The organism is Haloferax sp. DFSO52 (genome assembly GCF_048158745.1).
Classification (GTDB): Archaea; Halobacteriota; Halobacteria; order Halobacteriales; family Haloferacaceae; genus Haloferax.
Window position 1 is genome coordinate 1,559,871 of record NZ_JBLOPB010000001.1, and the last position, 54,151, is coordinate 1,614,021.

Annotated in this window: 59 protein-coding genes and 1 tRNA gene (1 of these 60 running past the window's edge); 33 read left to right on the plus strand and 27 right to left on the minus strand. The window is 60.8% G+C overall.

Annotated elements, in window-relative coordinates; genetic code table 11:
- Window positions 1-4 precede the first annotated feature (4 nt).
- A complete protein-coding gene (locus tag ACK3SC_RS08155) occupies window positions 5-784 on the minus strand; it encodes a hypothetical protein (RefSeq protein ID WP_416839616.1) in 780 nt (259 codons plus the stop codon).
- Window positions 785-826: 42 nt separating this feature from the next.
- Window positions 827-2,158 (minus strand): hypothetical protein, encoded by a 1,332-nt coding sequence (locus ACK3SC_RS08160; protein ID WP_416839617.1) that lies wholly within the window; start codon window positions 2,156-2,158, stop codon window positions 827-829.
- A gap of 209 nt (window positions 2,159-2,367) precedes the next feature.
- On the opposite strand from ACK3SC_RS08160, the gene ACK3SC_RS08165 reads away from it, so the two are divergent.
- The 6 genes from ACK3SC_RS08165 to ACK3SC_RS08190 all read left to right on the plus strand — a co-directional run bounded on the left by ACK3SC_RS08165 (window position 2,368) and on the right by ACK3SC_RS08190 (window position 7,315).
- Window positions 2,368-3,570 carry a helix-turn-helix transcriptional regulator gene (locus ACK3SC_RS08165; protein WP_416839618.1) on the plus strand — a complete coding sequence of 401 codons (1,203 nt, stop codon included), beginning with the start codon at window positions 2,368-2,370 and terminating at the stop codon, window positions 3,568-3,570.
- Window positions 3,571-3,728: 158 nt separating this feature from the next.
- Window positions 3,729-4,883 (plus strand): acyl-CoA dehydrogenase family protein, encoded by a 1,155-nt coding sequence (locus ACK3SC_RS08170; protein ID WP_416839619.1) that lies wholly within the window; start codon window positions 3,729-3,731, stop codon window positions 4,881-4,883.
- 61 nt (window positions 4,884-4,944) lie between these two features.
- The gene (locus tag ACK3SC_RS08175) at window positions 4,945-5,073 is read left to right on the plus strand and encodes a hypothetical protein (RefSeq protein ID WP_416839620.1); all 129 of its coding nucleotides are present in this window, start codon (window positions 4,945-4,947) and stop codon (window positions 5,071-5,073) included.
- A gap of 138 nt (window positions 5,074-5,211) precedes the next feature.
- The gene (locus ACK3SC_RS08180) at window positions 5,212-5,892 is read left to right on the plus strand and encodes an HAD family hydrolase (protein ID WP_416839621.1); all 681 of its coding nucleotides are present in this window, start codon (window positions 5,212-5,214) and stop codon (window positions 5,890-5,892) included.
- 67 nt (window positions 5,893-5,959) lie between these two features.
- A complete protein-coding gene (locus ACK3SC_RS08185) occupies window positions 5,960-6,913 on the plus strand; it encodes a phosphotransferase family protein (RefSeq protein WP_416839622.1) in 954 nt (317 codons plus the stop codon).
- 90 nt (window positions 6,914-7,003) lie between these two features.
- Window positions 7,004-7,315 (plus strand): non-histone chromosomal MC1 family protein, encoded by a 312-nt coding sequence (locus ACK3SC_RS08190; protein WP_416839623.1) that lies wholly within the window; start codon window positions 7,004-7,006, stop codon window positions 7,313-7,315.
- A 248-nt stretch (window positions 7,316-7,563) separates the two neighbouring features.
- On the opposite strand, the gene ACK3SC_RS08195 is transcribed toward ACK3SC_RS08190, so the two are convergent.
- Both ACK3SC_RS08195 and ACK3SC_RS08200 read right to left on the minus strand, forming a co-directional pair.
- On the minus strand, window positions 7,564-7,728 hold the full coding sequence (locus ACK3SC_RS08195; protein WP_416839624.1) for a DUF1059 domain-containing protein: 165 nt from the start codon (window positions 7,726-7,728) through the stop codon (window positions 7,564-7,566).
- A gap of 175 nt (window positions 7,729-7,903) precedes the next feature.
- Window positions 7,904-8,128, minus strand: a complete 225-nt coding sequence (locus ACK3SC_RS08200) for a hypothetical protein (protein WP_416839625.1) — start codon at window positions 8,126-8,128, stop codon at window positions 7,904-7,906.
- 293 nt (window positions 8,129-8,421) lie between these two features.
- Here ACK3SC_RS08200 and ACK3SC_RS08205 point away from each other — a divergent pair, with 293 nt between their 5' ends.
- From ACK3SC_RS08205 to ACK3SC_RS08220, 4 genes are all read left to right on the plus strand, one after another.
- Window positions 8,422-10,098, plus strand: coding sequence for an ATP-binding protein (locus ACK3SC_RS08205; RefSeq protein WP_416839626.1), 1,677 nt, complete (start codon window positions 8,422-8,424; stop codon window positions 10,096-10,098).
- Between the two features lie 281 nt (window positions 10,099-10,379).
- Window positions 10,380-11,897 (plus strand): molybdopterin-dependent oxidoreductase, encoded by a 1,518-nt coding sequence (locus ACK3SC_RS08210; RefSeq protein ID WP_416839627.1) that lies wholly within the window; start codon window positions 10,380-10,382, stop codon window positions 11,895-11,897.
- Between the two features lie 49 nt (window positions 11,898-11,946).
- Window positions 11,947-12,234, plus strand: a complete 288-nt coding sequence (locus ACK3SC_RS08215; protein WP_416839628.1) for a winged helix-turn-helix domain-containing protein — start codon at window positions 11,947-11,949, stop codon at window positions 12,232-12,234.
- An 81-nt stretch (window positions 12,235-12,315) separates the two neighbouring features.
- Window positions 12,316-12,792, plus strand: a complete 477-nt coding sequence (locus tag ACK3SC_RS08220) for a DUF6653 family protein (RefSeq protein WP_416839629.1) — start codon at window positions 12,316-12,318, stop codon at window positions 12,790-12,792.
- A 10-nt stretch (window positions 12,793-12,802) separates the two neighbouring features.
- On the opposite strand, the gene ACK3SC_RS08225 is transcribed toward ACK3SC_RS08220, so the two are convergent.
- Both ACK3SC_RS08225 and ACK3SC_RS08230 read right to left on the minus strand, forming a co-directional pair.
- On the minus strand, window positions 12,803-14,014 hold the full coding sequence (locus tag ACK3SC_RS08225) for a hypothetical protein (RefSeq protein ID WP_416839630.1): 1,212 nt from the start codon (window positions 14,012-14,014) through the stop codon (window positions 12,803-12,805).
- Window positions 14,015-14,337: 323 nt separating this feature from the next.
- Window positions 14,338-14,412, minus strand: a tRNA-Arg gene (locus ACK3SC_RS08230).
- Between the two features lie 95 nt (window positions 14,413-14,507).
- On the opposite strand from ACK3SC_RS08230, the gene ACK3SC_RS08235 reads away from it, so the two are divergent.
- From ACK3SC_RS08235 to ACK3SC_RS08245, 3 genes are all read left to right on the plus strand, one after another.
- Complete coding sequence (locus tag ACK3SC_RS08235; protein ID WP_416839631.1) at window positions 14,508-15,359, plus strand: geranylgeranylglycerol-phosphate geranylgeranyltransferase; 852 nt, start codon at window positions 14,508-14,510, stop codon at window positions 15,357-15,359.
- Window positions 15,360-15,520: 161 nt separating this feature from the next.
- Window positions 15,521-16,132: an RAD55 family ATPase gene (locus ACK3SC_RS08240; protein ID WP_416839632.1), complete on the plus strand. Its 612-nt coding sequence runs from the start codon at window positions 15,521-15,523 to the stop codon at window positions 16,130-16,132.
- Between the two features lie 82 nt (window positions 16,133-16,214).
- On the plus strand, window positions 16,215-16,637 hold the full coding sequence (locus ACK3SC_RS08245; protein ID WP_416839633.1) for a CoA-binding protein: 423 nt from the start codon (window positions 16,215-16,217) through the stop codon (window positions 16,635-16,637).
- Window positions 16,638-16,685: 48 nt separating this feature from the next.
- On the opposite strand, the gene ACK3SC_RS08250 is transcribed toward ACK3SC_RS08245, so the two are convergent.
- The 5 genes from ACK3SC_RS08250 to ACK3SC_RS08270 all read right to left on the minus strand — a co-directional run bounded on the left by ACK3SC_RS08250 (window position 16,686) and on the right by ACK3SC_RS08270 (window position 22,003).
- On the minus strand, window positions 16,686-17,666 hold the full coding sequence (locus tag ACK3SC_RS08250) for a PLP-dependent cysteine synthase family protein (protein WP_416839634.1): 981 nt from the start codon (window positions 17,664-17,666) through the stop codon (window positions 16,686-16,688).
- 69 nt (window positions 17,667-17,735) lie between these two features.
- Window positions 17,736-18,071, minus strand: coding sequence for a DUF5798 family protein (locus ACK3SC_RS08255; protein WP_416839635.1), 336 nt, complete (start codon window positions 18,069-18,071; stop codon window positions 17,736-17,738).
- Window positions 18,072-18,124: 53 nt separating this feature from the next.
- A complete protein-coding gene (locus ACK3SC_RS08260; RefSeq protein ID WP_416839636.1) occupies window positions 18,125-19,183 on the minus strand; it encodes an ABC transporter permease in 1,059 nt (352 codons plus the stop codon).
- Window positions 19,176-20,987 (minus strand): PrsW family intramembrane metalloprotease, encoded by a 1,812-nt coding sequence (locus ACK3SC_RS08265; protein ID WP_416839963.1) that lies wholly within the window; start codon window positions 20,985-20,987, stop codon window positions 19,176-19,178. Before ACK3SC_RS08265 ends, ACK3SC_RS08260 begins: the two co-directional genes overlap by 8 nt.
- 92 nt (window positions 20,988-21,079) lie before the next feature.
- Complete coding sequence (locus ACK3SC_RS08270; protein ID WP_416839637.1) at window positions 21,080-22,003, minus strand: ATP-binding cassette domain-containing protein; 924 nt, start codon at window positions 22,001-22,003, stop codon at window positions 21,080-21,082.
- A gap of 111 nt (window positions 22,004-22,114) precedes the next feature.
- Here ACK3SC_RS08270 and ACK3SC_RS08275 point away from each other — a divergent pair, with 111 nt between their 5' ends.
- Together ACK3SC_RS08275 and ACK3SC_RS08280 are read left to right on the plus strand one after the other, a co-directional pair.
- The gene (locus ACK3SC_RS08275) at window positions 22,115-22,330 is read left to right on the plus strand and encodes a hypothetical protein (RefSeq protein WP_416839638.1); all 216 of its coding nucleotides are present in this window, start codon (window positions 22,115-22,117) and stop codon (window positions 22,328-22,330) included.
- 37 nt (window positions 22,331-22,367) lie between these two features.
- Window positions 22,368-22,895 carry a hypothetical protein gene (locus ACK3SC_RS08280; RefSeq protein ID WP_416839639.1) on the plus strand — a complete coding sequence of 176 codons (528 nt, stop codon included), beginning with the start codon at window positions 22,368-22,370 and terminating at the stop codon, window positions 22,893-22,895.
- Window positions 22,896-22,918: 23 nt separating this feature from the next.
- On the opposite strand, the gene ACK3SC_RS08285 is transcribed toward ACK3SC_RS08280, so the two are convergent.
- Entirely contained in the window at window positions 22,919-23,779 is an 861-nt protein-coding gene (locus tag ACK3SC_RS08285; RefSeq protein WP_416839640.1) for a 3-hydroxyacyl-CoA dehydrogenase family protein, read from the minus strand.
- 115 nt (window positions 23,780-23,894) lie between these two features.
- Here ACK3SC_RS08285 and ACK3SC_RS08290 point away from each other — a divergent pair, with 115 nt between their 5' ends.
- The 4 genes from ACK3SC_RS08290 to ACK3SC_RS08305 all read left to right on the plus strand — a co-directional run bounded on the left by ACK3SC_RS08290 (window position 23,895) and on the right by ACK3SC_RS08305 (window position 28,241).
- A complete protein-coding gene (locus tag ACK3SC_RS08290) occupies window positions 23,895-24,695 on the plus strand; it encodes a DUF4332 domain-containing protein (protein ID WP_416839641.1) in 801 nt (266 codons plus the stop codon).
- 303 nt (window positions 24,696-24,998) lie between these two features.
- The gene (locus tag ACK3SC_RS08295; protein ID WP_416839642.1) at window positions 24,999-25,892 is read left to right on the plus strand and encodes a class 1 fructose-bisphosphatase; all 894 of its coding nucleotides are present in this window, start codon (window positions 24,999-25,001) and stop codon (window positions 25,890-25,892) included.
- Window positions 25,893-26,026: 134 nt separating this feature from the next.
- Window positions 26,027-27,772, plus strand: coding sequence for an acyl-CoA carboxylase subunit beta (locus tag ACK3SC_RS08300; RefSeq protein WP_416839643.1), 1,746 nt, complete (start codon window positions 26,027-26,029; stop codon window positions 27,770-27,772).
- Window positions 27,773-27,881: 109 nt separating this feature from the next.
- Window positions 27,882-28,241, plus strand: a complete 360-nt coding sequence (locus tag ACK3SC_RS08305) for a DUF5658 family protein (protein WP_416839644.1) — start codon at window positions 27,882-27,884, stop codon at window positions 28,239-28,241.
- 72 nt (window positions 28,242-28,313) lie between these two features.
- Here ACK3SC_RS08305 and ACK3SC_RS08310 read toward each other — a convergent pair whose 3' ends face one another.
- A complete protein-coding gene (locus ACK3SC_RS08310) occupies window positions 28,314-28,775 on the minus strand; it encodes a MaoC family dehydratase (protein ID WP_416839645.1) in 462 nt (153 codons plus the stop codon).
- Between the two features lie 222 nt (window positions 28,776-28,997).
- On the opposite strand from ACK3SC_RS08310, the gene gdhB reads away from it, so the two are divergent.
- The 6 genes from gdhB (at window position 28,998) to ACK3SC_RS08340 (ending at window position 35,392) form a co-directional block, all read left to right on the plus strand.
- Entirely contained in the window at window positions 28,998-30,284 is a 1,287-nt protein-coding gene (gene gdhB / locus ACK3SC_RS08315) for a glutamate dehydrogenase GdhB (protein WP_416839646.1), read from the plus strand.
- Between the two features lie 137 nt (window positions 30,285-30,421).
- Window positions 30,422-31,261 carry an HpcH/HpaI aldolase/citrate lyase family protein gene (locus ACK3SC_RS08320; RefSeq protein ID WP_416839647.1) on the plus strand — a complete coding sequence of 280 codons (840 nt, stop codon included), beginning with the start codon at window positions 30,422-30,424 and terminating at the stop codon, window positions 31,259-31,261.
- A 143-nt stretch (window positions 31,262-31,404) separates the two neighbouring features.
- The gene (locus ACK3SC_RS08325; protein WP_416839648.1) at window positions 31,405-32,658 is read left to right on the plus strand and encodes a Glu/Leu/Phe/Val family dehydrogenase; all 1,254 of its coding nucleotides are present in this window, start codon (window positions 31,405-31,407) and stop codon (window positions 32,656-32,658) included.
- Between the two features lie 151 nt (window positions 32,659-32,809).
- Window positions 32,810-33,724 carry an aspartate carbamoyltransferase gene (gene pyrB, locus ACK3SC_RS08330; protein ID WP_416839649.1) on the plus strand — a complete coding sequence of 305 codons (915 nt, stop codon included), beginning with the start codon at window positions 32,810-32,812 and terminating at the stop codon, window positions 33,722-33,724.
- A complete protein-coding gene (gene pyrI / locus ACK3SC_RS08335; protein WP_416839650.1) occupies window positions 33,721-34,188 on the plus strand; it encodes an aspartate carbamoyltransferase regulatory subunit in 468 nt (155 codons plus the stop codon). Before pyrB ends, pyrI begins: the two co-directional genes overlap by 4 nt.
- A 328-nt stretch (window positions 34,189-34,516) precedes the next feature.
- Window positions 34,517-35,392 (plus strand): hypothetical protein, encoded by an 876-nt coding sequence (locus tag ACK3SC_RS08340; protein WP_416839651.1) that lies wholly within the window; start codon window positions 34,517-34,519, stop codon window positions 35,390-35,392.
- Between the two features lie 202 nt (window positions 35,393-35,594).
- Here the strand turns inward: ACK3SC_RS08340 and ACK3SC_RS08345 are convergent, their stop codons facing one another.
- The 5 genes from ACK3SC_RS08345 to ACK3SC_RS08365 all read right to left on the minus strand — a co-directional run bounded on the left by ACK3SC_RS08345 (window position 35,595) and on the right by ACK3SC_RS08365 (window position 40,106).
- Window positions 35,595-36,353 (minus strand): SDR family oxidoreductase, encoded by a 759-nt coding sequence (locus tag ACK3SC_RS08345; protein ID WP_416839652.1) that lies wholly within the window; start codon window positions 36,351-36,353, stop codon window positions 35,595-35,597.
- A 134-nt stretch (window positions 36,354-36,487) separates the two neighbouring features.
- Window positions 36,488-37,204, minus strand: coding sequence for a ThuA domain-containing protein (locus tag ACK3SC_RS08350; protein WP_416839653.1), 717 nt, complete (start codon window positions 37,202-37,204; stop codon window positions 36,488-36,490).
- Window positions 37,205-37,306: 102 nt separating this feature from the next.
- Window positions 37,307-38,110: an enoyl-CoA hydratase/isomerase family protein gene (locus tag ACK3SC_RS08355; protein WP_416839654.1), complete on the minus strand. Its 804-nt coding sequence runs from the start codon at window positions 38,108-38,110 to the stop codon at window positions 37,307-37,309.
- A 74-nt stretch (window positions 38,111-38,184) separates the two neighbouring features.
- A complete protein-coding gene (locus ACK3SC_RS08360) occupies window positions 38,185-39,207 on the minus strand; it encodes a mandelate racemase/muconate lactonizing enzyme family protein (protein ID WP_416839656.1) in 1,023 nt (340 codons plus the stop codon).
- Window positions 39,207-40,106 (minus strand): 1,4-dihydroxy-2-naphthoate polyprenyltransferase, encoded by a 900-nt coding sequence (locus tag ACK3SC_RS08365; protein WP_416839964.1) that lies wholly within the window; start codon window positions 40,104-40,106, stop codon window positions 39,207-39,209. Before ACK3SC_RS08365 ends, ACK3SC_RS08360 begins: the two co-directional genes overlap by 1 nt.
- Before the next feature lie 147 nt (window positions 40,107-40,253).
- Between ACK3SC_RS08365 and ACK3SC_RS08370 the strand changes: the two genes are divergently transcribed.
- Complete coding sequence (locus ACK3SC_RS08370) at window positions 40,254-40,832, plus strand: methyltransferase family protein (RefSeq protein WP_416839657.1); 579 nt, start codon at window positions 40,254-40,256, stop codon at window positions 40,830-40,832.
- A 107-nt stretch (window positions 40,833-40,939) separates the two neighbouring features.
- Here the strand turns inward: ACK3SC_RS08370 and ACK3SC_RS08375 are convergent, their stop codons facing one another.
- Together ACK3SC_RS08375 and ACK3SC_RS08380 are read right to left on the minus strand one after the other, a co-directional pair.
- Window positions 40,940-41,239, minus strand: coding sequence for a hypothetical protein (locus tag ACK3SC_RS08375; RefSeq protein WP_416839658.1), 300 nt, complete (start codon window positions 41,237-41,239; stop codon window positions 40,940-40,942).
- A 196-nt stretch (window positions 41,240-41,435) separates the two neighbouring features.
- Window positions 41,436-42,353, minus strand: coding sequence for a 1,4-dihydroxy-2-naphthoyl-CoA synthase (locus ACK3SC_RS08380; protein ID WP_416839659.1), 918 nt, complete (start codon window positions 42,351-42,353; stop codon window positions 41,436-41,438).
- Window positions 42,354-42,495: 142 nt separating this feature from the next.
- Here ACK3SC_RS08380 and ACK3SC_RS08385 point away from each other — a divergent pair, with 142 nt between their 5' ends.
- Both ACK3SC_RS08385 and ACK3SC_RS08390 read left to right on the plus strand, forming a co-directional pair.
- Entirely contained in the window at window positions 42,496-42,927 is a 432-nt protein-coding gene (locus ACK3SC_RS08385) for a CopD family protein (RefSeq protein WP_416839660.1), read from the plus strand.
- Entirely contained in the window at window positions 42,920-43,432 is a 513-nt protein-coding gene (locus ACK3SC_RS08390; protein WP_416839661.1) for a hypothetical protein, read from the plus strand. Before ACK3SC_RS08385 ends, ACK3SC_RS08390 begins: the two co-directional genes overlap by 8 nt.
- A gap of 30 nt (window positions 43,433-43,462) precedes the next feature.
- Here ACK3SC_RS08390 and ACK3SC_RS08395 read toward each other — a convergent pair whose 3' ends face one another.
- From ACK3SC_RS08395 to ACK3SC_RS08405, 3 genes are all read right to left on the minus strand, one after another.
- Entirely contained in the window at window positions 43,463-43,990 is a 528-nt protein-coding gene (locus ACK3SC_RS08395; protein ID WP_416839662.1) for a hypothetical protein, read from the minus strand.
- 29 nt (window positions 43,991-44,019) lie between these two features.
- Window positions 44,020-45,768: a 2-succinyl-5-enolpyruvyl-6-hydroxy-3-cyclohexene-1-carboxylic-acid synthase gene (gene menD, locus ACK3SC_RS08400; RefSeq protein ID WP_416839663.1), complete on the minus strand. Its 1,749-nt coding sequence runs from the start codon at window positions 45,766-45,768 to the stop codon at window positions 44,020-44,022.
- A gap of 66 nt (window positions 45,769-45,834) precedes the next feature.
- A complete protein-coding gene (locus ACK3SC_RS08405) occupies window positions 45,835-47,160 on the minus strand; it encodes an isochorismate synthase (RefSeq protein ID WP_416839965.1) in 1,326 nt (441 codons plus the stop codon).
- Between the two features lie 200 nt (window positions 47,161-47,360).
- Here ACK3SC_RS08405 and ACK3SC_RS08410 point away from each other — a divergent pair, with 200 nt between their 5' ends.
- Window positions 47,361-47,798: a DUF1810 domain-containing protein gene (locus ACK3SC_RS08410; RefSeq protein ID WP_416839664.1), complete on the plus strand. Its 438-nt coding sequence runs from the start codon at window positions 47,361-47,363 to the stop codon at window positions 47,796-47,798.
- A 139-nt stretch (window positions 47,799-47,937) separates the two neighbouring features.
- Here the strand turns inward: ACK3SC_RS08410 and ACK3SC_RS08415 are convergent, their stop codons facing one another.
- On the minus strand, window positions 47,938-48,531 hold the full coding sequence (locus ACK3SC_RS08415) for a sulfite oxidase-like oxidoreductase (protein WP_416839665.1): 594 nt from the start codon (window positions 48,529-48,531) through the stop codon (window positions 47,938-47,940).
- Between the two features lie 182 nt (window positions 48,532-48,713).
- On the opposite strand from ACK3SC_RS08415, the gene ACK3SC_RS08420 reads away from it, so the two are divergent.
- The 3 genes from ACK3SC_RS08420 (at window position 48,714) to ACK3SC_RS08430 (ending at window position 51,049) form a co-directional block, all read left to right on the plus strand.
- Window positions 48,714-48,926 (plus strand): ribbon-helix-helix domain-containing protein, encoded by a 213-nt coding sequence (locus tag ACK3SC_RS08420; protein WP_416839666.1) that lies wholly within the window; start codon window positions 48,714-48,716, stop codon window positions 48,924-48,926.
- A 59-nt stretch (window positions 48,927-48,985) separates the two neighbouring features.
- Entirely contained in the window at window positions 48,986-49,264 is a 279-nt protein-coding gene (locus ACK3SC_RS08425; protein WP_416839667.1) for a UPF0058 family protein, read from the plus strand.
- Window positions 49,265-49,393: 129 nt separating this feature from the next.
- Window positions 49,394-51,049, plus strand: a complete 1,656-nt coding sequence (locus ACK3SC_RS08430) for a rhomboid family intramembrane serine protease (RefSeq protein ID WP_416839668.1) — start codon at window positions 49,394-49,396, stop codon at window positions 51,047-51,049.
- A gap of 39 nt (window positions 51,050-51,088) precedes the next feature.
- Here ACK3SC_RS08430 and ACK3SC_RS08435 read toward each other — a convergent pair whose 3' ends face one another.
- From ACK3SC_RS08435 to ACK3SC_RS08445, 3 genes are all read right to left on the minus strand, one after another.
- A complete protein-coding gene (locus ACK3SC_RS08435; protein WP_416839669.1) occupies window positions 51,089-51,715 on the minus strand; it encodes an METTL5 family protein in 627 nt (208 codons plus the stop codon).
- The gene (locus ACK3SC_RS08440; RefSeq protein WP_416839671.1) at window positions 51,715-52,110 is read right to left on the minus strand and encodes a hypothetical protein; all 396 of its coding nucleotides are present in this window, start codon (window positions 52,108-52,110) and stop codon (window positions 51,715-51,717) included. Before ACK3SC_RS08440 ends, ACK3SC_RS08435 begins: the two co-directional genes overlap by 1 nt.
- 259 nt (window positions 52,111-52,369) lie before the next feature.
- The gene (locus ACK3SC_RS08445) at window positions 52,370-53,338 is read right to left on the minus strand and encodes a lamin tail domain-containing protein (RefSeq protein WP_416839672.1); all 969 of its coding nucleotides are present in this window, start codon (window positions 53,336-53,338) and stop codon (window positions 52,370-52,372) included.
- 141 nt (window positions 53,339-53,479) lie between these two features.
- On the opposite strand from ACK3SC_RS08445, the gene ACK3SC_RS08450 reads away from it, so the two are divergent.
- Window positions 53,480-54,151, plus strand: the 5' portion of a protein-coding gene (locus tag ACK3SC_RS08450; protein WP_058570526.1) for a transcription initiation factor IIB. The gene runs 279 nt beyond the window's last position; only the first 672 of its 951 coding nucleotides appear in the window; the start codon lies at window positions 53,480-53,482; its stop codon lies off the right edge, out of view.

Sequence of the window (54,151 nt, forward strand, 5' to 3'; positions counted from 1 at the left end):
GCGTTCAGTCTCGTCGCCGTCCGAGTACGGCGAGTGCGCCGACAATGCCGAAGAGTGCGAGGACCGGTGCAGGACCGACCGGCAACTCGGTCGATGACGTGGTCGTGTCGGCGATTTGGTCGCCCGCCGAGTCGCTCGATTCGAACGCAACGGAGAGACCGTCGAGCGATTCGCTGGTGTTCCACGCCGCCACCGTCTCCGTCTTCACGTCGGGATTCGGTGTGGCGGATTCGAGTTCGTACCCGGTAGGGGCGCGGACGACGAACGGCCGTTCTGGGTCGAATCCGTTGCTAAACGGCTCCGCAAGGACGACTCGTCCGTCCCGGTGTGTGGCGACGTTCGTCCACGTCGCCGACAGTTCGACGATACCGGTGGTTCCCGTCTCGACGAACTGTGCAGTCGGGTCGCGGATGACCATCTCTCGACCCGTCTCGTTCGAAGCGCGTGCGGCGAGCGGTTCGAGTCGGTTCGCGTACGACTGAGCAAACGTAGAGGCGTTCGCTTCCAGACGCTCGAACCCAGTTTGGTCTGCCTCCTCCGACAGGTTGTACGTAAGTCGAAGCGTGACGCGAGCAGACCCATCGGACGAGAGGGCGACGACGAACGCCGGTGTCTCGTTTCCGATTGTCGATTTCGACTGTCCGAGTGGCGAATCGACCGACGTTGGCGTGCTCCCCTCGGAGAGACCTGATTCGGCGCTAACCGGCCCAGTCAGTGCAGCAACGACGACCAATGCGGTGATTGCCGCGCTGGCAAGCCGTGTTCGACGTTCGCCTGCTTTCACTCGCCGTCACCTCGTCCGCTGGAGACGAGCGGTTCGGTTCGTTCACTCACTTTCAGGTGTGTCCGTTTCTTCTTCTTCAGGTTCGTCGGTTTCGACGTCGTCATCTTCTTCGTCAGGTTCGTCGATCTCGTCCTCCGTCTCTTCTTCTTCCTCCTCGTCGTCAGTCTCATCTTCTTCCTCGTCGTCTATTTCGTCTTCGTCGTCTTCGTCATCCTCCTCCTCGTCGGTCTCGTCCTCTTCGTCCTCTTCATTCTCATCATCCTCTTCCTCGTCGTCTATCTCGTCTTCGTCTTCCTCCTCTTCGTCTTCTTCGTCTTCTTCGTCTTCTTCGTCCCGTTCGTCTTCGTCATCCTCCTCGTCTGGTGATTCTATCTCGGATTCGAGACGGAAGACCGTCCCGGACGAACCATCGACGCGCACTTCTGCGTCACCGGTTGAGTTCGTCCCGGTGAGTTCGAACTCGAACTCGTAGTATCCCGAGTCGGTGTGTTTGTCGCTCTCGACGAGAGACCAGGACCCGACCGACGGTGTTCCGAGTTCGTCACGGGCCGTGTCGAGTGCGGTCGATTGGTCGACGGTGAAGTTGTGGTCGTCGTCGCGCTCGCGTTCGATTTCACGCGACTCCTCGCCGTCTTCGCTCTCGACTTTGATGGAAAGGCCATCCTCCGATTCGATTTCGATTTCACCCTCGCTGAGACCAGTAAACCGCTGGAGCAGGGCTTTCGCACCGGTTCCCGTGACGGATTCCAGTGAGTCGTTTATCGTCTCGAGTTCGGATTCGTTGAATCCAGCAGTCTGGAGACTCGTGTTAGAAACGTTGCCGGCGCGTGCATCGAGGCGGTCGATGGACTCCAGGAGGTGTTCGCTACGCGCGTTGAGCGTCGCAATTCGCTGGGCGAACGTCGACCGGCTAATCTCTCCGGATTCGTACGCTTCGGTCGCTTCTTCGTACTCCTCTCGAATCTCTTCGGCACGCTCTGCGAGTTCTTCTGCACGCTCGCTTATCGCTTCGGCCCGGTCGTCGTCTCCGCTGGCTTCGAACCGTACTTCGAACGCGCTTTCTTCGACTTCCGTCCGGACTTCGCTGTCCGTCTGCGAGACGATCGTCGTCAGTTGCTGACCGACCGTCACCGCGACTGTGCCGTTCGACGCCTCCGAGTCGTTGGTCGTCGTATTCGACGTGGACTCGTTCGACGTGGTGTTCGTCGTGGTGTTCGTCGTCGTGTTGTTGGCTGCGAACCAACCGGCGTCCGCTCCGAACGCGGCGGGTTCGACGCTCGTATCGTGAGGTGTACTCGCTGCCGCGGCAGACGGTGCGACAACACCGACAACCAGGGCACCGACGAGCAGCACCGAGAGGAGTTTTCGTAGCATCGTTGCCCGATACTCTCGACGGAACTGTCATAAACCGGGAGAACCGTGGCGGTGTTTCTCAGCGTGTTCCGGGCCGTTTCAGACCGTTGCAAACCGTTGCAGTCGCTGGTTTTCGTGGATACATCGAATCTCCCGGACAGTCAGCACTTCCGACCGGTCTGTGGGGCGGAACTCTCAGAACCGAGAAACGGTCCACGTCATTTATCTAGGTGTCGGCAGTACCCGAACGCAGCGAGATGGCCCAGTCGTACGCGCAGTTTGTGGTCGCCCTCATCTTGGTTCTGAGCCTCGTTGGTGGGAGTCTGGCACTCACAGAGCCAGTTCGAGCGCAGACGCAACCAGACGTCGATACGACTGTCCTCCGAATCGGCCTCCACGAAAACACCTCTGCGACGTGGGAGTTGCAGATCCGAACCCGCTTGCGAACGAGCGACGACAAGGCCGAATTTCGGGCGTTTCAACGACAGTTCGAAAACGACACGGCCGCATATCTTGGGCCGTTTTCCGAACGTATCAACGGAACTGTCGACGCGGCAAGTCACGCAACTGGTCGTGAGATGAACGCGACAGGGTTCGAGGCTTCGACGAGTCTTCAGTCGGTTCCACGACAGTGGGGCGTCGTTACCTACCGGTTCCGCTGGACTAACTTCGCAGTCGAACGAGACGGATATCTCGTCGTAGGCGACGTCTTCGAGAGCGGACTGTTCATCGCGGAGAACGACTCGCTCGAACTCGTCGCACCGGCAGGCTACCGAGTCGCCGCTGTGTCCCCCAGCACAGTCGAGCAAACCGGGAACGTCCTCACGTGGGACGGCCCCGAATCGTTCGCTGACGGGGAACCACGTGTGTCCTTCGAACCCACGCCAACCGAAGAGCCGAGTGTGATGACGACGCCGTCGTCGAACGACTCGGGGAGTGAGTCCGTCGCTGGTCCACTGGGTGCCGTGTTTCTCGTCGCACTCGTAGCCGCTGGAGCATGGTGGAAACAGTCGAACAATACCCCTGAGAAGGAGGAATCGTTCGGCGGCCGACTGTCCGATGACGGAGTAGGTAAGACCGATTCCGAGCTGTCAGCGGCGGACGAGACACAGAGAGCAGATACCCCCGACGACAGCGGTCAACCACACGAAGAGACCGAGACTGATGACGAGAACACGACAGTCAGTACAGGGACAATCGTAACCGACGAGGACCGAGTACAGGACCTCCTCCGAGAGACTGGTGGCCGAGTTCGACAAAAAGACGTGGTGAATGAACTCGGCTGGTCGAAATCGAAAGTGTCGCGCGTCCTCTCTCGGATGGAAGACGATGGAACGATTGGAAAACTTCGATTGGGTCGTGAGAACGTCATCGAACTCGTCTCGGATGATGACGGTGGTGACGACGATGACAACGCTGAACCCCAGTCTTGAACTCGCGCTGTAACAATTCCGTCTCTCGCGTAAAGTGTCGATTTCGAGGTAGAGGAGACCGAGCGAACTATACACTTACAAACTGTGTTTAGTTTTAACTAGTTCTCCGTTGTTAGGAGTGTGACAAACATTATTGGCCGCGTTTGTCTCTATCAATCATGGACTTCAAACTCTCCGACGAACAGCGAGCCATTCGAGACGAGGTTCGCCGCTTCGCAGAGAACGAGATCGCCCCCGTCGCCAGCGAGTACGACGTCGAAGAGAAGTACCCCTACGAAATCGTCCAGAAAGCGGCCGACATGGGGTTGACCGGCGCTCACTTCCCGGTCGAATACGGTGGGGTCGGCTACTCGTCGCTCGAAAACGCCATCGTCACCGAAGAACTGTTCGCTGTCGACCCCGGTATCGGGCTGTGTATCACGAGTGCCGGATTTGGCGCAGAGGCCATCATCAACTTCGGGACCGAAGAACAGAAAGAGCGCTACCTCCCGCCAATCGTTGAAGGCGAGTCCGTCATGGGTGCGGCCATCAGTGAACCGCAGGCAGGGTCCGACGTGACCTCTGTGAAGACGCGCGCCGAGAAAGACGGTGACGAGTGGGTCCTCAATGGAAACAAGATGTGGATTACCAACGGGAGCGTCGGCGACTACTTCGTCGTCATGTGCCAGACGGACCCCGAAGTCGAGGACCGATACTCCGGGTTCTCCCAGATTATCGTCGAATCCGACCGAGACGGCTTCGAAGCAGACAAGATTACGGGCAAGATGGGTATCCGCGCCAGCGACACGGCCGAACTCATCTTAGACGACGTTCGCGTGCCCGAAGAGAACCTCGTCGGCACCCGCGGGATGGGCTTCCTCCAGCTCATGCAGTTCTTCGACGAGACGCGAACCGCCGTCGCCGCGCAGGGGGTCGGTATCGCCAAAGGTGCGAGCGAGCAAGCGCTCGAATACGCGAAAGAACGCGAGCAGTTCGGTCGCTCCATCAGCGACTTCCAGGCCATCCAGCACAAACTCGCTGAGATGCACACTAGGACCGAAGCCGCCCGCCAACTGACCTACAAATCAGCGTGGAGTGTGGACAACGACGAAGGCCAGTTGACCGCGCTCGCCTCGATGGCCAAAGAGTTCGCCTCCGACGTCGCCACCGACGTCGCCGACGAAGCAGTCCAGATTCACGGCGGTGCTGGATTCGTCAACGACCACGACGTGGAGCGTCTCTACCGTGACTCGAAGATTACGCAAATCTACGAGGGAACGACGGAGATTCAAAAGACAATCATCGCCCGCGAACTGCTCGGAAAGGGCTTCTAACGCCCCTCCCCAGGCAGTTCGAGGACGTACTGTTATACTGGAAGTGCGTCAATTAGTTCACATGAGTACTCGAAAGAGCGACGCATCTGAGTTCACGTGTGACCTGTGCGGCGACCACTTCGACACCGAAGAAGAACTGAAAGACCACGTCTGGGAGTATCGGGAGGTAGACGGTGACATCACCCCGTGAGAGTCGAGAACTGACTGGTTCGGCGTGGTGACGACAGGCTGGTTCGGCGTGGTGAGGCTGACTCGTCCAGTGTGGTGACGACAGGCTGGACCGAGAACACAGGACGAACGTTTTACCGCTGTCTACCCTACTAGAGGTGTGGCAACGTTCGATGCGATTCTATTCGACCTCGACGGGACGCTCATCAGGAACGACCAGACTGGTGAGGACATCTACGCGGGGGCATTTGCCGCCACAGCTATCGACCCATTCGGAGAGCCATCTGACCTCTGGAGCGCACTCGATGGCCCGCCTGACCCCGACGACCCCGAAGCACAACTCGTGTCCGGGTTCGACCGTGTTGCATCCCAGTACGGCCGAGACGTAGACACACTGGCACTCGCTCGTGGATTCATGGAGACGGTCGACTACACGGCAGTCTCGTTTCTCCCCGGAGCAAAGGCGGCCCTGAAAACGGCGCGAACACACGCACAGGTCGGCCTCGTCACCAATGGCCCAGCGCGTCGCCAGCGCATCAAACTCGATGCCCTCGGTATCGAGGACGCGTTCGACGTGCTCGTCTTCGCGGGTGACATGCCGAATCGGAAACCGCATCCAGACCCGTTCAAACGGGCGCTCACCCGCCTCGGCGTCGACGCTGACAGTGGGATTCACGTCGGAAATTCGCTCGAGTTCGACGTTGTCGGTGCACAGCGCGCCGGTCTCGACGCGGCGTGGTGTCCGGGTGACCCAGAGTACGACTTCGAGACTGCGCAGTACGCACCAGAGTACGTCCTCTCGTCGCTCGACGAACTCGCCGACGTTCTCGATCGGTTGTGAATCGTGTTGTCTCGGCCCGTGCACAGGTCCGGTGTACCTTTGTCGTTCACGTGCGTACTTGGGTGAGATGACCGACGTTGCGGCCGTGTTAACTCGCGAATTTTCCCACCGAGGCGTCACGTCTGTGACACCAGTCCAACAGGGGAATCACAAACACACGGCAATCGTCGCGTTTTCCGATGGCGGCACCGTCGTCGTCCAACTCTCGACCGACACCGCCAGCCTTCACCTCGAAACAGCACTCGCACGAGCCGTCGCCAGCCGCACGTCGATTCCAGTTCCGAGTGTGCTCTCTACGGGGACGGTTGCAGACTGCGGGTACGCTGTCGTCGAACACATCCGTGGACGCGAACTCCACGAGGAGTTCGTCGAACTCGAACTGGGGGCGCAACGAGATATCGCTGCCTCGTTCGGCCGTGGACTTGCAGAACTCCACGACGCCTTCGCGCTCGACGGGTACGGTGCAGTCACTGCTGACCCGAACGGGAGTGGCTTCGAGTTCCAGTCCGGGGAAGCAACCGACTGGAACCAGTGGTTTTCGGCGTACTACAGTGATGGGGTCGACGCGCTCCCACCAGTTTTCGACCCACTTCGAGACGAACTTACTGCTGCCCTCGACCGCACGGAACTCTCGGCGAATCCACCGTCGTGTCTCTACCCGTGGGACCTGCGACCGGGGAACGCACTCGTCGACGACGAGGGTATCGCTGCCGTTCTCGACTGGGGAGGCCCACTCGCTGCTGCACCTGGCCTCGCCGTCGCAAAAACGGAACACCTCGTCGCGGACTGGTACGTCTCCGGCGGAACGTCGCTTCGGCGTTCGTTCCGCGACGGCTACGAGTCAGTCCGCCCGTACCCTTCGGTCGAACCACTGTACCGAGTTGCCGCAGTACTGCGGTCTGCGGTCGATTCGAACGGTGAAGTGACTCGGCCGGGATACCCAGAGCGAACTGGTTCTCGTGCAGTTTCCTTCCATCAGCAACGGCTCGAGACCACCCTTGCCAATTTGTCATTCAACTAGATGGACTGCCCCATAGTCGGCGTGCACACCCCATCGAAAAGATGTGTGACGACACGAACAACTAATTTGTAGCGTGTCCAACAGGAGGCCATGGTTCGAGAAGATGGTAAGCGAAATTTCGTCCTCGTGGAGGACGACGGTGAAGAGACGAGCGTTTTCAGTGGGACGTACCCCCGCCAGGCGGCGTTGAAGGCGGCCCGGCGACTTCACCCCGCGCCGAGTCGAGACGAAGTCGATGGCCACGCGACGCTCAAACTCCGTGAGCGCGGGACCGACAAGATTCACGTCTACGAAGGATGGGCGTGGATAGAGGAGAAAGACGACGACGATCCAGAGTGGATGGGCGACCAAGTCACTCGTTCGAACGTCTCGAAACAAGGCATCGAACACCGAGAGGAGTAACGACAACTCGGTAACGACCCGGTGACGAATCGGTGCTGAACCGGTGCTGAACCGGTGACGAATCGGTGACGCGACGACGACGCGCTCTCACCGATTCGATGCGTCTCGAGTTCTCAGTTGTACTCCCGAATCAGCCGCTGGTACCGGAGGTGCCGATATACGCCAGTCGTGACCGATGTGTGAGTCAAAAAGTCGGTTGGTTCTATACCTGTCTTTACACAGGTCGAACGCTCGTGGTCGGCGAATACCTATACAGTTTTCATCGCGCCGCGAATTTCGTCGCTCGACATGCCGACACCGTGTACGTTTTGCACGTGTTCTCTGACGAACCGAATCATCTCGTCTTCGCTCTCGGATCGAATCTCGAAGTCACAGTCGTAGCCTGCATCTCGGCAGACGATTTGTTTTACCATCGTTGTTGGACCTCCATCCAGTAGGACAGACGCCCAACTATTAGTTAGAGACGCGATTCGAACGGTCGCAAACTGAGAGGTCCAGCTAAATTTCATCTTAACCGAGTCAGTCTGTTCGGTGGGACGTTCTTGGAACCGATAGAGAGCCAACAGACCGGGAATCGACGGCGTTTGCTTACTCGTCCTGGGACCAGTCGTGGAGTTTTTGAGCTTCTTCGAACGTGGTGGTCACCCACTCGTCATCCTCGTGGAGTCGTATTTGGACCATTCCCTCTGGGATATCGACATCGACTGTCTTCGAGTGAGATTCGACGAGATGTTCAGCAAACTGTTCCAGAGCAGCATCCCCCGAAGGGGCAATCGATTGCCACGAGCAACCGGGATGCGAACAACGCTTCATAGTCTACTCTCGGCTTAACTGGGAGCTATATGAGCCTTGCTCTCGCCGAAACTGAAACCTACTCTGGATATCTCTGTGACCACTCTGTCGCGTCACCGGTCGCTGCCTGTCGACCGCTCATCGGGGCTCCACATCGCGGGTCGCGCTGAGTCTCGGTGCGCTCGGATTACAGTCTCGTGAATGATGCTATTGCCTTGTTTGGACCGCTCTAACAAAGGCCGCTCCGCCCCTCGAAATGGTGTCCCACGGCGATATCGACACCAGTCGGCTGTCTGTGGAGGAGACGGAGGGAAATGGATAGACACCAACACGACGACACGTCCCGACTGAACGAACAGAAGATTGCAGCGCTTCGTGGTGACCTGCGGGCGCTTCACGAGTACCTGCGAGAACAAGCAGAGCGGAACGTCCCGCAGGATGCATTCTCCATCGACGGCCGAACCTTCTCCTACCAGGCACCACTGTCGCTCTCCTTGCCGGTCGGGTGTTACGTTCAGATTGAGACGAACACTGGTGAAGCGTATCTCGGCCAAGTCATCACGAAAGAGGTCACAGAGCGCGAAGGTGCAGAGCTAGGCTTCGAACTCGATATCGAACAAGATGACCTCTTCCCAGAAGGCATCGGTATCTCCGGCATCAAAGACCGTCTGAAAGTTCCCGCCTTGGAAGGCAGTGGTGTCGTTCTCAGCAACGTGACTGGAGACACGATACTCGCACCGTCGGATACCGATACGTTTCAAAACGCGAGTTTCACCCGTGCCGACGCCGACCTCGTGAGTCGCTATCTCGCCGGGTCGGGCCGACGAGCGACGTTGCCGATTGGACAGGCGTCGTACGTCGACGGCGATGCAACAGTTAGACTCGATGCTGGTGGCTTCAATCGCCATACGTTCCTCTGTGGGCAATCCGGCTCTGGAAAGACGTTCTCACTCGGTATCGTCCTCGAACAGTTGCTGCTGGAAACCGACCTCCGAATCATCGTCATCGACCCGAACTCGGATTTCGTCAGTCTCGACACCATCCGCCCGATTGACGAGGTGAACCAGCTTCGGTCTGACGAACTCTCAGCGACGGCGTACGAACAGTTGGCCGAGCGCTATGCAGACGCGACTGCAGGATTGCACGTCTTCCGCCCGAAGATGGTTGCCACCGCTGACGACGACATCCTCCGCGTTCGATTCGGTGACCTCAGTCGGGCCGAACAGGCGACGGTGCTTCGACTCGACCCACTCGAAGATTCGGCGGAGTTCAACACGTTCTGGCACATTCTCGACGAACTCGGCCAAGACGACTACTCGTGGGAAGAAGTACGGGAAGCAGTAGCGCACAACTTCACCGACGAGGCTCGGAAACTCGGTCTGCGAATCGAAAACCTTGGATTGGCCGACTGGGAGGTGTGGTGTTCTCCCGGTGAGTCCTCACTCATCGACACGGTGGCGAACACCGATTGGCGCTGTCTCGTCGTCGATATCGGCACCGTAGACTCAGCCGCCGAACAGATGGTGGTGACCAACGCCATCTTGACACACCTGTGGCGAGAACGGAGTCGTCGCCGCCCGACACTCGTCGTCATCGACGAGGCGCACAACATCTGTCCCCAGCACCCTGGCGACGACTTACAGGCGATTTCGACCGAGACTGCTGTCCGAATCGCGGCGGAGGGTCGAAAGTTCGGACTCTACTTGCTGTTGTCCACCCAACGGCCGGCGAAAATTCACGAGAACGTCCTGTCGCAGTGTGAAAATCTCCTGTTGATGCGGATGAACTCCAGTTCCGACCTGTCTCACCTCGCCGATATCTTCTCGCACGTGCCCGCGAACCTCCTCTCGGAATCGAGCAAGTTCGGTCTCGGGGAGACGGTGTTGGGTGGTCGATTCGTGCAGAATCCGACGTTTGCCAGATTCGAAGGTCGGGTGTCGGTCGAAGGCGGGAGTGATATTCCATCGACGTGGGCGCAGCGGCGTGAGTAAGAGGCAGCCCGGAGCCTGACAGTTCTACGAACAACAGGCGCAGAACTGTCCCCCGATTGATAAAAATGTGTAACGAATTCTAGAGAGAGTTGGAATCGACGTGGGCGTGACTTTGAAAAACCAATAACCCCTGACACAGCCTCTAAGTAATCGTAACGAGTCGAGGTGCGACGGGGGCGAAGCGACTGCGCTTTCGAGACTGTCCTGCTATCGAGTAGACAGTCTCGTGCGATGCGGTGCCGACTGAGCGTCACCACCTCGACTCGATACGTTCAACACCAATGTCACAACTATCGTGGTCACGGTTCAGTCGCTGGCGTTACTGGGGAGTGCTCTTCGTCGCGCTTCTCGCAGGTGCCGCAGGCGTCGCGGGTTCGTACGCTCTCGCTGGGTTCACTCCGACGTTCGTCGCCGGGCCCATCGCCGGATTCATGGCTCGAACGCTCCCGGGCGAAATTATCACCTTCAGCATTCTCGTCCTCGGAGACCTGGGTGAACAACTGAACGTCCTCCTCGCACTGGGGATTTCGACGCTGCTCTTCGCCGTGGCGGCACTGCTCGGGTTGGCAGTAGGTAAGCGAACGAGATTCCCTGTCGCCGGTTTCGTCGCGGCAGCGACGGCCGGGGCGATTGCGTACAGCATCACCGCAGCGCCAGCCCCGTCGCTTGCGGCAGGCGTGGCGACGGGAGTTGTCGTCCTCGTCGCGGACGTCGTCACTCGTGGGTCACTCGACGACTTCACGACTCGCACTGTCGACTCATCTCCAGAACGCCGACGGCTCCTCGCGGCGATTGTGAGTTCGATACCGCTCGTCCTCGGTGGCTACGCACTCGGCTCACGCACTTCCGCGGAGACCACCGACCAGTCGTCAGTCGGTCCCGAACCGTGGGTATCGCCCGATGTCGACGCCCTTCTCGCAGAGGCGGCAGACAAATCGCTCGCTGTTTCGGGGCTCGAATCCCTCGTGAGCGAGGAGTTCTACGAGGTCGATATCAACTCGACGGACCCGGCACTCGATGCCGACAGGTGGACGCTGACTGTCACCGGAAACGTCGAACGCGAACTCACCTACACGTACGAAGACATCATATCGATGGATGTCGACCACCAGTTCGTCTCGTTGCGATGTGTGGGTGATTCGCTCAACGGACGGAAGATGGACAACGCGCTGTGGACCGGTGTCTCGATTATGGACCTCGTCGCCCCAGCGAACCCTGCCGAGAACTGCTGTGTGATGTTCCGTGCGGCCGATGGCTTCTACGAAGAGTTCCCGCTTTCGGCTCTCCAGGATGGTTTCCTCGCGATTGGGATGAACGGCGAACCGCTCCCGCGAGGCCACGGCTTCCCGGCACGAGCGCTCATCCCCGGTCACTGGGGCGAAATCAACGTGAAGTGGCTCACCGAAATCGAATTTCTCGAACAGGAAGAAGACGGCTACTGGGAGCAACGCGGCTGGCACGGTACCGGCCCGGTGAACACCGTCGCCAAACTCCACGTAATCAACGACCTGGGGGATGGTCGCCGAGAAGTCGCCGGGCACGCCTACGCCGGCGTTCGCGGCATCGACCGAGTCGAGGTTTCGATCGACGGGGGTGAGACGTGGGCCGATGCGACACTTTCGGAACCCCTCCCCGGAATCGACGTCTGGCGGCAGTGGCACTACACGTACACCGCACCATCGAGCCAACACGACGTCGTGGTCCGGGCGACCGATGGGACCGGCGCACTCCAATCCCGTGAGAAAGCATCGCCGTTCCCGAGCGGTCCGTCGGGATGGGTGACCAGAAGCGTGCGATAACGACGACTACGTTTATACGACTCCACTCGGAACGTGGTGCCGAACCCGGATGGAGAAGCGACTCTGGTACGTGTTTGGCGGGTCGAGCGGCGGCGAACTCCGGGCCAAACTCGTTCGGGCACTCGCAGAACAGCCTCGAAACGCAAACCAACTGTCCGACGCATTCGACGTCGATTACAACACCATTCGCTACCACCTCGACATCCTCGTCGACAACGACATCGTCGAGCGAGGCGAGGAGTCGTACGGGACGCTGTACTTCCTCACGGACGACTTCGAGGCACATCGTGACCGGTTCGACGCAATTCTGTCGAAGATGGACTATTCGGTGGAGTGAGGTTGGATGGAGGCCGGGCGGACACCGCTGAAGACGGTTCTCAGTCGTCTTTATTCGCTTTCCACACCTACTTCTCCCACGATGACGGCCGAGAGTGAAATCCAACACAATGAGACTGTTGGTGAGTTGGTCGACGACGTGTTCTGGCGTCCGCACGCGAATCCTCGGAGTGTCTGGGCGTTCGTCGCGACGTATCCCATCCTTATCGCGGCGATTTACCGCCGAAGCACGCCGCTCGCTGCGGCGACGGCCCTCTCGATCGTGCTGAATCTCGTGAGTGTCACACCTCCAGAGAGCGACGACGCGTGGGCAACTCGGGTCGTCCTCGGCGAGCAGGTGTGGCTCGACCGTGGGGTGTTCTCCGAGAAAGGAACCCTCGGTCTCACGGCAGTCGGTGGGCTGGTCAACCTCTACACGATTCGAGCGGCCGTGAACCAACATCGGGTGCGAACGATTGTTGGGATGATTCTGTCGATGGCGTTCATGTTCGTGTTCTTCGACCGGATGGTCGAGTTGTACGATTCGTCCGAGAAAACGGAGTCCGAAGTCCGAGCGTAGGGCCTTCAGGTCAGTCGGAATGGACGCGACGAATCGACCACACACCGAGTGCCGAGACAGCGACGATGACACCGAACCCCGGGTTCTGAACAGTTGTCGATTCGTCAAAGTCGTCTGCTTGCGTCGTGGCGACTGTGGAAGCGGGGGATGTCGTCAGTGATGAATCACGTGAGGTTTCCCCTTCTTGACCCTGCTCTTGCCGGTCCTCCGTAGTTTCCGTCTGGTCTCGCGTCGATTCAGAGCCGTCGGCCACCGTCGACATGGTCGTATTCGACGCTCCCACTGTTTCGTCCGCGGGGTTCGTGATACTCACCGTCGGTGTGGTCGTGTCGTCCTGCGGTGCGCTCACGGCCGCTGACCCACCACCACTGCCACCCCCGGTTCCACCACTTCCCCCTCCGCCTCCGCTACTGCCATCCCCGTATCCACCACCGAGACCCGATTCGACTCCTCTGGGTGGTGCCGTCGTCGGTTGCGTCGCCTGAGGTACCCCCGTGATGATTTCGGTCTCACTCCCCGGCGACATCTCGGCATCAGCGGTGGAGTCTCCCGATTCTGGCCCTACTGTGGGTGTTTTCGTATCGTCGAACTCCACGACGCCGCGACGGACCCGAAGGCCACCGGACAGTCTGACGTTTCTCCCGACGTACACCGTCGTGTTTGTCGCGATGATGCTCTCGCTATCGATGGTCCGAATCGACGTGTTTTCGAGTATCACTCGGTCCACGTCCTCGAAGACTGTCCCGTCGTCGACGACTAACGTGGAGTTCTCGATGCGGACCGTGTTCGCACCGTCGATTCGAACACCGGTGTGGTTCGAGCGAACGACGGTGTTGCGAATCGTCACCGTCGAGACGTTGCTCGTTCGAATCCCTGTCCCCCACCCGGAAAGCGTGAGATTCCGGACGACGAGCGACGACGCGTTGGAACCGCCAGGGGCGTATATCCCGATAGAACCGCGGGTTCCCGGTCCGTCCAACCGCTCCCCGTGACCGTCGATTTCGACGGGTGACCCGGTCACAGTCAGGCCCTTCGACGCCGTCGTGTTGGACGCGTTCGCAGCGAGTTGGTACGTTCCTGCGGTGGATATCGTCGACCCCGCTTCGACGGTGTGCTGGGTAGCGACGGCCCCAGCGGAGAGCGTCGCTACCAGCGTTCCGAACACGAACAGTGCGACGAGACTGACCAGTCGTGTTCTGTCGTACGCCGAGTGGGTGGTCATTTGAGAAACGGTGTCGTGACCTCTCACGGGAGGGGGCCGACGATACCGAGAGTGGTGGCGTTAGGTCGAAATAGATACTGGCGATTTACCGGACTGTGTGGATATTTGGGGTGATTTTGGTTTCAGACACCTGAGTCAGTGGCGACGGCAACCGCGCATCGAACTTGTGATTCTCGGGGATGTCTCAGCTGCTAAAGAATCGGATTTCGAAGGGCGCTACAGGATTGTGAACTACGCCGTCGGCTCGCGTTCGCTCGCCGCCGTCTAGTTCAAATCCTTCGCGGGACATCTTTCGCTCCTCACATTCGTTCGTCGCAGAAAGATGGGCGCTACAGGATTTGAACCCGTGGCAACTTGGTCCGAAGCCAAGCACTCTGTCCAGACTGAGCTAAGCGCCCTACATTCCTTCGTGCGCCGTGGTCATGTTTAAATGAATTGATTCGCGTCGGGTGACTCCGCGCGATTTATACCGAGTGTCCGAACACTACCCGGTATGGCTCTCGGAGTGCGGGCGCGCGGATTCGTCGGACTCACCAGACCGGGGAATGCGATTGCAGCCGGCGTCCTCACGTTCACGGGTGCGTTCGTCGCTGGCGCGACGTTCGGCGACGCAATCGCCGTCGTCGCGGCGGTGCTCGCGACAGTCTTCGCAACGGGTGCGGGCAACGCCATCAACGACTACTTCGACCGCGAAATCGACCGCATCAATCGCCCGGACCGACCGATTCCGAGCGGTGCGGTCACCGCGACTGAAGCGAAGTGGTTCAGCGTCGCGCTCTTCGGCGGCGCGGTGGTGTCGGCACTCGCGCTCCCACTCGTCGCAATCGCAATCGCCGTGGTCAACCTCATCGCACTCCTCGCGTACACGGAGTTCTTCAAAGGACTGCCTGGCGTCGGCAACGTGGTGGTCGCCGCCCTGACAGGGTCGACGTTCCTCTTCGGTGGCGCGGCCATCGGCAACCCACTCGGCGCGCTCGTGTTGTGTATCCTCGCCGCGCTGGCGACGCTCACCCGCGAAATCGTCAAAGACGTCGAAGACATCGCCGGCGACAGAGAAGAGGGACTTCGGACCCTTCCAATCGTCGTCGGCGAACGCCCGTCGCTGTGGCTTGGCGTCGTCGTCCTCGTCGTCGCCGTCGCCGCGAGTGTCGTGCCGTTCATGAGTGGGGAGTTCGGCCTCGCGTATCTCGGATTTGTCGTCCCCGCAGACGGTGTGATGCTCGTGGCATCGGCGAAATCCTTCGACAATCCCGGACTCGCACAGAAACGACTCAAGCAAGGGATGTTCTTAGCCGCGTTCGCGTTCATCGTCGGTCGTGCCACCTCACTCACCGGCCTCGTCTGATGAGCTGGGCGGGCACGATGACGGCTCGAACGGTCCACAACCCAATCAAAAAGAATATTACCGGGACACCGTATGGTCGTACTATCTGATGACCCCCGGCGAGCGGAAGCGTCATATTGTAGTACCCCTCGGAGTCGATACCAGTGAACCGGGGTACTCGTATGTATGACCTTGGCGCTGGCCTCGACACCGAGGTCGAACCGGGCACAAATCTGCTTATCAGCGGGCCACCCCTGACCGGGAAACGGTCGCTGGCGCTCGATATTCTCGCCGCGGGAACCGAACGCGGAGAGGGTGCCATCATCGTCACGACGAAAGATGGCGCAGACCGTATCCTCAAGGACTTCGACAAACGCGTCGACATCGAAGGCCACCCGATATCGGTCGTCGACTGCGTCACCCGACAGCAAGGTGTCGGCGAGGTTCGAGACGACGACCGAATCAAGTACACCTCGTCGCCAGTGGACATGACCGGTATCGGAATCAAACTCTCGGAGGTGCTCCAGGAGTACTACCAGGAACGAGAGCTATCGCAAAACCGCATCGTCCTCCACTCGCTTTCGACACTCCTGATGTACGCAGACCTCCAGACGGTGTTCCGATTCCTCCACGTCTTCACCGGGCGCATCCAGAGCGTCGGAGGACTGGGTCTGTTCACGATCGACGCGGATGCCCACGACGACCGGACGATGAACACCATCAAACAACTGTTCGACGGCATCATCACCACCTCCGAAGACGACGCACCGAGCGTCAGACTCGCCAACGACTGACGAACGGAAGTGGCGAACTTCGACTGCGCCACTGACGCACGGTCGGCCGAGACTTTTACCACCGAACTACGTTCGTGTAGCTATGCCCATCACGAGTCAAGACGGATTGCGAGCGATGCTCGACTACAAAACTATCGCCGTCGTGGGGTGTTCGGCCATGCCGGGGAAGGCCGCCCACGAGATTCCGGCGTACATGCAACGCCACGGCTATCGAGTCATTCCAGTCAACCCGTACCGAGACGAGATACTCGGAGAGACAGCGTACGACTCACTCGCAGACGTGGAAGAGGACATCGACCTCGTCAACGTGTTTCGCCCGTCGGCAGAGGCCGGTGCCGTCGTCGATGCTGCAATCGACCGCGCGGCCGAGCGAGGCGACGTCAAAGCCGTTTGGCTCCAACTCGGAATCCGCGACGACGAGGCTGCAAAACGGGCCGAAGCGGCAGGTCTCGAATACGTCCAAGATAGCTGTTACAAGGTCGTACACGCCAGACTCGTCGTCTGAAGAAGAGTCTGAGCGAGAGCGCGTGAGCCGGGAGATGATCTGTCTGTTCTATCCTTCCCACGACTCGAAGTCGCCGTAGACGCCTTTCGAGAGATACCGCTCCGAGGAGTCGGGGAAGATGGTGACGACCGAGTCGTATGGTAAGTCGAGGTCGCCCGCTGCAGCACGTTCGGCGACGTCGAGCGCTGCAAGCGCGTTCGCTGCGGAACTGGAGGCAACCAGATGGCCCTCCTCTGCGGCGAGTCGTTGCATCTCGGCGTGCGTCTCCCGGTCGTCGATTTGGACGATTTCGTCGACCACGTCGGGGTCGAACAACTCGTTCGTCGCAGGGTCGTGGGTACCGATACCTTCCGTCTTGTAGTCCGCTTCTTCCACGTCGCGGCCGTGGAGTTGTGAGTAGAGCGACCCGACGGGTTCGACGGCCGTCACGAACGTCTCGGGATGCTTCTCACGGCCGTATCGAGCCAACCCCATGAGCGTTCCAGCAGTCCCACAACCGGCAACGAGCGCGCCGACTTCGTCGTCGAGCGCATCGTACACCTCGGGGGCCGTCGTCTCGTAGTGCGCGTCGGGATTGAGCGGGTTCGAGAACTGCTGGGGGACGACAGCATCGTCGAGTTCGGCCGCCAGTTGGTGTGCCTTGTCGATTGCGCCGCCCATGCCGTCTTCTGTAGGCGTGTTTACGACGTCGGCACCGAGCGCACGCATGAGCGTCTGTTTCTCGACGCTGAATCGCTCGGGAACGACGAACACCGCGCGGATACCGAGTTGGTTGGCGGCGACGGCGAACCCGATGCCGGTGTTGCCGGCGGTCGGTTCGACGACTGTCCCACCCTCGGGGAGTTCGCCCGACGCCAGCATCTGTTCGAGCATGTACTTCCCGATGCGGTCTTTGACGCTCGCGCCGGGATTGAACGACTCCAGTTTGGCGTAGACCGGAACCTCGGCGGGGGACGCGTGAATCCGGACGAGTGGCGTTTCGCCCACGGTATCGACCACCGAGTCGAGGGGTTCGCGGTGCGTGGTCATACACAGGCAAATGTTGCGGCGGTTCCTGAACGTTATCATCCTGCCGCGGGCGGCAAGGAAAGAAGCCCGTTATTTCTCGGCCGTCTCGTCGGCGTCGCCGGCGTCAGAAGAAGCAGTGGCTGATTCCGCCGCTTCGGACTCCGCAATCGCTTCTGCTTCCGCTTCTGCGATGTGGACGTTCGCGATTGCTGCGTCGATATCGACACCCTGTTCTTCGGCGAGCGCTTCGAGAATCGCGCGCTGTTCTGCGTTTTCGGCTTCGAGACGGTCGACGCGTTCTTTGGTCTCACCGACCGTCTCACGGACTTCGACGATTTGCTCTCGGAGTTCGTTCATCCGCTTGTAGACGTCTTCGGCCATCTCTGCGACTTTCTGAAGCTTCTTCGCAGTGCCTCCAATTCCCATGTGTCGCCCGTCGAACTCAGGGCTTGTACGCCTTGCGGTGGCGCAGTTGGGTGTCATCCGAGTTCGTTCGGGTCGACAGCGTCGACGACGAGTCGTAAGCCGACCAGCGACACGAGGCCGACGACGACGAGGCCGCCAACTGCGAGATACGCGTCGAGTCCGGCGGTTCCGAGTGCCAATCTCGCGGCCGTGTTCGCGGGATTGAGCGGAAGCAACGACGTGCCAGCGAAGACGAGGAGGACGCCAATCGAGTAGAGCAACTGTGCGATACGGCGGTCTGGTGCGGTGACTGCCACCGTCGCACCGAGTGAGACGACGACTGCTGCGAGTCCAGCGACCATGCCGAACAACCACGCGACGTTCTCGATGCCGGTGCCGTTGAGTCTGAGGAGATACATCCACGCGATGGCCTGAATCGGAGCGAGTCCACCTGCTGCGAGCACCTTGCCATCGACGACGGCAGCGAAACTCACGGGTGCGACACGGAGGAGTTCGAGCGTCCCGCGAGCGACTTCCTCTGTCAGTGAGTCCACGACGAGTGACCCGGCGATGAAGACGGGAAGGAACAACAAGAGCGGAACGAGCACCGTGTAGGTGAAACTGAAATACGGACTCGATTCGGTCGCTGGCGGGAGCGGAAGCGGATTCGTCGTCAACGACTCACTTCGCTCGGCGCGTTCGCTTCGCTCCAGCGCCCGCAGTGCATCGCGAAGACGAACGACCACTGCCGTCGTCTCCACACCGGAGTCCGGAGCAATCGCTATGAGCTGTATTCGACCGTCGGAGTCGGTCGATGCCTCGACGACCGCGTCTACCTGGCGCTCCTCGAACGCCGTCATCGCGGCGTCCGTCGAGGGATACGTTCGCCCGGCAAGCCCGGACTCGTCGTTGATTGCGTCGAGGAGGTCGGAGACTGCTTCGTCACCGCCGGTGACCGCAACGTCGACCTGATAGTTCGCCGCACTTGGGTCGTACAGCGAGACGAGGCCAACGACGAGGAACGACGAGAAGGCCGCGACGAACAACTGGATGGCCAACGCCAGCACGATGGTCTTTTCCTTTCGGAGACTCCCGAGTTCGCGCCGCGCGATGGCGAGTCGTGGGCTACCCAAGGGCGTTCACCACCTGCATGTTGTAGACGACGTGAATGCCGATGGCACCCACGAGCGCGAGGGCGTACGCTGATTTCCCCTTCCTCGCACCGAGCGCCGTCACGCTAGCCGTCACGGCGTGGAGGACGAGTGGTGCGACGAGCAACCCTGCGGCAGTTGCGAGACCGATTCCCGACGGCGCAAACGCTGCCTGGCCCAGCGTCAGCGACGGAAGACCGACGAGTTGCACGATAGCCGTGAACTTCTCGCCGACGAAGAAGCCAAGTCCGGAGAGGCCACCGAGGAGGAGCGAGGCGCGGACCGTCCGAGCGAAGCGTGCTTTCTCGAACGCGGCGTAGATGTGCATACTCTTTGCGAGTTCTTCGATGACCGCGACGGCGACGAGGACGAGTGGAACCGTCACGTCCACAGGAAGCACGAAGAGGACGGCGATAGCGAGCAGTTCTGCGATGAAGACGAACGGAATCGACAGCGCAGAGAGCGTCGCAATCGACCGTGGGCGCGAGATTCGACTGTCGAGCGCGTCGAGGAATTTGAGTGGGACCGACCGCTGGGTGAACATGTCCTCTTCGCGGTAGACGCCGGTTCCGAGGAGGAACAAGACGAGTGCGGCGAGGAGAATCGGACCGACCGAAAAGGCAAAGTCGCCGAGTGAGACTGCGTCGCCGCCCAGGTCGCGAACCACCAGCGTCAGCGGCGAGATGAGTGCGATTGGTGTCACGTTGGTGAAGATAGCCGGGACGAACGTGTAGGTCGTCAAGAAGACGGAGACGGTGACCGTCACGAACGTGAGTTCCTTGAACGAGCGTGCGAACATCGCGCCGACGAACGTCGACGAGAGGAACAACAGCCCGATTGGGATGACTGCTGCGACCGAGACGGGGCCACCGCCGATGGCCGCCGCGATGGCGATGGTGATGCCGACGATTCCCGCGAGATACGGAAGCGTCTTTCCGGCGACGATGTCGCCCGGTGCGATGGGTGCAACGAGCAGCAGTTCGCCGCGGCGGTTCACCCGTTCGTTGAGGATGCTCGACCCGTACGCCTGAATCACGAAATTCATCGGAACGAGGAAGGCAAAGGCGAGGACGAGCGACGCGAAGGGGAACGGCGGACTGATACTCGCTGGCGACCCGCTGGTGTCGCCGCCGAAGATACCCGCCATGCCGCCGAGCGATGGGGCGTCGATACTGCTATCGTCGGCGGCAGCAGCATCGGATGAGTCGAAGTCTGACCCTGCCGAGCTATCTCCGTCGCCTGTACTGGAAGCCGAGTCGCTTCCGTCAGTGCCAGTCGTGCCAGCGGAGTCGCTCGCGTCACCTCCAGAGACAGACTCGCCACCTGACCCATCGTCGATTCTACTTCCGGGTGGGACCAGCGCCCCGCGTTCTCGATACTGCAAGGTGACGACGACCGGAAACGCCGCAGACTGGTTTGGTTCGAGGCGCATCTGGCGTTCGTTGTACGACCGAACCGCGTCGCGGAACGCGCCATACGCCGCTCGACTGGTCGGCGTGTCTCTCACCGAGACGTGCGTCGCACTCACGACGATTTCGACGTTCGGGTCGGAGATGGGCCGTGGTTCGAGAACCGACGACTGGTCGATAGCGTCGTAGTAGGGACTGTCGGCGGCGACCCCCACACGGTAGAGGTCCTGGTCGATGGCGACGCCGCTTCCAACTGCGCCTGCTGCGATACCGGCGGCGACGAGCGCTGCGACCAACCCGAGGGCAATCGTTTTGCGGTCCACCGTCCCAGCAGAGCGCGAGACTTCCCATCGAGCGATACGAGCAACCGCGCGCAGGTGCGCTACGAGACGTGTTCGAACGTCGCCTCCCGTTCGAACGTCGCCTCCTCGGTCAGGTGTCGAATCCGAACGCTCCGAATTGCGGTCGGTCACGACCGCCCGCGACCCCCTTCGGCGGCGCTCGTCGTCGGCGACTCTCGTGCGAGTCGGAGGAAGATATCTTCGAGCGACGCCTCGTCGGTCCGGATATCAACCACTCGTCCACCAGCGTCCTCTGCTGCCTCGCGAACGCCTTCGACCGCACCCATGTCGTCTACTTCGACGACGAACCGGTCGCCATCGGGTTCCGTCGCGGGATGGTGGTCGGTCGCCGGGAGTTCGACAGTCGTATACACCTGATAGGTCGTCTCGCCGTGTTCCGCGCGAATCTCGGGGACCGTGCCGCGGGCGATTATCTCGCCACGATTGAGGATGACGACGCGGTCACAGACCGATTCGACGTGAAACAGGTTGTGGGCGCTGAAGACGACGGTCTTTCCGTCGTCGCGGAGTTCACGAACGAACTCTAAGACGACGTTGGTCGTCAGCGGGTCGAGCCCGCTGGCGGGTTCGTCGTAGATGAGCAAATCAGGGTCGTTGACGAGCGAGCGAGCGATTGCCACCTTGCGTTTCATCCCCTTCGACATGTCGCCGAGGCGTCTGTCGCGGTATTCGAGGTCCAGTCTGTCGAGGACTTCGTTGGTTCGCTCGTCGGCGACGTCGCGGGGGACGTCGTAGAGGTCTGCGAAGAATCGGAGATACGACCGGGGCGTCATATCCTCGTAGAGCGGTGACTCCTCGGGGAGAAAGCCGAGTTTTCGGCGCATCGCGGGGTCTTCAGGGTCGAATCCGAGGACCTCCGCGGTGCCGGAGGTTGGTTCGACGAGTCCGGCGAGCATCTTCAGCGTCGTCGTCTTGCCCGCGCCGTTGGGGCCGACGATACCGAACACCTCGCCAGACTCGACCGAGAAATCACTGCCCACGACGGCGGGGAAGTCGCCGTAGGTCTTTCGCAGGTTCTCGACCGTTATCATTGGCAGACGTTCACGCGGGATGGGATAAAAGGGTTCGCGCGGGCTTTCAAATCTGAGAGCGTTCCTCTCGGTGGGACAACAGTTTCGTCCTCCGGTTGCGAATGGAGGGATATGCCCGCTGACGACTACCTCACACCCACGTTCGTCCTCTTCGTCGGGGGATTCGTCGCGGCAATCTTCTTCGCCGGCGCGATTCTGGCGTACGTCGCCAGCGGCGGTGTAGCAGTCGTGACGGGGTTGGCGCTGGCGCTGGCGGGTATCGGTGTACTGTTTCTGGTCGTCGGCGTTGCAGGAGCGGGATTGATGAAACTGCGCGAGAAGGCGTGACCGGAAGATACTCACCCAGTTGTTGTCAGAACTTTGTATGGTCCTTGGAAGACGTGCGTTTCTCACGGTCCTCGGTGCCTCGGCACTCGGTTCGACCGCCGGGTGTCTCGGACGCGAACGGGTCGTTCCGGCCGACGAAACAGACGCGGAGTGGCCATCAGTCCCGTCGATTGTGAACGTGCCCGAAGACGCCCACACGGTGACGACCCACGTCGTCGGTCACCGTGGTCTGGACGACGTACTCGCGGGCGAGCCAATCGGTGTCGTCGTCGCCAACGGGGCCAATTCGTCCACTGAGGTGACCATCTCTATCGAGCGACGCGACCTGTTCTCGTGGACCTCGCTGTACGACGGGCGACACGGACTCGCAGCACCCACCAGAATCGACTTCATCCTTCGTAATCCGGCGACCTACCGGATTCGGCTCTCGACGCCAGACCACGAGGCTGAAAAGCAGATACCAGAGTCGGATTTCGACTGCAACGACAAAGCGTACAGCCTCGTCGTGACCGACGAAGAGATAGCCCAGTCGTCTATCTCGACGACGGCCGGATGTGGGTTCTGACGGCGAGAACCCATCTCGCCACTTCAGTCGTACTCGTAGAAGCCTTTGCCCGTCTTCTTGCCGAGGTCACCGGCGGCGACTTTGCGCTTGAGCAGGTAGGCCGGTTTGTAGCGGTCGCCGAGTTCTTCGAAGAGCGTCTCTGAGGCGTCCAGACAGATGTCGAGGCCGATGTGGTCGGCAAGGGTGAGCGGACCCATCGGAACGTTCGTGCCGAGCGTCAGGCCACGGTCGATATCCTCCTTCGAGGCGACGCCTTCGTCGAAGGCACGAACACCTTCGTTGATCCATGGAATCAGAATACGGTTGGTGACGAATCCGGGTTTGTCGTCGGACTCCCACGTCTCCTTGCCGAGGTCCTCGGAGAGTTCGTGTGCGAGTTCGACGACTGCTGGGTCGGTCTTCTCGCCACGGACGACTTCGACGCCCTTCATGATAGGAACCGGGTTCATGAAGTGGAGACCGACGACCTGCTCGGGCCGGTCGGTGACCGATGCGATGGTCGTAATCGAGAGCGTACTCGTGTTCGTCGCGAGAACCACGTCGTCGGGGAGGATATCGTCGAGGTCGGCGAAGATAGACTGCTTGATGTCCATTTTCTCGACGGCCGCTTCGACCACGATGTCACACGCTGCGAGGTCGTCGAACTCGGTGGTACCCGTGATTCGTTTTTTGGCCGCCTCTGCTTCGGATTCGCTCAGTCGCTCTTTCGAGACGAACCGGGAGAGACTGTCGTCGATGGCCGACAGGCCGCGTTCGACGTACTCGGATTCCAAGTCGCGCATGACGACGTCGTATCCGGACATCGCGGCCACCTGTGCGATTCCGTTCCCCATCGTCCCTGCACCGACGACACCAACCGTCTCAATTTCGTTCATACCGCGCATACGCTGGACTCCGTAAGGTGGTAAGGTAAAAGTTGCCGACCCATCCAAAATAATGACAGATTCGTGACTTTCACGGAAACAGTCAAGTTACGTCCCAGAATGGTGTCAATCAACGGTGACTGGCGAGAACGACACGGGCACACATGATACGGACGGAGAAGAGATACACCTAACGGACACTGACGAGGCGACCGGAACGCACCCATCGGACACAAACGAAGCGATTGAGCACATTCTCAAACCGCATTCGGAGTCCGACACCGACCCCGTCCCCGAGGAGCTTCAGGACCTGAAGTTCATCGGACCGGCGACGGAGGAACTGCTGGAATCGGAAGATATCGACGTCACGTCCATCGCTGATGGTGAGATTAGCTATCGCGACCTCGTCCAGGCAGGGGTAAACGCGGGCGTCGCGGCCAAGATTCGACGGTGGCACTCGCTGGCGTGGTCGTTCAACTCGGGGGACGACCTGAACCGGCGGTCCACACAGGTACGTGGCCTCGGCGACGACGAACGCGCGTGGGTCGCTGCGAGTTCCGGGACGTGGAAGACAGACGAAGACGACAGCGCGTCTGGTGATTGGTCACCGACGGGCAAATCGACTTCGAGTAACACGACGGACGATGGACCGACTCGAGACGGTGACTGGACGCCACGCGGTGAGAGCGGCACGACGGCCGACGGCTCGGGCGACGCCATCGCTGCAGAAGCAGCGTGGCGCGAACGGTCGAAACCGACACCGCTCACGACACTCGACGGGATCGACGAAGACGACGCTGAACTCCTCGCCGAGGCGGGCGTCCGCTCGGTTCGCCGCCTCGCGACGTCGGACCCCGAGCACGTCGCCGACGCGTTGAAAGCTGACGTGGAGACGATTCGTGAGTGGAAACAGCAGGCTCTCGACGCTGTCGAGTAATCTGTCGCCCCCGCCGGCACCAGCAGAACATTTACTATCTGAGTAGTAATATATATTCTTCACATTTCTTTTCGCAATATTTCGTTAGCGCCCTGCTAACTGCCAAATTCGGCATTCGACCGAAACAGCCCTCATACACAGTCTTTATATATCTTGTTACACCATTTTGAACCAGATTATGTCCGGTGCCGACACTATCGCCGTCCGTTCGCAGACGGTCCCCTCGTCCACGAAATCCGCCGTGTCTCGACTCGGTTGGACCACGGCGCGCCTCCCACGTCAGTCCTCAGAGAGGTGTCTGTGATGGCGACGAAAGACATCAACACCGCGGATTCAGCGTTCGAAACGAGAACTATCGACCAAATCGTCGACGTTATCGCGACCTCCGCGCCGGAGATTCGAACTGGACTCCCCGGGCGACGTGTCGCCTCGGAAGCAGAGAATCCGAGTGGAGAGACGCAGATGGCCGCCGACGTCTTCGCCGACGAGTTACTCTGTGACCGACTCGGCGCACTCGATGGTGTCGGCGAGTACGCGAGCGAGGAGCGCCCCGAATCGATAGACGTCGGCACGGGGTCGCTGTCAGTCGCTGTCGACCCACTCGATGGGTCGTCGAACCTGAAACCGAACAACACGATGGGCACCATCTTCGCCGTCTACGACGCGCCACTCCCAGCGCGCGGCCATGACATCATCGCCGCTGGCTACGTCCTGTACGGCCCGGTGATGACGATGATTATCGCCCGCGGCGGAACCGTCGACGAGTTCGTCATCTACGACGACGCGAGTTACGAACTCGTCCGCGAGGATATCACGTTGCCCGACGACGCCAGCGTCTACGGATTCGGTGGACGCGTCCCCAACTGGACCGAGGAGTTCGAAGCGTTCGCCCGCGACATCGAGTCTGACCCGTCCCGAAAACTCCGCTACGGCGGGTCGATGATTGGCGACGTGAACCAGATTCTCACCTACGGCGGCATCTTCAGCTATCCCGCCCTCGAATCGGCCCCAGAAGGCAAACTCCGCGTCCAGTTCGAAGGCTACCCAATCGGCTACGTCCTCGAAACGGCCGGCGGTGCGTCCTCTGACGGGACGAAGTCGCTTCTCGACGTGGACAAACCGGACCTGCACGCGCGAACGCCGCTCCACATCGGGAACGCGAGCCTCATCTCAAAACTCGAATCGGCGCTGGACTAACGGCCGAACTCGTTTTCGCTGGACTCGTTTTCGCTGGACTCGTCTTCGACTGGCCAGTTTACACATCGCTGTTTCGGACAGCTGGCAAATCGTGCATGGAAAACCATTTTGAATACGGTGTCGCATGCCTGAGTATGAAGGTCAGAATCGGTGACGGCGCGACTGGCGAAGAGGCCGAAGCCATCGCAAGTGCGCTGGCGCGGCATCTCGCAACCGATGTGGACGTATTCGTCGGAGACGGCGAGGAGGCCATCGCGAACGCCGAACCACCTGCGGACACCTTCCCGCTCGACGACGACCTGGAACCCACCGAGCGTGAGGAGAAACTCCGCGAGGAGATCGCCGACATCCTCGGTGGTGGACCGGAGAAGTACAAAGACCGACTTCCGGAATCGGGGAAACTGTTCGTCCGAGACCGGCTCGACCTCTGGTTCCCCAATGGGCTGAAATTCGAAGATGGCAAGTTCGCCAACTTCGACTCGTGGCACGAGAACTCGCCCGAGGTAGACGAATCGGACCCGAACACGCGTCTCCCCGGTGACGGCCTCCTCACTGGTGCTGTGGAGTTCGAGGGACGTGACCTCCACTTCATGGCCAACGACTTCACGGTCAAGGCGGGTTCGATGGCCCGTCGCGGGGTCGAGAAGTTCCTCCGCATGCAACAACGGGCGCTCAAGACCGGCAAGCCGGTGTTGTATCTGATGGACTCTTCGGGTGGACGTATCGACCAACAGTCTGGCTTCTTCGCGAATCGGGAAGGAATCGGGAAGTACTACTACAACCACTCGATGCTCTCGGGATACGTCCCGCAAATCTGCGTCCTCTACGGGCCGTGTATCGCGGGCGCGGCCTACACGCCTGTCTTCGCCGACTTCACCATCATGGTCGAAGGGATGTCCGCGATGGCAATCGCCTCACCGCGCATGGTGAAGATGGTCACTGGCGAAGAGATTTCGATGCAGGACCTCGGCGGCGCGCAGATGCACGCCGAAGAATCCGGCAGTGCCGACCTGGTCGCCCGCGACGAAGCACACGCTCGCGAACTCGTCGCGAAACTCATCACCTATCTCCCGAACAAGGCGGGCGAGAAACCGCCACGGTCGGAACCGAAACCACCGAAATTTTCGCCCGACGGCATCGACGAACTCATCCCCGAGTCACCGAACCGCCCGTACGACGTTCACGACCTGATAGAGCGCATCGTCGACGCCGAGTCGATGTTCGAACTCAAACCCGACTACGGGAAGGAAATCGTCACCTCGTTCGCCAAAATCGACGGCCGGCCGGTCGGTATCGTCGCCAACCAACCCACGGAGCGCTCGGGTGCAATCTTCCCCGACGCAGCAGAGAAGGCCGCCGAGTTCATCTGGACCTGTGACGCCTACGAGATTCCGTTACTCTACCTCTGTGACACGCCGGGGTTCATGGCCGGGTCGCAAGTCGAGAAAGACGCCATCTTGGAGAAGGGCAAGAAGTTCATCTACGCCACGTCGTCGGCGACGGTGCCCAAACAGACGGTCATCGTCCGCAAAGCCTACGGTGCAGGCATCTACGCGATGGGTGGCCCTGCGTACGACCCCGACAGCGTCATCGCACTCCCATCTGGCGAAATCGGCATCATGGGCCCTGAGGCAGCAATCAACGCAGTCTACGCCAACAAACTCGCCGCAATCGACGACGCGGACGAACGGAAACAGCGTGAAGACGAACTCCGCGAAGCATACCGCGAGGATATCGACGTTCACCGAATGGCGAGCGAAGTCGTCATCGACGAAATCGTGCCGCCGTCGACCCTCCGTGACGAACTCGTCAATCGCTTCGAGTTCTACGCTTCTGTCGAGAAGTCGTTACCCGACAAGAAACACGGGACGATTCTGTGAGTTAATCTTCTGTTTTTCCAACGAGTAACGTCTCGATAACTGACCTAAGCAGTCGATACTGAGGAGGGTAGCCGCCAATTGATAACTGACGCTCGTTGCTGCGTCGATAATGAGCCATGGCCCTCCACCGGTCGAGACACCGAGAACGGTACTCGCTCACGTCGTCAGCGACGACCACGTCCTGTGGGGCGTGACGATGCTCGCGTTGGTTCTCGACGTGATGACCACACTCTACGGACTCGGCCGAGGATTGGCCGAACTGAACCCCGTCGTCCTCGCGCTCATCCCGAGTTTCGGCCCCGTTGGTGCCCTGCTCTTTCTGAAAGTACTCGTCCTCTGTATCGCGCTCGTCGCGTGGACGGTCCTCCCGAACAAGTACCGGGCAGCGATACCAATCGGCGTCGCCGTACCGTGGGGTGTCGCCGGTCTCATGAACACGCAACTCATCCTCATCACGCTGTTCGGATAGTGTGGCGGAGCGACTCGACGAGGACCACAAAGCGGTGCAGATGGGCCGAAACGGAGATTCGGTCGCTGCGGCTTACTCCGCGTCCACGTGTTCTTTCTTCAGTGAGAGCGTCGTCCGTTCGAACTCACAGACCAACTCGTCGTCCTGATTGAACACGTCGACTTTCATCGTCACGATACCGCGTTGGCCGTCCGATGTCTCGCGTTTGTCGAGGACAGTGCTCCGGACAGAAAGCGTGTCGCCGTGGAACACCGGCTTTGGGTGCGACACCTCGTCGTAACTGAGGTTGGCGACGATCGTCCCGTCTGTCGTGTCGGGGACTGAGATACCGACGGCGAGACTCATCGTGTAGAGGCCGTTGACCAACCGCTCGCCGAACTGCGTCTCCGCAGCGAACTCCGCATCGAGGTGGAGCGGTTGCTGATTCATCGTCATGTCACAGAACTGCTGATTGTCCGCTTCGGAGACTGTCCGCCGTTTTTCGTGTTCGATAGTCTGGCCGACTTCGAACTCCTCGTAGTAGAGACCGGTCATAGTCGTGGGTGTGTAAGACCATGATAAAATCGTGCCGGTCGTCGGTGGTCGCGCGGTGTGACAACTATTGCCCCGAGCGAAAGCAGATAACAACCGTTATAATTATCCACCGTCGAAAATCGCGAATACACCCGCTGGCCGTCGATTGTCGGCGACCAGTGGCCGTGTGCGACACGACCGGGCCGACCGGCAACGCCGGTGAAACGCCGGCATGAATGCACCATGGCATCCGCAGCATCATCCAGCGCGAAAGACGACGAACCGACAGAAGAGACTGCACTCGAGACTGCGCGACGGCAACTCACGCGTGCGGCGGCACATCTGGACGTCGACCCCGGAGTCATCGAACGACTCAATCACCCCAATCAGGTCCACCGCGTCTCGGTTCCGCTCGAACGTGACGACGGAACCACCGAAGTCTACACTGGCTACCGTGCTCAACACGACAGCGTTCGCGGCCCCTACAAAGGCGGACTCCGGTTCCACCCTGACGTGACCGAAGAGGAGTGTATCGGCCTCGCCATGTGGATGACGTGGAAGTGCGCCGTGATGGACCTCCCGTTCGGTGGCGGCAAAGGCGGCATCGTGGTCAACCCGAAAGACCTCTCGCTCGACGAGAAAGAGCGACTCACCCGCCGGTTCGCAGAAGAACTTCGCCCATTCATCGGCCCCACCAAAGACATTCCAGCACCGGATATGGGAACCGACGCCCAGACGATGGCATGGTTCATGGACGCGTACTCGATGCAAGAAGGCGAGACGCAAGCCGGTGTCGTCACCGGAAAGCCACCCGTCGTCGGCGGAAGCAAGGGTCGTGACACGGCCCCCGGTCGGTCGGTGGCAATCATCGCACGCGAGGCAATCGACTACCTCGGATGGGACATCGAGGACACGACCATCGCGGTCCAGGGATTCGGTTCTGTCGGTGCCCCTGCGGCGCGTCTGCTCGACGACTACGGCGCGACTGTCGTCGCCGTCTCCGACGTGAACGGCGCTATCTACGACCCCGACGGCCTCGACACGCACGACGTGCCGACCCACGAAGAGGAACCAGAAGCAGTGATGAAATACGACGCCCCACAGAAGATTTCCAACGAGGAACTTCTCGAACTCGACGTCGACGTACTCATCCCGGCGGCCATCGGCAACGTGCTGACCGCCGACAACGCCGACGACGTGCAGGCAAACCTCATCGTCGAGGGTGCGAACGGCCCGACAACTTCTGCAGCATCTGCGGTCTTCGAAGAGCGCGACATTCAGGTCATCCCAGACATCCTCGCCAACGCTGGCGGTGTCACCGTCTCGTACTTCGAATGGTTGCAGGACCTGAACCACCGCTCGTGGTCGCTCGAACGCGTCCACGACGAACTGGAGACCGAGATGCTCCGTGCGTGGGAGGCCGTCCGCGAACAGGTCGAAACCCACGACGTGACGTGGCGTGATGCGGCGTACATGGTCGCACTCGAACGCGTCGCCGCTGCTCACGAACACCGCGGACTCTGGCCCTAATCGCGAACCGGGCCGCCATCGTCGCACACCGATTTTCTGTTCCGACGCGACAGCAGACTCCCCCCGTACACGACAGCAGAGTACTGACCGACGGGACAGCAGTTTCTTCACAGCTCCAGTCGACCACACACGCAGTTATGCCACGACGAAGCGTCCTGTTTTCACCCGGTGATAGACCCTCGTTGATGCGAAAGGCCCCCGGTGCAGGTGCCGACGTGCTCGTCTTCGACCTCGAAGACGCCGTCGCACCCGAGCGGAAGCCAGAGGCCCGAGACGCCGTCGTCGACGTGCTCTCTGACCCCGAGTTCGACCCCGATGCAGAAGTCTCGGTTCGCGTGAATCCTGGCGACGGCGGCATCGACGACGTCCACGCAATCTGCGGAGCCCACCCGCCCGATGCACTCGTCGTGCCGAAGGCGAAAAGCGCCGCCGAGGTGACACGCGTCGCAGACGCGGCACGTGCGGTCGGGGCCGACTGTCCTGTCATCGCCATCATCGAGAGCGCTGCAGGAGTCCTCGCCTCACCGGACGTTGCATCGGCGGAGGATACGACGGCGCTCATCTTCGGTGCAGAAGATTTCGCCGCCGACGTTGGTGCGACGCGCACAGCCGACGGGACGGAAGTCCTCTACGCTCGCGAACGAGTCGTCGTCGCTGCCGCTGCCGCCGATGTCGACGCAATCGACACCCTCCACGTGGACTATTCAGACGCCGACGGGCTCCGAGAGGACGCTCGATTCAGTCGCCAACTCGGGTACGATGGAAAACTGGCTATCCATCCCACACAGGTTCCCATTATCAACGATGCGTTCTCGCCGGACCCCGAGGATGTCGAGTGGGCGAAGAAGGTGCTCCGCGCCCGAGACGAAGCGGATGCCGACGGCCGTGGCGTCTTCGGCGTCGACGGCGAGATGATAGACGCGCCACTGGTCAAACAGGCCGAAAACATCCTGGACCGAGCGGGCGATTCGTACTAATTTTCCGCTCGCCAGTTCGATTCAACAATATCAATAACGAACAATCCATATATTGTCACCTATTATCATTGGGTGTGCATACCATCATTATAATATGGTAAAAATTCGCTACGCTTAAACGGACTCCGCATAGGTACTAGGATATGGCACAAGAGGCTAACCCGTTCGAAAGCTTACAGGAACAAATAGACGACGCAGCGGCGTACCTCGACGTGCGTGACGACGTCATCGAGCGTCTGAAAAATCCCGAACGTGTCCTCGAAACGAATCTGTCCGTCGAGATGGACGACGGCAGTATCGAACTGTTCCGAGCGTACCGCTCCCAGTTCAACGGTGACCGGGGGCCGTACAAAGGCGGTATCCGGTACCACCCGGGCGTCACCCGTGACGAAGTAAAGGCGCTGTCTGGGTGGATGGTCTACAAGTGCGCCGTCGTGGACATCCCGTACGGCGGTGGCAAAGGTGGCATCGTCATCGACCCCAAAGAGTACAGCGAAGGCGAACTCGAACGCGTCTCTCGGTCGTTCGCGAAGGAACTTCGCCCCTTCATCGGTGTCGATCGCGACATCCCCGCACCCGACGTGAACACCGGGCAGCGCGAGATGAACTGGATCAAAGACACCTACGAGACCCTCGAAAACACGACGGCACCCGGCGTCATCACCGGGAAGGCACTGCCCAACGGTGGGAGTGAAGGCCGCGTCGAAGCGACCGGTCGCTCGACGATGCTCACCGCGCGCGAGGCGTTCAAATATCTCGACCGCGACATCGAAGGCGCAACTGTCGCCGTCCAGGGCTACGGGAACGCCGGATGGATTGCTGCCAAACTCATCGAAGACCTCGGCGCGAACGTCGTCGCCGTTTCCGACTCCTCCGGTGGCATCTACAACCCAGAAGGTCTCGATACCCGCGCAGTCAAGGACTTCAAGAACGAGACCGGGTCTGTCTCGGGATACGAAGACACGGAGTCTCTGACGAACGAAGAGCTTCTGACGCTCGACGTGGACCTCCTCGTCCCCGCAGCGCTCGAAAACGCCATCGATGGTGACCTCGCGCGAGACGTGCGGGCCGACATCATCGTCGAGGCCGCAAACGGGCCGCTCACGCCACGGGCCGACGACGTCCTCACCGAACGCGGCGTCCACGTCTTCCCCGACATCCTCGCCAACGCCGGCGGTGTCACTGTCTCGTACTTCGAGTGGGTCCAGAACCGACAGCGCTTCTACTGGACCGAAGAACGGGTCAACGACGAACTCGAACGGGTTATCGTCGACGCCTTCGACACCCTCGTCGACGCCTACGAGAGCCACGGCGCGCCGAACTTCAGAACTGCCGCGTACGTCGTCGCCATCCAGCGCGTCGTCAACGCCTACACCTCCAGCGGGAACTGGCCATAGATTCGGTTCTGTAGTCGTTTCGCGGCCCCGACACGCCTCGTGATACCCTTGATATTTTGGCTCGGTTGCGACGGTTGTACACGGGTGTGAGTATCACGTACGCCGACCGATGCCGGGAGATTCAAGTCGGTGTAGGTCTCTCACTTCACCGATGCGTCAGGACCACCTCATCTCCGCGACAGACCTCTCGCGGGAGGACATCGAGGCGGTGCTCGACCGCGCGGCTGAAATCGATGCGAATCCGGCGGCGTTCCGGCAACAACACGCTGGAAAGGTTCTTGGGCTCTGTTTCTTCGAACCGAGCACACGGACACGGATGAGCTTCGACACCGCGATGAAACGCCTCGGCGGCCAGACGGTCGATATGGGACCGGTCGAGTCGTCGTCGGTCAAGAAAGGCGAGACGCTCGCCGACACGGTGCGCGTGGTCGAAGGCTACGCCGATAGCCTCGTCCTCCGACACCCGAGCGAGGGTGCTGCCCAGATGGCCTCGGAGTTCGTCGACGTTCCCCTCATCAACGCCGGTGACGGCGCGGGCCAACACCCGAGCCAGACCCTCCTCGACCTTTACACGATTCGGGAGAACGCCGGCCTCGACGACCTCACGATCGGTATCATGGGCGACCTGAAGTACGGGCGAACCGTCCACTCGCTGGCCGAAGCGCTCACCAACTTCGACGCCCGTCAGCACTTCATCAGCCCCGAGAGTCTCCGCTTGCCACGAAACGTCCGATACGACCTCCACGCCTCTGGGTCGCAGGTGAAAGAACACACCGAACTGGACGAAGTTCTCCCCAAACTCGACGTGCTCTACGTGACGCGCATTCAGCGCGAACGCTTCCCAGACGAGAACGAGTACCGCAAGGTGGCCGGTGAGTACCAGATCGACACCGAGACGCTCGAATCCGCGTCAGACGACCTCACCATCATGCACCCACTCCCGCGTGTCGACGAAATCTCACCCGATATCGACGACACCGACCACGCGAAGTACTTCGAACAGGCACACAACGGCATTCCGGTCCGAATGGCGCTGTTGGACTCCCTCCTCTCACAAGACCGATGACAGACGACCACGAACTCCGCGTCTCGAAGATTCAAAACGGTACCGTCATCGACCACGTCGCCGGTGGGCAGGCACTCAACGTGCTCGCCCTCCTCGGCATCGACGGCACGAACGGTGAGACGGTGTCTGTCGGGATAAACGTCCCTTCGGACCGTCTCGGCCGCAAAGACATCGTCAAGGTCGAAGGACGCGAACTGAGCCAATCTGAAGTGGACGTGCTCTCGCTCATCGCGCCGGCGGCGAGCATCAACATCGTCCGCGACTACGAAGTCGTCGAGAAGAACCGCGTCGTCCGCCCGGACGTCGTCTCCGGCATCATCTCGTGTCCGAACACGAACTGTATCACCAACGCCGACGAGCCGATCGACGCACGTTTTACCGTCCTCTCAGACGGTGTCAGGTGTGATTTCTGTGACACCATCCTCCGCGAAGACGAAGTCGCCGAAAACCTCGACGTGAACTAACTTCGCTTTGGAAGGGCCTGTCCGACCGCCCGAACGAGTACAAATTTTCACCGTGTCGACCGTTCATGTCGTAATCACTTTGTGCGCTCCACACGTACTGGTTCGTATGTCCAAGAAAGCGAAACTCGTCGTCGTTCTGGCTGTCGTTGCACTCCTCTACACCGTCATGTCCGGTGACGGTGAGTCGATAGAAGTCGAAATCGAAGAGTAACACTCCTCACTTTTTTCGGCCCACTCGGCCGAGTCTCGCCGACCAGTTTCGAGACTAGCGACCGCGCCAGCGTCCGGGAGCGAACGACTTACCCGAGGCCCACTCGAACGGAGAGGCATGTACGGGGTCGTCACACGCAACCAAGACGAAATCGACTGGCCCGAGTTCGACCGCGGGTTCTACGAAGTCAAAGACGTGACCGGTCGGGCGGCCGAACCGCTGTCGAACGCCGTCAACATGATATCCTGTTTCGGCGACAACGCCGCCGCGAACGAGAGTCCCGAACTCGTCCCCGTCGATGCCGAGGGCAACCTCGCCACCCGCGACCGGACGTACTTCGACTGGGCGTACATCTGCCCGACGAACGAGAAGTACAGGGACGGGCTCCTCGAAATCGTCGAAGATGCCGCCGCAGCGAACGGCGACGTTCGACTCGACGACGTGGGGTTCCCACGCGACGAGTACTGTCACTGTGACCGCTGTACACGACTCTTCGAAGAGTGGGCAGACGACAATGGGAGAGACACGGCGGACGACGACGCGTGGTTCGAGTGGCGCGCCGAGGTCATCTCCGACTTCGTCGCCGACGCCGCAGACCGAATCCCGGGACGCGTCTACCTCACGCTCTATCCCGACCCGTATCCCGGACATCTCTATCGGCGTGCTGGTCTCGATATCGAAGCGCTCTCGGAGTACGTCGACGAGTTCGTCGTCCCCCTCTACGACCTCGACTACGGGACGACCTACTGGCTCGAAACCATCGCGAGAGGGTTCGTCTCACTCCTCGAACCGTACGACGTGGAATTCTCTATCGAACTGTACGCTGTCGACGTGGAGGTAGACGCCCTCATCCACGCAATCGAAGTTGCCGACGAATACGCGAAAGACGTGTTGTTCGGCTACGACGCGAGCAACGCCGCCGCGACGCTCCGGCGGATGACCGCCGACGGCAAACAGGGAAAGACCTTCAGACCGGAAGACGCGACTCGCTGAGCGGCCTTTACCTGTTTATATCGCGCCAGAGAGATACGCGATAACGACGATGCCGAGGAAGAATATCAGCGTCGCGACCGCAAACAACCCGAACATGAGTCGTCGTTGTCCACTCGTCGATTGTCCCATGTCAACATAGCAGTTCTGCGGGTACTTATCGTAGTCGGCAGGGAGCACTGAGAAAAGAGACCGCGAGGTGTTCCTATGGAACGACGTACCCACCGTCGACGACCATCGGGTGGCCGGTGACGTACGACGCGTCGTCCGAACAGAGATAGACGACTGCGCTCGCGATCTCCTCGGGTTTTCCGAGTCGCCCGATCGGTTCGTCTTCGAGGAGCGCCGACCTGGCCTCCTCGTCACCACCGGTGAAGCGCTCTATCATCGGCGTCTCGATAACACCGGGGAGCACCGCGTTGACCCGGATGTTTTCGGTTGCGACTTCGAGGGCGGCGGACCGAGTGAGGCCGACGACGCCGTGTTTCGCCGCGTAGTAGTGCGAGAGGTTCGGTCCCCCAGTCATGGCAGCGACCGATGCCGTGTTGACGATTGCGCCGCCACCACGGTTCATGAGGCGTGGAATCTCGTATTTCATACTGAGGAACACGCCAGTGAGGTTGATGTCGATGACTCGCTGGAAGTCTTCGAGGTCCATCTCCGCGATGGAACCGACTTTGCCTTCGATGCCGGCGTTGTTGTGTGCGAAATCGAGGCCGCCGAACGCCGTCACCGTCTCGTCGACGAGACGTGCCACGTCAGATTCTTTCGAGACGTCCGCCTCGATGAACACTGCTTCACCACCGTTCTGTTCGATCTCGCTGACGACTTGTCTCCCAGCGTCTACCTGTACGTCTGAGACGACGACTTTCGCTCCTTCGTCTGCAAAGCGGAGTGCAGTCGACCGTCCAATACCCGATGAAGCGCCCGTAACGAGGGCGACTTTTCCGTCAATTCCGTTCATGAAGTCTCCGCGACCCAACTCTCGACGCACGAGCAGTCGGTGTCGCCCATGTCAATTCGTCGCACAGAGAAATAATCGCTTTTCAGGAATCGAAGACGCTCTGCAACGCCAACTAATTCGGTGACTCTCCTCGTTCACTCGAGTTCTTCTATCGGGTCCGTGTTGCCGAAGGTCGGTGTCGGTCCGTCGCCGGGGGCGGCCCATTCGACGGCGTTGTCGAGGACGGTCTGAACCTCCGGTTGCTCGTAGATGGGATACGTCTCGTGGCCCGGTCGGAAGTAGAAGATACGTCCTTTTCCACGCGTGTAACAACAGCCACTTCGGAACACTTCGCCGCCTTCGAACCACGACAGAAAGACGAGTTCGTCCGGTGCAGGGATGTCGAATCGCTCACCGTACATCTCGGCGTGGGGAACCTCGAACGACTCTGGGAGTCCGTCGGTGATTGGATGACCTGGTTCGACCGTCCAGAGACGTTCTTTCTCGCCGACTTCGCGCCACTTGAGTGAACACGAGGTCCCCATCAGACGTTTGAATGGCTTGGAGTAGTGACCCGAATGGAGGACGAGGAGGCCCATGCCCTCGTGGACTGCGTCGACGACTCGTTCGACCACGTCGTCGGCAACCTCGTCGTGAGCCTTGTGTCCCCACCAGACGAGCACGTCCGTCTCGTCGAGGACGGATTCGGTGAGGCCGTGTTCGGGTTCGTCCAGCGTTGCAGTACCCACGTCGTGGCCTCGTTCACCGAGCGCGTCGGCGATGACAGTGTGGATGCCATCCGGGTAGACTGCGGCGACTGCTTCGCTCTCGCGTTCGTGTCTGTACTCGTTCCAGACGGTGACGGTGACCATACGTCGCTGTCAGTGGGTGGCATCAAGTATGCACCGACCGCGACACGAAACGAGACGAGACGGGACGAGACGGGAAGACACCAGACGACACAAAACGCGCCGCTACTTTCCTTCGAAGTCGGGTTCTCGACGTTCCATGAACGACTCGACGCCTTCGGTGTGGTCGTCAGTCTCGAAGATGACGGCCTGTGCCGCCGCCTCGTGTTCGATTGCTCCCTCGATGGAACCGGCGGGGCGACGGAGGAGTCGCTTCGATGCAGTGAGGGCTTTCGTCGGGCCGCCAGCGATTCGGTCGGTCAGCGACGCGAGTTCGTCTTCAAAGTCGTCGTCGTCCGCGACGCGGTTCACGACACCCAGTTCGAGTGCTCGTTCTGGACCGAGGTGTTCGCCAGTGTAGACGAGTTCCATCGCCACGTTGCGGCCGACGAGTTGTGGGAGGAGATACGAGAGTCCCGAGTCGACGGCGAGGCCAACGCGACGGAATCCAAAGCCGATGTAGGCCTCTTCGTGAAGCAGTTGGAGGTCACAGGCGATGGCGAGTGCGCCCCCCGCACCGACTGCTGCACCGTCGATAGCCGCAATCGTCGGCAGGTCACACTCGTAGACGCGGCGAATGCAGTCTGCGGTATCGTGGACGACGTGGTCTACCGCGTCCGGAAGCGACAACGCACCGGCCTGTAACTCCAACATCGCGTTCACGTCGCCACCAGCACAGAATGCGCCGTCGTTGCCACGGAAGACGACACAGCGCGTCTCGTCGGGGAGCGAAGCGAGCGCTTCTCGGACGCCGGCGGTCACGTCCATCGTCAGCGCGTTTCGAACCTTGGGAGCGTCGAGCGTGACGGTCGCGACGCCCGCGTCGATATCGAGTTGTACAGAATCGGAGTCGAGTTCGACCTCGGCCATTTTCGACGCAGACGTGCAGAACCGTGAAAAACGTTTGGTCCGTGGAGAGTTGAACGACTCGCAGTAGCCCAGTTTCAGTCGAAGCGGTCGGAGACGTCGATACCGAGACCGGGTCCACTCGGAACGGACATCACACCGTCTCGGACCGGTGCTGGGTCGGCCGCGAGGTCGGTATCGAGCAAGGATGCGGTCGCGAGTCCGTGTGCGCGTTCTTCGGGGAGCGCGGCGGCGACGTGCAGTGCACCGAGGCGGGCGACGACGGCGTCGATGGTGGTCGTGACCACGACACCAACATCGGCGTCGCGTGCGCGTCTCGCGACCGAGAGCACGCTGTCGGGACCACCGAGTGCCATCGGTTTGCAGACGAGAACGTCCGCCGCGTTCGACGCGAGTGCCCTGCTGGGTGCCACAGCAGCGAGCGACTCGTCGAGTGCAATCGGGGTGTCGTGGAGTCGTCGAAGCACTGCGTGGCCGTCGAGTTCGTCTGCCGGGAGCGGTTGTTCGAGGTATTCGAGTTCGACCGATTCGACGGCGTCGAGGAACTGGTCGGCGGTCCAGCGATTCCACGCACCGTTCGCATCGGCACGCAGCGAGACGTCCGGACCGACGGCGTCGCGGACCGCCAGCATACGCGTTGCGTCAGTCGCTGCATCCTGCGCACCGACCTTCACTTTCAGACAGTCGAATCCGGAAGCGACGGCGTCTACTGCGGCCTCGACGGTCGATTCGACGTCCGCGTCACCGACTGTCGCGTTCACCGGAAGCGAGGTGTGTGACTCGGTGGCTAGGGAGGTTGCAAGCGACCGGTCTTCACTGCGGGCGCGAGCGTCGGCAACTGCGAGCGAGACGGCGTGTCTGGCCGCAGGTGTGTCGTCGAGGCTGCCATCGTCGAGGGCGGCTACCGGATCCGAAACCGATTCGAGAGCGGTGCGGCACGCGGTGAGCGATTCAGTCCACCCCGGAAGGGGTGTGGCCTCTCCGAATCCAGTCACACCATCGACTTCGACGGCGACGAGAATTCCATCACGCTGGCGAATGTCTCCCCTGGCAGTCCCGAGCGGTCGTCGTAGTCCGACGGTGAACTCGCGAAGGCGCATCACGCGAGAACCAGTCCGACCGAAAAGAGGACGGCGAACAGCGCGAGCAACTTCCCGGTGGCTTCCAGCGCCGGGTTGAGTTTCTCGCCTTTCGTCTCGGTCACGACAGTTCGGGCGATGCGTGCTGCGATTGGCATCGACAACACCGGCAAGAGGACGAACCACTCGAAGTCGAACTGCATCCACAGGACGACTGGAACCACGTAGGCCAACGCCAGCATGGCGACGTACTCACTACGAGCGAATCCGTAGCCGAATCGTACCGCGAGCGTTCGCTTCCCCGTCGTCGCGTCCTCTTCTTTGTCGCGGACGTTGTTCACGACGAGGATGTTCGTCGAGATGGCCGCGATTGGGAGACTGGCGAGAATCGCGACGAAGGGGACCGTTCCCGGTGGGACACCCATCGAGAGCGGTTCCGCGAGGATGCTCGCTGCCTGGACGTAGTACGTTCCGGTGACCGCGACGAGGCCGAAGAAGACGAAGACGAACAGGTCACCGAGTCCGTGGTAGCCGAGTGGATACGGCCCGCCCGTGTAGGCGATGCCCGAGGCGACAGAGAGCAGACCGATGACGAGGATGGGCACGCCGCCGACGTAGACGAGATAGGTTCCGAGGACGATTGCGATGGCGAACGTGAGGTACATCGCTCGCTTCACTGCTGCTGGCGGGATGAGACCACCCGCAGTGACACGCGTGAATCCTTCGCGGGCATCCGTATCTGCACCCTGGACTCCGTCGTAGTAGTCGTTCGCGAAGTTGGTCCCAATCTGAATCAAGAACGCCCCGATGAGTGCCGCGAGTGCGGGAAGCGGGGCGAAGACGCCTTCGTGGACCGCAAGCGCGGTTCCGACGAAGACTGGTGCGGCGGCGGCCGGGAGCGTCTGTGGCCGCGACGCCATCACCCACGCCTGCCTGCGAGAGATGTCCTGCGTACTCATTGCATTTTACTCAGGGGCCGGGGAGGGTCAAATTTTGCATTCCACGGCGTGGTTTGATGGGGCCCTCCAGAGGCGAACATCTATTAAATTGACAATTGAATATCAACTATGGCCCTCCTCGAATCAGTCACGTTCGCGCTCGGTGTCGCATCGGCGTCGATTATTTTGGGGACGCTTCTCGTCACCATCCTCGGTTCGTCGTGGCGGTTCTGGCCGCCGGGAGAGAAGACGTGGAAGTACCACCTTCACTGGATTTGCGTCGGCTTGTTCAATATCTCTCTCATCGGGACTGCTGTCTTCGAGTGGGGGACGTGGACTCTCCCGCGCCCATCGAGTTTCGTCGTTGGCGGCGTTCTCGCCGTCGTTGGGATTGCGATTTTCGCCACCAGTGAACGGTCGTTCGACCGGCACGAGACGATGGGACTCGCCGGCGACTTGCACACGTCTGGACTCTACGCTCGCTCGCGGAATCCACAGTACGTCGGCATGATTGTCGGTGTCGTCGGTTTCGCCGTTGTCGTCAACTCACTCTCGGTGACGATTCTTGCACTGTTGCACGTCGCGTGGGTCGCCTTGCTTCCGTTCGCGGAGGAGCCATGGTTACAGGACGAATATGGAGAAGAGTATCAGCGGTACAAACAGCAAGTCCCGCGGTTCGTGGGCGTGGAGACGTTTCGGTCGGAGTGAGAACCGCCGTCGAAATCTTCACCCAGTGAAACGTTTCGAGTGAGTGCGGAGTACAACCGACGTACAACCACACAAATGGTCCAAACTGGTCCATTGCGGACAGTACCTTACGTGTCTCCGTCAGCGTCCGCTGTGACGTAGACGCCGACGATATCCGTCTCCTCGACAGTCAGGGTCACTTCGTCGTCCTCCTTGGCAGGCTGGTCAGTCACGACAGTTACTGCCTCGATTGGATTTCGACGGATAAACGCCCAGATGAGGTCCACGATAGAAGGGTGACCACCCTTCCGGAGTACGAGTACGTAGTGCGACTCGGCTAACGCCTGGAGTTCAGGGTCAAGTTCGTGTTCGTCCAGTTCGTCGGGTGGAATGACGTGCAGGACGTCGCCATGAATCGTCTCGGTCATGGTCACAAGTTGCGGGCGAACGGAAAGAAGGGTGTGCTCTCGAACGGACGCAGCGAACGTCCAGATTACCTCAAAGGTCTCCGACTCTGTACCGCACCGAGCGAACACAGTGAGCGAGGTGCGGCTTTTTCCCTCCAGGTTTTTGGAGGGGTTCGAGCGCCGCAACGCGGCGCGAGGACCCCTCGAAAAAGGTGGGCTAGTAGTGCCAGGGGTAGTCTCTGAACGCCGGTTGCCGCTTCTCCAAGAACGCGTCACGGCCCTCCTGCGCTTCTTCGGTCATGTACGCGAGTCGGGTGGCCTCACCTGCAAAGACCTGCTGGCCGACCATGCCGTCGTCGGTCATGTTGAAGGCGTACTTGAGCATCCGCATCGCCGTCGGCGACTTCTTCGTCATCTCGTCGGCCCACTCCAGAGCGACGTCTTCTAACTCGTCGTGCGGGATTGCCTCGTTCGCCATGCCCATGTCCACCGCTTCCTCGGCAGAGTAGGTCTTGCCCATGAAGAACACCTCACGGGCCTTCTTTTGGCCGACCTGTTTGGCGAGATACGCCGACCCAAAACCGCCGTCGAAGGAGGCCACGTCGGGGTCGGTCTGGAGGAACTTCGCGTGTTCCTCGGAGGCGAGCGTCATGTCGCAGACGACGTGGAGGGAGTGCCCACCGCCGACGGCCCATCCGGGGACGACGGCGACGACTGGTTTGGGCATGAAACGGATGAGTCGCTGGACTTCGAGGATGTGCAGTCGGCCGGCTTTTGCCTCGCGGACCAGCGGGTCGTCAGAGACGTCTGCCCTGTCGTCGTCGCGGTACTCGTAGCCTGAACCACCGCGAACGGACTGGTCGCCGCCGGAACAGAACGCCCACCCACCGTCTTTCTCAGACGGGCCGTTGCCAGTCAGGAGGACACACCCGATGTCCGCTCGTTTTCGGGCGTGGTCGAGTGCCGCGTACAGTTCGTCGACCGTTCCCGGCCGGAAGGCGTTTCGAACCTCCGGACGGTCGAAGGCGATGCGCACTGCCGGCACGTCGACGGCGCGGTGGTAGGTGATATCGTCGAACTCGTCGGACCCCTCGACCGGTTCCCAGCGGTCGGGGTCGAAAATCTCCGAGACCATACCCAGAGGCGGCGCGGGCGGCGCAAAAAGATTCGCTTGCGTCGTCGCTGGGGAACGGTTCCCTGTTCTCGTTCTTCTTACCGAATTGCGCTGGCGTTCCCGACCCAACGTATACTAACGAAGACGGCGATAGTTCTACGAGATGTCCTCGGTTTCGGCTCTCCTCGTTCGGTTCGCCCACGTCGGCGGAATGGCGATACTCCTCGGTGGCGCACTCTTCGTGTGGAACGCCTTCCGAACCGGCGGTGTTGGCTACGACAGCATTCGGTTTGCGACCCACTACGAGTGGGTCTTCTGGGGGACGATGGCAGTGATGCTCGTCACCGGCGTCGGGAACATGGGAGAACTCGGCGCACCGGGACCGACGACCCGGTGGGGGTCTGTGCTGACGGTGAAACTCGCTGTCGTGGCGATATTCGTCGTCGTGTCGTTCGTCCGAACGCTAGTCATCTACACGACGCGGCGGCGAGGTGCGAGCGCCATCGACGAGACCAGACTGAGTCAGTTCTATTTGGTGACCTGGGTTCTCGTCGGTCTCATCGTCGCACTCGCGGAGGTGCTCGCACATGGCTAGCGTGAAGACACTCGAAGTGTGGGCAGTGTCGGTGTTCAACGTCGTCGTGTTCGGATTAGCCGGCGTCATCGCGGGGCACGCGACTGGGCAGATGGCCGGGTTGCTTCGCGGACTCAGCACGCTCGAAGGCGTGTTGCTATTCGCCTATCTGACTGCCCTCACGCTCGGTGCAACCCGGTGGGCGTTTTCAGCGGGTGGTCTCGAGCGAATCCTAGAGGGGGAACTATCCTCACTGGTCGTTCGTGGCGCACTCGCGGGGGGACTCATCGGGGCAGGCTTTCTGATAGGGGTGTTGCTCGCAGGGTCGCTCGTTCGGTTCGTCCTCGAACCGGTGTCGCTTCCGGGGCTACAGATTCTCCCCTTCCTGCTCATCGTCATCATAGGTGGGGGGGTTGCTGCGGTCGTTGGAGGTCTCGTTGGGATCGTGTTCGTGCTCATCGACGTGCTCCTCTACCGAGTGTCGATGTACTTCGTGTCACGCAGGCCAACGTACCCCGGAGAGTAGTAAGCGCGTTCTCGCCACCTCCAGCCACGTTCACTCGCTTCTGGCAGTGGCCACCACAGGGCCAGCAGGACTCGTCACCCACGACGCGATGGCGACGAGAATCGCGGCGCAGATACCGACGAGAAAGGCCGTCGAACCGACGACAGACCCGTACGTGACGAGACCAGCGGCGACGAATGCGGTTGTGAGCGTTCGACGACGACCCATCGACTCTGGGTAGCCGTTCACGCGGAAGCGAGCGATTCCCCACACGGCGACTGCGAGAAGTGGTGCGAGTCCAAAGACGAGTAGCGGTCGCCGAGTGGCGAACCACAGACCAGCAAATACGACGACGCCGACGACGAGTCCGAGTGTACCTCGACGCCCGAGAACTGGAGGGTAGCCACGTTCGACGAGATCCGAGAGGACAAGCACGCCGAGTGCGACAGTCGCGCCGCCGAAGATACCGGTCATCGGTTCGAGCGCGACGACAACTCCGTAGGCGAACACCGCGAGGCCTGCGAATGCGGCGACGAAGGAGGAGTTCAACCCGTAGTAGAACCGTAATTTGGAGAGCATACTCCCACCAACAGAGCAATCCAAAAAAGTCAGTCGATTAACTGTTCGACGACACGCTCTCGAATGTCGTCGCGGACGCGGTGCGAGGACTCGGCATCGGTGCGGACTTCGATGACGTCTGTGCCGTCGGACGCAATCGAGTCGGCGTACACGTCGCGGAATTCGCTCATCTCGACGGACGAAAACGAGAGGTCGTAGAGCGCTTCGGTGGCGGCGAAGTCGAGGCCGTGGGGCGTCTTGAACTGCGCCGTGAACGGCGGTTCGAACTCCTCGATTGGGAGCATGTGGAAGATGCCGCCGCCGTCGTTGTTGACGAGGACGATGGTCGCATCCACTCCGAATCGACCGAGTGCGAGGAGGCCGTTCATGTCGTGGTAGTACGCGAGGTCACCAGTCAGGAGCGTCAGGTGCTCGGTCGATGCGGATCCGGCACCGAGCGCCGACGAGACGATGCCGTCGATTCCTGATGCGCCCCGGTTTCCGAGGACGGTGCGCGCTCTGGTCGATGGCCGGCCGAATCGGTCGAGTTCGCGGACTGGCATCGAGTTCGAGACGAAGAGCGTCGACGGCTCGGGTGCGAGTTCGGCGACGTCGGCAGCGAGTCGGCCCTCGAACGCGTCAGTCTCTGCGTCGACAGCGTTCCAGTGAGTCTCCTCTGCGTCCGTCCACAGCTGGTTCCACTCGGTGTCGGGCCGGTTACGAATGAGTTGCGAGAGACGCCACGCGAGCACTGATGGTTCGGCCTCGACGAGGTTTGTCGCGGTGAACTCTGCTTCGCGCCACTGTCCAGTTGGGTCGACGAGATACTGACTGGCGTCGGTTCGCGCGAGATATTTTCGAAGCGGTTTGGAGGTGGGCGCGGCACCGATGCGGACGACCACGTCCGGGTCCGGCCAGTGTTCGGTGACGCGTTCGTCGAGATAGCCGTCGTAGCCACCGAGGACAGTCGTCGTCCGAGTGTGACCCCCGAATCGAAGGCCCGAAAGTGGGTCGGCGACGATTGGAAAGCCAGTCGCGTGCGCGAAGGCGGCGACTGCTTCAGTGTTGAGTCCCGGTGGGTCGGCGGGTCCCGCGACGATGAGACCGCGGTCGACGCTGAGTTCGTCTGCGAGTTTGTGGAGGTGGTCTTCGGACGGTTCAGGGACGCCGTCAGTAGTGCGGACGTACGGGGTGCTCCCCTCGCGCCCATCACGTGCGACAGCGTCGAGGTCGGCAGGCACGTCGCCCTCGACGTGCGTCGGTTCGAGCGGTTTGCGGAAGGGGAAGTTGAGGTGGACTGGCCCCGCGTCGACGCCCGTCGCTTCAGAGACGGCGCGTGCTGCAGTGGTCCGGAGACTCCGGAGTTTTCGGTCTGTCGCCTCCGGTTCGGGCATGTCTTTGTACCAACGGACGGCGTCGCCGTAGAGTTTCTCCTGGTCGATAGTCTGGTTGGCACCGCTGTCTCGAATCTCCGGCGGGCGGTCGGCGGTGAGAACGAGCATCGGAACGCGTCCCTGTGATGCTTCGATGACCGCGGGGTGGAAATTCGCCGCTGCAGTCCCCGACGTGCAGACGATTGGCGTCACAGTCCCTGTCCGACGAGCACGCCCGAGCGCGAAGTACGCCATCGACCGTTCGTCGAGATGCGAGAACGTCTCGATGTCGTCGTGGCAGTCGAACGCCTCAGTCAGTGGCGTCGAGCGACTGCCGGGTGCGATGCACACCGCGTTGATGTCGGTGCGTGCCAGTTCGTCAACGAAGGTTCGTGCCCAGAGGGTGTTGCGATTCGGGTGTGTCATCTCGGATCGTCTCAGGTCGTCGTGAGTGTCGAATCTCGGACGCGGGAGTCGTGGCCAAACAGGTGGTCAGTCGTCGCGTTCGAGTTCGTCGAGGATTGGTCGGTACTTCAGTTGCACTTCGTCCCACTCCGCGTCGGGGTCGGAGTCGGCGACGAGTCCGACGCCCGCAAAGAGCGTCGCCATCGTTCCTTCGACGGTTGCAGAGCGTATCGCCACTGCAAAACTGCCGTCGCCATCGGCGTCGAACCATCCGACTGGTGCGGCGTACCACCCTCGGTCGAACGGTTCGGTGTCGCGAATAACGTCGAGCGCAGATTTCGGCGGCAGGCCACCGACTGCGGGTGTGGGGTGTAACGCGTCCACGAGCGAGAGGACGTGTTCGTCGTGTTCGAGCGTCGCGTGGATCGGCGTCCAGAGGTGCTGGACGGTGGCGAGTTTTCGGATGCCACGGTCACCGACCCGAATCTCGGCCGAAAGCGGGTCGAGTTGCTCGCGAATCGTCTCCGCGACGAGTTCGTGTTCGTGGTTGTCTTTCTCACTCGCGAGGAGTTCGTCTGCCAACCACTCGTCTTCGTCGGTCGTGTCGCCACGACCGGTGGTTCCGGCGAGCGCGCCGGTCGAGACTTCTCTCCCGCGAAGCGAGACGAGGCGCTCCGGCGTCGCACCGAGGAAACTCGCCCCCATCTCTGGTTCGACGAGGAAGCGGTGGCAGTCGGGATACGTCTCCCCGAGTCGAGCGAGCAAGTCCGGCACCGACACCTGGTGGTCGAGTTCGACTTCCAACGCCTGTGCGAGGACGACTTTCCGCAACTCACCCGACCGAATCCGTGAGACCGCCGTCTCGACGCTCTCGCGCCACGAATCCATCGAGGTGGTCCGGTGCCGTTTCGAGACGCCCGGTGGCCCTTCGGGTGGCTTTTCCTCGAGGTCGACGAGCATCTGCTCGACGGCAGTGAGTCGCGCTTCGACGGTTTCGGTGCTGGTGTTTGCTGCGGTAACAGTCACCCACGCTTCGTCGTCGTCGAAGACGAGTTGCACTTCGGGAACGACGAAGCGCGCCGCTGGGAAGTCGGCCCACGGGTCGCGACCGGTCGCCTCCTCGTGAAAGGCAATCCCGCCATAGAATCTCGGCCGCGCGACGGTCGGGCCTTCGAAGTCTGCACTCTCGAGGATTGCTGACGCCGATTTGCGGACCGTGCTCAACCGGTCAGGTCCGTCAGCCTCGACGGTGACGGCCGAACCTCCTCCAACGACAGTTGGTTCGTCGGGTGCGGTCCAGAGCGTTCGCGGGCGGCGTACCGCCGCGAGAGACGCCGTGACCGGCGGCGAAGAGAGTCGGACCGACCTACTGACGAGGTGTGTGGCGACCTCGTCTGTCCGCAACGGTTCCATCGATGGACGGTCAGGACCGGGGACGCTTGAAACTCTCCCTTCTGTTCTCGTATTCATTGTGACAGAAAACCGACTACTGGCGACGATGTTATACATCGTTCGACAGATTCGATGGATTCGAAACTGGGAACCACCGCCACAGAGTGGGTGGTCAAACAGCTTTAACAACGAACTCTCGGTAGCCCTACCCAAGTGAACAGATGACACACGCTGCTGACCCATACAACCTGCGACGGTTCGTCGAGGCACAGGACCCTGTCATAGAAACCGTCAAGCGAGAACTGCGGGCGGGTCGCAAGCGCACCCACTGGATGTGGTACGTGTTTCCACAGATGGAGGGACTCGGTCGCAGTCAGATGGCGCAGCGCTACGCGATCTCGTCGCGAGATGAGGCCGAAGCCTATCTGGCGCACCCGGTACTCGGCCCGCGACTGCGAGAGTGTACGGCACTCGTGAACTCCGTTGAGGGGCGCTCTGCGAACGACATATTCGGCTCGCCTGACGACCTGAAGTTTCGTTCGTCAATGACGCTCTTCGATGCAGTCTCTGCCGACCCGACGCCGTTCAGAACGGCCCTCGAACGATACTACAGCGACGAACCGGACCCGAAAACGAGAGAGCTGCTCGAAGACGCGTGAGAGTGCGATAACAAGCAGCGACGTTCTCTAACTGTACCGCTCTTCGGTTCCCACCTTTTTGCGAGTCTCACTCCGTTCGACTCGCAAAAATCTGGACCAAAAACACCACTAGCCCACCTCAGTCTACCGATATCCCACTCTAACTGTACCGCTCTTCGTTCCACGGATTCGCCGTGTTCGAATAGCCGCGTTTCTCCCAGTACCCGCGTTCGGGTTCCGTCAGGAACTCGACGCCGGTGACCCACTTCGCACCTTTGTACGCGTATTTGTGGGGGGTGACGACGCGGAGGGGGCCGCCATGGTCTGCCGGTAAGTCGTTTCCACCGTAGCCCCAGACGAACATCACTTCCTCCCGCATGCACGCGTCGAGAGGGAGGTTCGTCGTGTATCCGTCCAGTGAGTGAAACATCACGTGGACTGCGTCGTCGGTGACGCCCGCTTCCTCGGCGAGCGTCGGGAACGTGACGCCTTCGAACTCGCAGTCGAACTTGCTCCATCCAGTGACACAGTGGAAGTCCTGTCGCTGTATCTCGGACGGGAGGGATCGAAACTCGTCGAACGAGAGGTCGAGTGGGTTCTCGACGGCACCCCACGCCTCGAACGACCACGTCTCGGGGTCCCACGACGGCGTGCCACTCTTCGAAAGGACCGGAAATCGCTGCGTCTCGCGCTGTCCCGGTGGCAACCGTTCGCCACCGAACTCCTCGTAGAGGTGTGTCACGTCCTTCGTCATAGTCGATTCTTTGCCCGGACGCACCTATCTGTACCGACTTCGGAACCACATAATACCAGTTTCGACAACAACCTCCTTCGGATAACAAACTGATGTTCACATATCCTAAGGTGAATTTCGATATTTACGATTGGTACCCCGGTAGAGTTATATACGGCCCTTCCAAAGCGTCGGACGTTCAGATGCCAAAAGTAGAGATTACTGTCCCAGAACACCTGGAGATGCAGATCATCCAGCTCGTCGAACAAGGAGAGTTTGTCAACCGCGACGAGGCAATTGAAGACCTGCTTTCGACAGGGATCCGCGCGTACAAGACGAGCGGTCCAATCTCCGACGAGGACCGTGCATTCGAAGACGACGGGATGATGGGCCACGAAGACGAGTACGTCTTCTGAGCCAGATTGACAGAATCACCCAATAACTCTTAAAACATCCTCGCACCTAACGCACTCTCATGCACAAGGATGAACTGCTGGAACTGCACGAACAGATGGTCATCATCAAAGACCACTTTTCCGCTCGTGAACACGTCGACTCCGGGCTCTTCGAGCCGTACGAAGAACTCGGCGTCGACCCGTCTCACGTCCACAAATCCAAGAGCGAACACAAGCACGCAGTCTTCGTCCTCGGCAACGCCCTCGCTACCGCGATGAGCGAAGACGAGTTCTCCAGTGCCGGCCGCGTCGGCAAGCGGATGGAAGAACTGGCAGAAGACGCAGAAGGCAAAATTTAACCGCGGGCTGTGCTCGCACGTCCGACGACGTGAGCGCTCGGCTCACCACACGAAGTGTTGCACGATACCACTCCCCACGCAGTTCTCCACGGGTTTCTTTATCACCCGTTCGCACGACACAGGTAGCCAATGCTAGAGATTCCCGGCTGGATTCCCTTCCACCGGCTCGCCGTCGTCGTCGCGATTCTGGTCGCCCTCGTCACACTCTCTCTCGCCGACCGACCGAGCCGACTCATGGCTTCGCTTCGACGACGGTTTCTCTTCGGCCTCCCGCTCGGGACGTTCGTCAGCGTCGCGAGCGTCCTCGTCGTCTATCTCTTCGTCCAGGGTGGGATTTCGTCGTGGTACCGCCCACTCGTCATCCCGTTCCGAGCGTGGTCGTACTTCTATCCGCTCGGGATGGTCACTGCGGCGTTCGCCCACTCCAGCGCGGGCCATCTCGTCGGCAACCTCGTCGGGACGCTCACGTTAGCACCGATAGCTGAGTACGCGTGGGGCCACTATCCGACGCGCCGTGGGTCCACGTCGTTCGGGTCGTTCTGGGAGAATCCGTACGCCCGCGCGCTCGTCATCTTCCCGGCGGGCGTCTTGGGTGTCGGCTTGCTCTCGTCGTTCTTCGCACTCGGGCCCGTCATCGGCTTCTCGGGTGTCGTCTTCGCGTTCGCAGGGTTCGCCCTCGTAACGCGCCCCCTGACGACGGTGCTCGCGTTCGTCTCCGGTCGCGTTCTCAGCCTCGTCTACAACGCGCTCCAGAGTCCAGAAATCGTCGCCACCGCTCGACCCGTCTACTCGACGCCGTGGTGGGCGCAAATCGCGATTCAGGGACACGCGATCGGGCTTCTCTTCGGTGTCATCCTCGGCGTGTGGGTCGTCCACCACCGAGAGAGCGAACGCCCCAGTGCGCTCCGGTCGTTCGCCGGTGTCCTCCTCTTTGCCATCAGCGAGTCGCTGTGGGCAGTCTACTGGTTCCGTGGGGGAGAGACGTTCGTCCTCTTTCAGGCCGTCGGATTTGCGCTCGTCGTCGGACTCGCGCTCGTCGTCGCGCTCACCGTCTCCGCCTCGAATAAACCGCTTCGCGAACACGCGCCGACAGGGTCGCTCTTTTCGGCACGACGATGGCAGGTCGGTGTAGCCGTCCTGCTCGTCGCAACTGCCGCGTTGACTGGGCCGGCGATTCCGTACAATCTGTTTACCGTCGCTGACGACGACCTCCCCGGCGAACCTGTCACGGTCAGAGATTACGATGTGACCTACGCCGAAGACGTTCCGAACGGCCTCACAGCGGCGTTCGACATCGAACTGTTCGGTGAGTCGACGACGACGAACACCTCGGGTGTCATCGTCAAGAGCACACAGCGTGGGATATGGACGACTGCTATCTCCACCGGTCGGTTAGCGTTCGACGGCGAATCCTCGGTCCGAGTCGGAGGAATCGGCTGGCAAGAAGAGGTCACCGCGGTCCGCGACGGGTTCGTCGTCGCTGGAGCCGGAGAATCCGCGTATCGCGTCTTCCTCGTGTCCAACGGGACGGCGTCGCTCGCGTTCACGACTGACCCGATTCAGGCCGAACCGGTCGTCGCCGGGCGTAACATCTCTGTGGTTCCGACAGCGGCGGGGTACGACCTCGCCGTCACGTCGGAGAACAGGACCGTCAGAGGGCCGATGCCGACACAGAACGTAAGCACCACGCTCGACGGCGTTCGGTTCGTCAGGCAAGACGAATTCGTCTACGCTGAGTACGAGAACACACGCGTTCGAGTCGCCCGAGAAGAGATGTACGAGTAAGGCAATCGAGGATACGAGGCGGCCGTTCGAGTCCGGTGTCTACCACTCGATTCGGAACACTTCGGCGTCCAGTTCTTTTCTGTCCGCATCGTGGAAGTCGAACTGGCGTTCGAGGTCGAACGTCGCTCTGAAGGCGTCGGTCAGGGCTCCCCCCTCGTCGGCGACGAACGCTTCGACGAACTCCTTGCTTCCTTCGTTGTGGACGGAGTACGACACGTCCGCAATGGTAGCGACCGATTCGAGGAAGGCACGGTCTGCGTGTTCGTTCCCCCGCTGCGCACCGAATGGGGGGTTCATGAGGACCGTCACAGAGTGGTCGCCAGAGAGACACAGTGGAAGCCGAGTGGCGTCACCTCGAACCCAGTGGATGGGAGCGCTCGCGCCGACGCGTTTTGCGTTGTCAGCAGCAGTCTGTAACGCGGCAGCGTCGAGTTCGACGCCGACGACCTGCGCCGGCGACCTGAGCGCAGCACCGAGGGCGAGCATCCCGGTTCCAGTGCCAAGGTCGACGACCGTCCTGTCCTCGATATCGCCACGGAGGTCCGCGAGATGGACGATGTGCGCAGCGAGGCCCGGCGGGGTCGGGTACTGTTCGAGGCTAACCTTCGGATTCTCGAAGCCAGCGACCACCGCCAACTGTGTCTCCAGTGCGGCTTTGGTAGCCATCAGGCGTCGATGTGACCGCGGGCCTCAAAAGCGACACCCTCGCGGTGGGCGCGCTCTTCGAGGGCCGCGAGTGACGATTCGACGTCGGCCGGTCGACAGCACTCGACGACGTCGATGGCGATTCGGCCAACACCGAGGAACGACGCGGCGCGGACGTACTCACGGAGACGGTCGGACTCCGACTGGACGGCCAGCGGGTCGTCTTCACAGAAATCTGCTTCGACGGCGAGTTCTGCGGGCAGGTAGCCCTCGTCTGCGAGTCCACTCTTTAGCTCGCGCAGGTGGCTGGGGGCGGTCGAGTGTAAACTCGACGCGTCGAGGACGATAGGGGTCAGGTCGGCCGTCCGACACGCATCGAGGGCGGTTTCGACGGGCGTGGATTCGAGTGTGCTCATGATGCCCATACATTTCCTTTGGTTATACATATAACTTTGTAAATGCGTAGAAGTAATACATCAGTGTGTGAGAATATCTCGAAAACGCCACATTCAGTAGTTTCAACCGGCCTAGAGACTAATTACGGCCGATGTCCAACTGTGTGTGGGGGTCACACGCTTTAGCCCCCTCCCCCTGACAGTGAGGTGGAGTCGCAGACGCTCAGCGGCGTCGGTTCCGATTTGTCCGCCGCGAAAATTCGTTTTCTCGCCGAACCACCTAGTCGTACGTGTACGACAGGACGACATCACCCGTCGCGTTCCGTACCGTCACCGTGTCGCCACCGTTGTTCCAGACGGCGGACGAACGGCCCCAGTAGCGTTCGTTGGCCGAATCCGTTCCCGTTCCAGTGTAGAGTGTGAGCGTCCCGCCGGCAGGGAGTTCGGTTCCGTCGGCGAAGGTGTACGTCGCTCCGGCCGCATCAGCAATCGTCCATCCCGACAGGTCGAGTTGCTCGTCACCGTCGTTTCGGAGCGTCACGTACTCTTCGTCGAGGTTGTCGTTGTCGTTGCCCGGTGCGTCGGCGACGACAGAGACAGAGAGCCCATCGGCTGTGGCGTCCGACCCACCAACTGCACCTCCTTCTGTCGCACACGACCACAGGCCCACCCCACGCTCGCGTGCGTCTCGCTCTGCGCGTTCGTAGCGCTCTCGCTCTTCGAGTGGACTGTCGTAGAACCGGGCGTGTCCTTCGGTGAGCAGTTCGTAGTTGAACTCGGCTCCGTCGACGACGACGTACGCGAGCAGCCGGCCATAGTAGCCTCGTTCACCCGCCTTCTCGTCGAATCGAAGTTCGACCGTCTTTCCGGTGAGTCTCGTCTTCGCAAACTCGCTCGCGTCGTCCCCCGCTTCGCGGAGACACAGCCGTCCCGCTTCGGTGTCGGGGACGCCTTCGAATTCGTCTGGCGTGTTCTCACCGTAGACTTCGGGAGTATCGACACCGAGGAGTCGAACTGTCTCGCGCGCGCCATCGGGCATGACGACTTTCACCGTATCGCCATCGACGACCTCGACGACCTCGACCGTGACGTCCCCGGACGAGTTTCCTGCGGGAGCTGTCGCCGGTGTGATAGTCGGAGAATCGGGAGGCGAGAGTGTCGAGTCTGACACCACGTCACCGCTCCCGAGACACCCCGCACAGACGGCGAGAAATACGATGACGAGTGTCGTGGTACCACCTCTGACCATTCGATTAACCGTTAGTCAGGGAACCCTATAAGTAGGAGAGTCGGATACATCGGTTTTCGAGGAACCAAAATCGATAGACTGCAGTCTCTATCATAACTTTGACAAAAAGGTTTAAATTCACTCTCCACCAGAAACCTTTTAATGGAACGTCCGAGCCGGCAGCGTCAACGAGAGGAGGCAACGGCACAAGAGGACGAGCGACTCAACTGCCCGGAGTGTGGGTCCGACCAGATCGTCACAGACGCAGACCAGGGGGAGTTGGTCTGTGACGACTGTGGTCTCGTCCTGGACGAGCGACAGATCGACCGAGGGCCAGAGTGGCGTGCGTTCAACCACTCGGAACGCCAGTCGAAGTCGCGCGTCGGTGCACCTATCACAGAAACGATGCACGACCGAGGTCTGACGACGACCATCGACTGGAAGGACAAAGACGCCTACGGTCGGTCGCTCTCGTCAGAGAAACGGTCACAGATGCACCGCCTTCGCAAGTGGCAAGAGCGTATTCGAACGAAAGACGCCGGCGAGCGCAACCTCCAGTTCGCACTGAGTGAAATCGACCGCATGGCGTCCGCACTCGGTGTCCCACGGTCCGTCCGCGAAGTCGCCTCCGTCATCTATCGTCGCGCACTCAACGAAGACCTGATTCGTGGGCGCTCTATCGAGGGCGTCGCCACATCTGCCCTCTATGCCGCCTGCCGGCAGGAAGGTATCCCACGCTCGCTCGACGAAGTTGCTGAAGTTTCTCGCGTCCCGCAAAAGGAAATCGGTCGGACGTACCGCTACATCTCGCAGGAACTCGGACTCGAACTCAAG

Coding starts and splice junctions, on each gene's coding strand:
- ACK3SC_RS08160 (WP_416839617.1), bottom strand. CDS start 2,158: ATGCTACGAAAACTCCTCTCGGTGCTGCTCGTCGGTGCCCTGGTTGTC.
- ACK3SC_RS08170 (WP_416839619.1), top strand. CDS start 3,729: ATGGACTTCAAACTCTCCGACGAACAGCGAGCCATTCGAGACGAGGTT.
- ACK3SC_RS08175 (WP_416839620.1), top strand. CDS start 4,945: ATGAGTACTCGAAAGAGCGACGCATCTGAGTTCACGTGTGACCTGTGC.
- ACK3SC_RS08185 (WP_416839622.1), top strand. CDS start 5,960: ATGACCGACGTTGCGGCCGTGTTAACTCGCGAATTTTCCCACCGAGGC.
- ACK3SC_RS08190 (WP_416839623.1), top strand. CDS start 7,004: ATGGTTCGAGAAGATGGTAAGCGAAATTTCGTCCTCGTGGAGGACGAC.
- ACK3SC_RS08195 (WP_416839624.1), bottom strand. CDS start 7,728: ATGGTAAAACAAATCGTCTGCCGAGATGCAGGCTACGACTGTGACTTC.
- ACK3SC_RS08200 (WP_416839625.1), bottom strand. CDS start 8,128: ATGAAGCGTTGTTCGCATCCCGGTTGCTCGTGGCAATCGATTGCCCCT.
- ACK3SC_RS08205 (WP_416839626.1), top strand. CDS start 8,422: ATGGATAGACACCAACACGACGACACGTCCCGACTGAACGAACAGAAG.
- ACK3SC_RS08210 (WP_416839627.1), top strand. CDS start 10,380: ATGTCACAACTATCGTGGTCACGGTTCAGTCGCTGGCGTTACTGGGGA.
- ACK3SC_RS08215 (WP_416839628.1), top strand. CDS start 11,947: ATGGAGAAGCGACTCTGGTACGTGTTTGGCGGGTCGAGCGGCGGCGAA.
- ACK3SC_RS08220 (WP_416839629.1), top strand. CDS start 12,316: ATGACGGCCGAGAGTGAAATCCAACACAATGAGACTGTTGGTGAGTTG.
- ACK3SC_RS08225 (WP_416839630.1), bottom strand. CDS start 14,014: ATGACCACCCACTCGGCGTACGACAGAACACGACTGGTCAGTCTCGTC.
- ACK3SC_RS08235 (WP_416839631.1), top strand. CDS start 14,508: ATGGCTCTCGGAGTGCGGGCGCGCGGATTCGTCGGACTCACCAGACCG.
- ACK3SC_RS08240 (WP_416839632.1), top strand. CDS start 15,521: ATGTATGACCTTGGCGCTGGCCTCGACACCGAGGTCGAACCGGGCACA.
- ACK3SC_RS08245 (WP_416839633.1), top strand. CDS start 16,215: ATGCCCATCACGAGTCAAGACGGATTGCGAGCGATGCTCGACTACAAA.
- ACK3SC_RS08250 (WP_416839634.1), bottom strand. CDS start 17,666: ATGACCACGCACCGCGAACCCCTCGACTCGGTGGTCGATACCGTGGGC.
- ACK3SC_RS08255 (WP_416839635.1), bottom strand. CDS start 18,071: ATGGGAATTGGAGGCACTGCGAAGAAGCTTCAGAAAGTCGCAGAGATG.
- ACK3SC_RS08270 (WP_416839637.1), bottom strand. CDS start 22,003: ATGATAACGGTCGAGAACCTGCGAAAGACCTACGGCGACTTCCCCGCC.
- ACK3SC_RS08275 (WP_416839638.1), top strand. CDS start 22,115: ATGCCCGCTGACGACTACCTCACACCCACGTTCGTCCTCTTCGTCGGG.
- ACK3SC_RS08280 (WP_416839639.1), top strand. CDS start 22,368: ATGGTCCTTGGAAGACGTGCGTTTCTCACGGTCCTCGGTGCCTCGGCA.
- ACK3SC_RS08285 (WP_416839640.1), bottom strand. CDS start 23,779: ATGCGCGGTATGAACGAAATTGAGACGGTTGGTGTCGTCGGTGCAGGG.
- ACK3SC_RS08295 (WP_416839642.1), top strand. CDS start 24,999: ATGGCGACGAAAGACATCAACACCGCGGATTCAGCGTTCGAAACGAGA.
- ACK3SC_RS08300 (WP_416839643.1), top strand. CDS start 26,027: ATGAAGGTCAGAATCGGTGACGGCGCGACTGGCGAAGAGGCCGAAGCC.
- ACK3SC_RS08305 (WP_416839644.1), top strand. CDS start 27,882: ATGAGCCATGGCCCTCCACCGGTCGAGACACCGAGAACGGTACTCGCT.
- ACK3SC_RS08310 (WP_416839645.1), bottom strand. CDS start 28,775: ATGACCGGTCTCTACTACGAGGAGTTCGAAGTCGGCCAGACTATCGAA.
- gdhB (WP_416839646.1), top strand. CDS start 28,998: ATGGCATCCGCAGCATCATCCAGCGCGAAAGACGACGAACCGACAGAA.
- ACK3SC_RS08320 (WP_416839647.1), top strand. CDS start 30,422: ATGCCACGACGAAGCGTCCTGTTTTCACCCGGTGATAGACCCTCGTTG.
- ACK3SC_RS08325 (WP_416839648.1), top strand. CDS start 31,405: ATGGCACAAGAGGCTAACCCGTTCGAAAGCTTACAGGAACAAATAGAC.
- pyrB (WP_416839649.1), top strand. CDS start 32,810: ATGCGTCAGGACCACCTCATCTCCGCGACAGACCTCTCGCGGGAGGAC.
- pyrI (WP_416839650.1), top strand. CDS start 33,721: ATGACAGACGACCACGAACTCCGCGTCTCGAAGATTCAAAACGGTACC.
- ACK3SC_RS08340 (WP_416839651.1), top strand. CDS start 34,517: ATGTACGGGGTCGTCACACGCAACCAAGACGAAATCGACTGGCCCGAG.
- ACK3SC_RS08345 (WP_416839652.1), bottom strand. CDS start 36,353: ATGAACGGAATTGACGGAAAAGTCGCCCTCGTTACGGGCGCTTCATCG.
- ACK3SC_RS08350 (WP_416839653.1), bottom strand. CDS start 37,204: ATGGTCACCGTCACCGTCTGGAACGAGTACAGACACGAACGCGAGAGC.
- ACK3SC_RS08355 (WP_416839654.1), bottom strand. CDS start 38,110: ATGGCCGAGGTCGAACTCGACTCCGATTCTGTACAACTCGATATCGAC.
- ACK3SC_RS08360 (WP_416839656.1), bottom strand. CDS start 39,207: ATGCGCCTTCGCGAGTTCACCGTCGGACTACGACGACCGCTCGGGACT.
- ACK3SC_RS08365 (WP_416839964.1), bottom strand. CDS start 40,106: ATGGCGTCGCGGCCACAGACGCTCCCGGCCGCCGCCGCACCAGTCTTC.
- ACK3SC_RS08370 (WP_416839657.1), top strand. CDS start 40,254: ATGGCCCTCCTCGAATCAGTCACGTTCGCGCTCGGTGTCGCATCGGCG.
- ACK3SC_RS08375 (WP_416839658.1), bottom strand. CDS start 41,239: ATGACCGAGACGATTCATGGCGACGTCCTGCACGTCATTCCACCCGAC.
- ACK3SC_RS08380 (WP_416839659.1), bottom strand. CDS start 42,353: ATGGTCTCGGAGATTTTCGACCCCGACCGCTGGGAACCGGTCGAGGGG.
- ACK3SC_RS08385 (WP_416839660.1), top strand. CDS start 42,496: ATGTCCTCGGTTTCGGCTCTCCTCGTTCGGTTCGCCCACGTCGGCGGA.
- ACK3SC_RS08390 (WP_416839661.1), top strand. CDS start 42,920: ATGGCTAGCGTGAAGACACTCGAAGTGTGGGCAGTGTCGGTGTTCAAC.
- ACK3SC_RS08395 (WP_416839662.1), bottom strand. CDS start 43,990: ATGCTCTCCAAATTACGGTTCTACTACGGGTTGAACTCCTCCTTCGTC.
- menD (WP_416839663.1), bottom strand. CDS start 45,768: ATGACACACCCGAATCGCAACACCCTCTGGGCACGAACCTTCGTTGAC.
- ACK3SC_RS08405 (WP_416839965.1), bottom strand. CDS start 47,160: ATGGAACCGTTGCGGACAGACGAGGTCGCCACACACCTCGTCAGTAGG.
- ACK3SC_RS08410 (WP_416839664.1), top strand. CDS start 47,361: ATGACACACGCTGCTGACCCATACAACCTGCGACGGTTCGTCGAGGCA.
- ACK3SC_RS08415 (WP_416839665.1), bottom strand. CDS start 48,531: ATGACGAAGGACGTGACACACCTCTACGAGGAGTTCGGTGGCGAACGG.
- ACK3SC_RS08420 (WP_416839666.1), top strand. CDS start 48,714: ATGCCAAAAGTAGAGATTACTGTCCCAGAACACCTGGAGATGCAGATC.
- ACK3SC_RS08425 (WP_416839667.1), top strand. CDS start 48,986: ATGCACAAGGATGAACTGCTGGAACTGCACGAACAGATGGTCATCATC.
- ACK3SC_RS08430 (WP_416839668.1), top strand. CDS start 49,394: ATGCTAGAGATTCCCGGCTGGATTCCCTTCCACCGGCTCGCCGTCGTC.
- ACK3SC_RS08435 (WP_416839669.1), bottom strand. CDS start 51,715: ATGGCTACCAAAGCCGCACTGGAGACACAGTTGGCGGTGGTCGCTGGC.
- ACK3SC_RS08440 (WP_416839671.1), bottom strand. CDS start 52,110: ATGAGCACACTCGAATCCACGCCCGTCGAAACCGCCCTCGATGCGTGT.
- ACK3SC_RS08445 (WP_416839672.1), bottom strand. CDS start 53,338: ATGGTCAGAGGTGGTACCACGACACTCGTCATCGTATTTCTCGCCGTC.